We start from the raw sequence: 54,025 nt of genomic DNA, 5'->3' as shown, positions 1-54,025 counted from the left end.
AGCGCGCGCTTGTACTCGGTCGGGAAGACCTTGACGAACTTGCGGCGTGCCGTGGTCCAGTCAGCCAGCAGCGCCTTGGCGCGCTCGGAACCGGTGTAGCGGAAGTGCTGCTCGATCAGGTTGCGCAGGATGACTTCATCCAGCACGCGCTTGCCGTCGACCTTGTGCCACGAAGCCTGGGGCTGGCCCTTCTCCTGGTCGGCCGAGGCCAGCACCGCTTCCAGCGCCACCATCGAGGTGTTGCAGCGCTTGTCGAACAGGCCGTCCTCGTCATAGACGTAGGCCACGCCGCCCGACATGCCGGCCGCGAAGTTGCGGCCCGTGCCGCCCAGCACCACCACCGTGCCGCCGGTCATGTACTCGCAACCGTGGTCGCCGGTGCCTTCCACCACCGCCACGGCGCCGGAGTTACGCACCGCGAAGCGCTCGCCGGCCACGCCGTTGAAGAACGCTTCGCCGGCGATGGCACCGTACAGCACGGTGTTGCCGACGATGATGTTGCGGGTCGGGTCGCCGCGGAACTCGTGCGGAGCGCGCACGATCACGCGGCCGCCCGACAGGCCCTTGCCGACGTAGTCGTTGCCGTCACCCACCAGGTCCAGCGTGATGCCGTGCGCCAGGAACGCGCCGAACGACTGGCCGGCGGTGCCTTGCAGCTGGATGTGGATGGTGTCATCGGGCAGGCCTTCGTGGCCATGCTGCTTGGCGACCACGCCGGACAGCATCGCGCCCACCGTACGGTTGACGTTCTTGACCGGCTGGATGAACGACACGCGCTCGCCCTTCTCGATCGCCGGACGGGCCTTGGCGATCAGCACGTGGTCCAGCGCCTTGCCGGCTTCGGCCGACAGGCCGTGGTCCTGCACGTCGGTGTGGTACAGCGGCACGTCCGCGCCCAGCGACACCTGGTGGAAGATGCGGCTGAAGTCCAGGCCGCGCGCCTTCCAGTGCTCGATGCCAGCCTTGGTGTCGAGCAGGTCGGCGCGGCCGATCAGCTCGTCGAAGGTGCGGATGCCCAGCTGGGCCATGATCTCGCGGGCCTCTTCGGCAACGAAGAAGAAGAAGTTGACCACGTGTTCCGGCTTGCCCTGGAACTTCTTGCGCAGCTGCGGATCCTGCGTGGCCACGCCCACCGGGCAGGTGTTCAGGTGGCACTTGCGCATCATGATGCAGCCCTCGGCAACCAGCGGTGCCGTGGCGAAGCCGAACTCGTCGGCGCCCAGCAGCGCGCCGATGACGACGTCACGGCCGGTCTTCATCTGGCCGTCGGCTTGCACGCGGATGCGGTTGCGCAGGCCGTTGAGCAGCAGCGTCTGCTGCGTCTCGGCCAGGCCCAGCTCCCACGGCGTGCCGGCGTGCTTGATCGACGACCACGGCGAGGCGCCGGTGCCACCGTCATGGCCGGCGATCACGACGTGGTCGGCCTTGGCCTTGGACACGCCCGCGGCCACCGTGCCGACGCCCACTTCGGACACCAGCTTGACCGAGATATCCGACGACGGGTTGACGTTCTTCAGGTCGTGGATCAGTTGCGCCAGATCCTCGATCGAGTAGATGTCGTGGTGCGGGGGCGGCGAGATCAGGCCCACGCCCGGCACCGAGTAACGCAGCTTGCCGATGTAGTCCGAGACCTTGTGGCCCGGCAGCTGGCCGCCTTCGCCCGGCTTGGCGCCCTGCGCCATCTTGATCTGGATCTGGTCGGCCGAAGCCAGGTACTCGGCGGTCACGCCGAAACGGCCCGACGCCACCTGCTTGATCTTCGAGCGCAGCGAATCGCCGTCCTTCAGTTCCAGGTCCGTCTCGATCACGCCGTCGCCCAGCACGCTCTTCAGGGTATCGCCCTGCTTGATGGGGATGCCGCGCAGCTCGTTGCGGTAGCGCTTCTCGTCCTCGCCACCTTCGCCGGTGTTGGACTTGCCGCCGATGCGGTTCATCGCCAGCGCCAGCGTGGTGTGGGCTTCGGTCGAGATCGAGCCGAGCGACATCGCGCCCGTGGCAAAGCGGCGCACGATCTCCTTGGCCGGCTCGACTTCTTCCAGCGGAATCGCCTTGGCCGGATCGACCTTGAACTCGAACAGACCGCGCAGCGTCATGTGGCGCTTGCTCTGGTCGTTGATGATGTTTGCGTATTCCTTGTACGTCTGGTAGGCGCCCTTGCCGTCGTCGGCGCGCACCGAGTGCTGCAGCTTGGCGATCGAGTCCGGGGTCCACATGTGCTCTTCGCCGCGGATGCGGAAGGCGTACTCGCCGCCGGCGTCCAGCATGTTCTCCAGCACCGGGCTGTTGCCGAAGGCGTCCTTGTGCAGGCGCAGCGCTTCCTCGGCCACTTCGAAGATGCCGATGCCCTCGACGTTCGACGGCGTGCCGTGGAAGTACTTCTGCACCAGCTCGCGCGACAGGCCGATGGCTTCGAAGATCTGCGCGCCGGTGTACGACATGTAGGTGGAGATGCCCATCTTGGACATCACCTTGAACAGGCCCTTGCCGACCGCCTTGACGAAGTTCTTGACCGCCTTCTCGGGCGACAGGTCGCCCGACAGGCCGCTGGCCATGTCGGCCAGGGTTTCCATCGCCAGGTACGGGTGCACGGCTTCGGCGCCGTAGCCGGCCAGCAGCGCGAAGTGGTGCACTTCACGCGCGGTGCCGGTCTCGACCACCAGGCCGGTGGACGTGCGCAGGCCCTTCTCCACCAGGTGGTGGTGGATCGCGGAGGTGGCCAGCAGCGCGGGGATGGCAACGTGGTCGGCATCCACCGGGCGGTCGGTTACGATCAGGATGTTGTAGCCCGAACGCACCGCATCCACGGCTTCGGCGCACAGCGAGGCCAGGCGCGCTTCGATGCCTTCCTTGCCCCACGCGGTCGGGTAGCAGATGTTCAGTTCGTACGAACGGAACTTGCCGCCGGTGTAGTGCTCGATGTTGCGGATCTTGGCGATGTCCTTGAAGTCCAGCACCGGCTGGGACACTTCGAGGCGCATCGGCGGGTTGATGTTGTTCAGCTCGAGCAGGTTCGGCTTCGGGCCGATGAACGACACCAGCGACATCACCATGTTCTCGCGGATCGGGTCGATCGGCGGGTTGGTGACCTGGGCGAACAGCTGCTTGAAGTAGTGGTACAGCGTCTTGTTCTTGGACGACAGGATCGCCAGCGGCGAGTCGTTGCCCATCGAGCCGGTGGCTTCTTCGCCGGCCAGCGCCATCGGCGCCATCAGGAACTTGACGTCTTCCTGGGTGTAGCCGAAGGCCTGCTGGCGGTCCAGCAGCTTGGCCACCGGCTTCTTCTCGGCAGCGACGTCTTCCGGCTTGGCGTCGATCTCGTCCAGCTTGATGCGGACAGCGTCGATCCAGCTCTTGTACGGCTTGGCGTTGGCCAGGTTGTCCTTCAGTTCCTTGTCGTCGATGATGCGGCCCTGCTCCATGTCGATCAGGAACATCTTGCCCGGCTGCAGGCGCCACTTCTCAACGATGCGCGACTCGGGGAACGGCAGCACGCCGGCTTCCGAGGCCAGCACCACGACGTCGTCCTCGGTCACGTAGAAACGTGCCGGGCGCAGGCCGTTGCGGTCCAGCGTCGCGCCGATCTGGCGGCCATCGGTGAAGCAGATCGCGGCGGGGCCGTCCCACGGCTCCATCATGGCGGCGTGGTATTCGTAGAAGGCGCGACGGTTGTCGTCCATCAGCGTGTGCTGTTCCCAGGCTTCCGGGATCATCATCATCATCGCGTGGACGAGCGGGTAGCCGGCCATCGTCAGCAGTTCGAGGCAGTTGTCGAACGATGCCGTATCGGACTGACCCGGGTAGATCAGCGGCCACAGCTTGGGCAGGTCGTCGCCCAGCACCGGCGACGAGATCGCGCCGGTACGCGCGTTGATCCAGTTGACGTTGCCCTTGACCGTGTTGATTTCGCCGTTGTGGGCGACCATGCGGTACGGGTGGGCCAGCTCCCAGGCCGGGAAGGTGTTGGTCGAGAAGCGCTGGTGCACCAGGGCCAGGGCCGACACGGCGCGCTGGTCCTGCAGGTCGAGGTAGTACTCGCCGACCTGGTTGGCCAGCAGCAGGCCCTTGTACACAACGGTACGGGCCGACATCGACGGCACGAAGTATTCCTTGCCGTGCTTGAGCTTGAGCGCCTGGATAGCGTGGCTGGCGGTCTTGCGGATGACGTAGAGCTTACGTTCCAGCGCGTCCGTGGTCATGATGTCGCGGCCGCGACCGATGAAGATCTGGCGGATCACCGGCTCGGTCTTGCGCACCGTCGGCGACATCGGCATGTTGGCGTCTACCGGCACGTCGCGCCAGCCCAGCACGACCTGGCCTTCCAGGCGGACCGTGCGCTCCAGCTCCTGCTCGCAGGCCAGGCGCGAGGCGTGTTCCTTCGGCAGGAAGATCATGCCCACGCCGTATTCGCCGGCGGGCGGCAGGCTCACGCCCTGCGCTGCCATTTCTTCGCGGTAGAACTGGTCCGGAATCTGGATCAGGATGCCGGCGCCGTCGCCCATCAGCGCGTCCGCGCCGACCGCACCCCGGTGGTCCAGGTTCTCCAGGATCTTCAGGCCCTGGGAAATGATCTCGTGGGACTTCTTGCCCTTGATGTGCGCGACCATGCCGACGCCGCAGGCGTCATGCTCGTTGGTCGGGTCGTACATGCCTTGCGCCTGCGGACGCAGTTGGTGCAGGTCGAGGGCGGAGGAAGACTCGCTGATTTGCTCGCTGGTCTGCGCTTGGGCCGAAAGGTTCTTCATTTGGTCCACGGGCTGAATTCCGGTGAAGGCTGCGCGAACTGCTGGACTACCGGAACGGGGACCGCGCGCTTTCTAATCAGATCCACCCTGGACTGGATCCGGCGGGTAGGAAAATGGGGACGAAGCTGTCTGCGGGCCGCAGCGGCGTACACGAGCGTGACGCGCCGCACAATGACTGTGGGTGGAGCAACTATATGGGAATCCTGAAAGCCTCGCAAAAATTTTAAATGGGGTCAGAACACATTTAATATCGCACCGTTTCGGTGACGGATTTAAATGGGGACACATCACTTTTGCGTGGCGGGCAGCACCTCGTCCGCCGAAACTTGCACCTTTTTGGGGCGCCCTTTCGGGAGCGGCTGCACGCGTCGCGTTGCACCCCGCTCAAGCTGCGCCAAGAATACCTCGCCACCAAGAGGCCAACCGCTGTGGGCATGGCTGCGGAGCGCTTGCAGCGTGCGGCCGGAAAGCCCCTCGGCGGTCAGCATGCGGTAATTCGACTGGCGTTCAAACGGGGTATTGCCCAGCTCCCAGTACGCGGAGTGATCGCTCACAAGTGGGCTTGCCTCGATGCCGGCGTGATGGCGATAGCTGCTCCAGCGGTCGGCCTCGGGCGTCGAGACCTCACCCGCGCGCAGCGCATTGCCTTCGACATACAGCATGGCCGGCAGCATCCATGGCGCCGGTTCGAATACCGCCGAGCGGAAGCGCCCTTCCCACAGCGTGCCGGTGCGGTTGGCCACGCGATTGAAGTAGCGTGCATAGCGGCGGCCGACTGCCTGCATGGTCAGGCTTAGCGAGTCCGCCCCCTTGGGCGTTGCCACGATGTGGACATGATTGGGCCGCAGCGCGTACGCGTGGACGGCGAGGTCATGCTCGCGCGCGGCCATGCGCAGGCAGTCGAGGTAATGCAGGTAATCGTCCGGGCCGAGGAAGACGTCCTGGCGATTGTTGCCACGTTGCAACACCAGGGCGGGAAGTCCGGCGGGGGAGAAACGGGGAAGGCGGGCCATGGCAGGTCATGCGAGCGTCGATGCCCGCATGATAGCCTGATCCGTCCCCAATTATCCGAAGGCGCCCAAGCCTTCCTTGCGTATCAGTTGCCCTCGCTGACCGCGAAGATGCGCCGGTGCTCGCGGATCGCATAGCGGTCCGTCATGCCGGCGATGTAATGCGCGATCAGGCGCGGCTGGTCGGCGCCGTGGCCGGCCTGGTACTGGGGCGGCAGCAGGCGCGGATCGGACATGAAGGCCCCGAACAGGTCGCCGACGATGCGCTGGGCCTTGGCCGACATTCGCATCACCAGGTAATGCCGGTACAGGTGCCGGAACAGGAAGCGCTTCAATGCCGCCGCTTCCTCATGGAGTTGGGGACTGAAGCCCACCAGGGGGCCGGCGGCCCGCACCGCGTCGATATTGCGCGGGTTGGCGGCGGCGATGTTGCGGCTGGTGGTCTCGATCAGGTCCACGATCAGCGTATTGATCATGCGCCGGACCGTCTCGTTGATGGCGCGCCGGCCATTCACGCCGGGGAAGGCATCGGCTACCTCGGCGCGATGGCGCGCCCACATCGGGACCTCGTCCAGCTGCTCCAGCGTCAGCAGGCCGGAGCGCAGGCCGTCGTCGATATCGTGGTTGTTGTAGGCGATCTCGTCCGCCAGGTTGGCCAGTTGCGCCTCCAGCGACGGCTGCGTGCCCTCCAGGAAGCGCCGGCCCAGCTCGCCCAGCGCCGCGGCATTGACGCGCGAGCAGTGCTTCAGGATGCCCTCGCGGGTCTCGAAGGTCAGGTTCAGGCCATTGAAGCCGCCATAGCGCTCCTCCAGCTCATCCACCACCAGCAGGCTCTGCAGGTTGTGCTCGAAGCCGCCATGGTTCTTCATGCAGGCGTTGAGCGCATCCTGCCCGGCGTGGCCGAAGGGGGTATGGCCAAGGTCGTGCGCCAGCGAGATGGCTTCGACCAGGTCTTCGTTGAGGCGCAGGTTGCGGGCGATCGAGCGGGCAATCTGCGCCACCTCCAGGCTATGGGTTAGCCGGGTGCGGAACAGGTCCCCCTCATGGTTGACGAAGACCTGGGTCTTGTATTCGAGCCGCCGGAACGCGGTGCTGTGGATGACCCGGTCCCGGTCGCGCTGGAATTCGCTGCGCGACTGCGACGCAGGTTCGGCGTGCACCCGCCCGCGCGTCTGCGCGGAGCGGGCGGCGTACGGGGCGAGGTGGCTTTCAAAGTCGGTCATGCGGCAATCCGTTGGCTGTAGGTTTGTGGGCCTGGGTTGCGAGGCATAACCGGTCACTCAAGCGACCGTGGCCTCGGTGGGAGGTTTAAGCACCGCGTGCTGCAGCGTGGCACGCAGGTCGGCGTCCGGCACCGTGGTGATGAACGCCTCGCCGAGCTTCTTCAGCAGGATGAACTTGATGCTGCCGGCCTCGGCCTTCTTGTCGACCTTCATCATTTCGATATAGCGGTCGGTGCCCAGTTCCGGCGCCACCACCGGCAGGTTGGCTGCCAGCGTCAGTTCGCGGATGCGGGCGCGGGTCTCGGTGTCGATAAAGCCCAGGCGGTGCGAGAGGTCTGCGGCCATCACCATGCCGCAGCCCACCGCCTCGCCGTGCAGCCAGGCGCCGTAGCCCATGCCGGCCTCGATCGCATGGCCAAAGGTGTGGCCGAAATTGAGGATGGCACGCAGGCCGCCCTCGCGCTCGTCCTGCGCCACCACGCCGGCCTTGATTTCACACGAACGTTGCACCGCCACCGCCATCAGCTCGGGGTCGCAGTCGTTCAGCGCCTTGATATTGCGCTCGATCCAGGCAAAGTACCCGGCGTCGGCAATGGCGCCGTGCTTGATCACCTCGGCCATGCCGGCGGCCAGTTCGCGCGGGGGCAGCGTGCGCAGCGTGTCGATATCGGCGATCACCGCGTTGGGCTGGTGGAACGCGCCGATCATGTTCTTGCCAAGCGGGTGGTTGATGCCGGTCTTGCCGCCCACCGATGAATCCACCTGCGACAGCAGCGTGGTCGGCACCTGGATGAACGGCACGCCGCGCATGTAGCAGGCGGCGGCAAACCCGGTCATGTCGCCCACCACCCCGCCGCCCAGCGCGACCAGCGTGGTCTTGCGGTCGGCGCCGGCCTGCAGCAGCGCGTCGAAGATCAGGTTCAGCGTTTCCCACTGCTTGAAGGCCTCGCCGTCGGGCAGCGTGACCGTGCGCACAATCTTGCCGAGCGACTTCAGGCTGGCCTCGACGCGCGCCGCATAGAGCGGCCCCACGGTCTCATTGGTGACGATGACGGCGTGCTGGCCGCGCACGTGCGGGCGCAGCAGTTCGGCGTTGTCGAGCAGGCCGGTACCGATATGGATGGGGTAGCTGCGCGCTCCCAGGTCGACTTCAAGCGTGATCATGGATGGGTGGGGTCCTGCGGCGCCGGTTGCGGGGGATCGATCGCGAAGCCGGCCATTTCGAGTTGCATCAGCACCATATTAGCAAGCTGCGCCACCGAAGGCTTGCCGGTTTCGATAATGAAATCCGCCACCTCGCGGTAGAGCGGGTCGCGCTGGGCGTACAGCGCCTCGAGCTTGCCCTTGGGGTCTTCGGTCTGCAGCAGCGGGCGGTTGCGGTCGTGGCGGGTGCGCAGCCACAGGTCGTGGGGGCTCGCGCGCAGGTAGACCACGGTGCCGCGGGCCTTCAGCACCTCGCGGTTTTCGGCGCGCAGCACCGCGCCGCCGCCGGTGGCCAGCACGATGCCCTGGCGCCCGGCCAGTTCGCGGATCATCGCGGTCTCGCGGTCGCGGAAGCCGGCTTCGCCCTCGACCTCGAAGATCACCGGGATGCGCACGCCACAGTGCGCCTCGATCTCGTGGTCGGAATCGAAAAACGGATAATGCAGACGCCGCGCCACCGTGCGGCCCACGGTAGTCTTGCCGGCGCCCATCAGGCCGACGAAAAAGAGATTGGGTCGATCGGATTCCGGTCGGTCGGATTCCTGTCGATCGGGGTGCGGGCGCGGTGCCGACCCTGTCGCAGAAGCTGTCACGGGACTGTCGTTCGGGAGCGCGGCGCCTGGGCCGCCCTCCCCGGTTAGGAACTGCATCATCTTCTTATGTTGTGGTGCGCACGGCAAGTGCCGGATGCAGCATCGACCACATCCCCGCGTGTATTGCCGCGCATGCCGGCCTCCTCCTGGCCTGGCTGGCCACCGGTCCAGCCCGGCGGCAACAAAAAAGGCCGCATCTGTCGATGCGGCCTGCCAGTCTACTGTATCCGGCGTCGAACCCCCGGTGCGATCACCGCAGCGACACGCTTTCGTTCAGGATCCGCGGCGTCAGGAACACCAGCAGCTCGGTCCGGTTGCGGACCTTGGCGTTGTTCTTGAAGAGGTAGCCCAGCACCGGGATATCGCCCAGCAGCGGCACCTTGTCGGTGTCGTTGGACTCGGTCTGCGTGTAGATGCCGCCGATCACCACGGTGCCGCCGTTTTCCACCAGCACCTGCGTCTGCACGTGCTTGGTGTCGATGGCAAAGCCCGACGTGGTCTGGATACCGACGCTGTCCTTGTTCACGTCCACGTCCAGCAGCACATTGCCTTCAGGCGTGATCTGTGGCGTCACTTCCAGCTTCAGGTTGGCCTTGCGGAACTGCACCGAGGTGGCGCCGCTGGAGGTGGCGGCCTGGTATGGCAGCTCGGTGCCCTGCTCGATCAGCGCCTTGATGTTGTTGGCCGTGACCACGCGCGGGCTGGAAATGATCTTGCCCTTGCCGTCCGCCTCGAGCGCCGACAGCTCCAGCGCCAGGAAACGGGTGGCCGCGCTGTTGAACAGGCTGACCGCGATGTTGGCCGGGTTGGTGCCGTTGATCGAGGCGGCCGGCAGGCTCAGGAACGGGCCGTTGTCCGAGGTCGAGCCCGGCAGCACGTTGTTATAGGTGTTGCCGACCTTGGCGTTGTTGTACTGCCCGGCAAAGCCCAGCTTCACGCCGAGGTTGCGGCTGAAGGAATCGGTGGCCTCGACAATGCGCGCCTCGATGATGACCTGGCGCACCGGGATATCGATCTTGCCGATAAAGCTCTGCACCTCTTCGAGCTTGCTGGCGATATCCGACACGAACAGCTGGTTGGTGCGCGCATCGGCGGTCAGCGAGCCGCGCTTGGACAACATGCGCGCACTCGCCCCCGCGCCGCCCGCCGCCCCAACGGGGGTCACAGCGCTGCCGCCGCCGCCACCCATGCCCAGCAGCATCCGGCGCACGTCTTCGGCGCGCTGGTAGTTGAGCTGGAACACCTGGCTGCGGATGGGCTCGAGGTCATTGATCTGCTGCTGCGACTCGAGCTCGAGCTTTTCCTTGGTCTGGAGTTCAGCCTTGGGCGCCACCCACAGCACATTGCCGTTGCGGCGCGACGCCAGCCCCTTGGCATCCATCACAATCTGCAGGGCCTGGTCCCACGGCACATCCTTCAGCCGCAGCGTGATATTGCCCTGCACGCTTTCGCTGGTGATGATGTTCAGGTTGGTGAAGTCCGCGAACACCTGCAGCAGCGAACGGATGTCGATATTCTGGAAATTCAGCGACAGGCGCTCGCCACGGTAGCCCGGGCCGCTGATCAGCTTGGTCGGGTCTTCCTTGACGGGCCGCACCTCGACCACGAACTGCGTGTCGGTCTGGTAGGAACTGTATTCCCAGTGGCCGCGCGGCTCGATGGTCAGGCGCGCATTGCCATTGGTGTCGGAGGCAAGCATGCTCTGCACCGGCGAGCCGAAGTCGCTGACATCGAAGCGCCGCCGCAGGTGGTCAGGCAGCGTGGTGCCGAGGAAATCGACCACCACGTTCTTGCCCTGCTGCGCGATATTGATGCCCGAATCGCGCGAGGACAGGTCCACCACCACGCGCCCGGCCCCGTCCGCGCCGCGCCGGAAGTCGATATGGCGCACCGACGGCCGCGCCGCCGCGGCTGCAGGCGTCGTCGCCGCAGCCGGGGCGAACGTGGGCACGGCGTTCTTGACCGCCGGCGCCACATTATCCAGCGCCACCACGAAGACATTGCCGCGCTGGTCGGTGCGATAGGTGGCGTTGCGGGTAAGCTCGAGGATCACGCGGGTGCGGTTGCCGATCTGCAGCACGTTGGCGGCCTTGACCAGCTTGCCGCCGTAGTCATACTGCGCGCGCCCGTTGGCAACGCCGGTATCGGCAAAATCGATCGCGAGCCGTGCCGGGTTCTGCGTGGTGAAATCGATCGGCTTCTGCGCCAGCGGCCGTTCGAGTTCGACCGTGAACACGGTCTGCTCGCCGACCGTGCTGACGTCCACCGCCTTGATCCGGTTGCTCTGTGCCAGTGCCGCCGGTGCGGCACTGAGCAGCAACAGCGCGAGCGTCGCGCTTGCGGCGCCCGCGAGCGCACGATACCAGCGCGCGGGGGTCATGCCGACACCTCCAGCTTGAGGCTGGTCATTTTCTCTTTCCACTCGGATACCCCCTCCCGGACTAATTCGCGCAACACGATCTCCTGATCGGTGATGCGGACCACCCGGCCGTAACTCTGGCCGAGATACTGACCCACCTTTACGTGGTGGATCTTGTTATCGACGCGTACGATGCCGAAGGTCTCCCCCTGCTTCTTCAGCATCCCGAGCATCTTGAAATTCTCGAGGGGGTAGTCTTCCAGCGGCTGGCGCGGCCGCCCGGCTTCGGGCGAATCCGACAGCGTCTTGTTCAGTTCGCCGATCTTGGCCTGGGCGAAGGGCTCCGGCGCATTGGCCGCGGCATACTCGCGCGCCACGTAGGGCTTGGCTTCGGGCAACGGCTCGGGCGGCTTGGCGCGGGCGTTGCGCGTGGCGTCCATCCACTGGCGCAGCGCGTCTTCGTCGCTGGCGCCACACGCGCCCAGCAGGCCGACGGCCAGCGCCGCTGCCGCCATTACGCGGGGCGATGCCCGCAGGCGCCGCCATGCCGGGCCGCCAGGACGATGGGCGCGATGGGTGCGATGGGTGCGGCTCATTTGGCACCTCCCGTCTTGGCGGCGGCGGCAGCCGCGGCGGCCTTGCGTTGCGCGGCCTGCTCGTCAGGATCGAGCGCACGGTACGCCATTGCGACCGCCTCCATGGAGAGTCCACCCTCCTTGGTATGGGCAAGCTGCAGGCTCTGCATCGACACGATCCGCGACAGCGCGGCCACGTCGGCGTTGAATTGCGCCACCTCGTGGTAGCGGCCGGTCACGCGCAGGTTCACCGGGATCTCGGCAAAGTAAGGCTTGAGCACCGCCGCCTGTGGCTTGAACAGCTCGAACTGCAGCCCGCGCGCCACGCCGGCATGGTTGACGTCGGCCAGCAGCGCATCCATCTCGGTCTTGTTGGGCAGTTGCCGCTCCAGCAGCGCGACGCGTTGCTCGACCTGCTTCTTCTGCTCGCGCAATGCGTCGAGGTTGGCCACCTGCGCCACCTTGGTCTGGTACGCCTGCTTCAGGTTTTCCTGTTCCAGCCGCTGGCGGTCGAGCTCGTCGAACTTGCCGCTCCAGTAGAACTGCCAGCCGAGCAGCAGCACCAGCGCCGCGGCCATCACGGCGAACAGCACGCGCGGCGCGGCCGGCCACGTTTCCGGCTCGTTGAGGTTGAGCCCGCGGAACTGGCTCGTCAGGTCGGCCAGGTTGATTTCGGTATTGAGCGCCATGGTCAGGCTGCCTTTCCGGATGCGGCTGCAGGTGCGGGAGCTGAAGCGGGTGCTGAAGCAGGTGCGCCGGCGGGATTGCCCGCCGTACCCTTCTTGCCATTGGCGTCCGGCGCCTCCGGCGCGCGGTACGCGAAGCGCATCGAGAAATCGAACAGCCGGCGCTGCTCGCGCAGGTTGTTGGTCATCGTGACCGCCTTGGACTCGACCAGCTCGGCCTTGTCCAGCCACGGCACGTCGCCAAGGTTGCGCAGCAGTTCGGAGATGCGCTCGTTGGACTGGGCCACGCCGGCGATGGTGAAGGCCTCGCCCGCCTGCTTCAGACTGGTCAGGTAGACCCCTTCCGGCACCTGGCGCACCAGTTCTTCCAGCAGCTGGACCGGGCGGTTGCGCTCGGTCTGCAGGCTTTCCACCGCCTTCTGGCGCTGCAGCAGCGCGTCGATATCCTTCTTGAGGTTGTTGACCTCGCGGATCTGGCCATCGAGCCTGGCGTTCTCCGCGCTCAGCACCTGGTTCAGCGCGACCACGGAGTCGATACGACCGTCGATATAGAGCCCGCCCAGCAGCACGACGGCGGCACCGGCCGCGGCCGCACCGCCGAGCAGGGAATAGACCTTCTTGCGCCGCGCCGCCTTGCGGGCTTCATGGTAAGGCAGCAGGTTGACCGAAGGCAGCGTGTTCGTGGACATTCGAATGCCTCCGGTGCGTTATTGCAGGCCGCGCAGGGCCAGGCCGGCACTGACGATATACGCCGGCAGGTCGCGCTGCAGGTAGCGCTCGTTGACCTTGGCGTTGGTCGCCATGTTGGCGAACGGATTCGCCAGCGTGGTGGTGATCTTGGTCTGCTGCTGGATCGCCGCCTGCACGCCCAGCAGCGAGGCATGGCCGCCCGACAGCAGGATCTCGTCGACGCGTCCCAGGCTGGAGCTGGCGATGAAGTTGCCGATCGCGGCCTGCACCTCCAGCGCCAGCGCATCGAGCGACGGCTTGAGCAGTTGCGCGCGCCACGCTTCGGGCAGCGTGTTCTTGCGCTTCTTGATCTCGGCCTTGAGCGCATCGAGCGTGAACATGCGCGCCGCGCTCTGCGTGAGCTGGTCGCCGTAGCTGTTCAGCGGCTGTTCGTAGAGCTCTTTCCAGCCCTGGTAGAAGATCGCCTTGGAGCGGCTGCCGCCCAGGTGGACCACCGCCACCACGGGCAGCGCGCGGGCATCGGCTTCGGACATCTCCTGGGGCACGCCCAGCATCTGCACGATCGAGCGCTGCACCGCGTACTCTTCGACGTCCATCACCTGCGGCTTGAGCCCGGCCATCTCGGCGGCGGTCACGCGCTCCTGCACGCGGTCGCTGTTGGCGGCGGTGACGCGCACGCCGATGCCGCCCTCGGTCTCGCTGGGGCCGATCACGGCGAAGTCGAAGTTGACCGCCTGCGATGGCGGATAGAGCCGGTGTGCCTCGGACTCGACCTGCGAATACAGTTCGTCCTCGGACAGGTTGTCCGGCAGGCTGACGGTCTGCGACTCGGTCAGCATGGACGGCACGCCCAGCACCACGTCTTTCGAGCGGATGCCGGCCTTGCCGAGCGCACGCCTGAGCGCGATCCCGACGGCTTCAATGTTGATGACGTTGCCATCGGCAACGGCATTGCGGTCCAGCAGTTCGCTGGCGCACTTTTCCAGCCGATAGTCGTGCTTGCCGCCACCGACGGACAACTCGACTACCTTGATACTGGAAGACCCGATATCCACGCCGACCGTAGTCCGGCGCAGAAGCCCCGACAAAATGCCCCGTCGCAAGGTGACCCCCCTGACTTTGAACTCGCCCACGGCTTGTACGCTCTAATCGGGCGAGCCTTGTTTCTTGACCGAAACACTTGCTCTTATATGTTGGCCGATTCTCACAAAAACCGGCACCGGTGGCAATGTGCCGGTCTGACCACGATTCCTTTTTCAGACGGCTCTCGCCAATCCGTTGTCAAAACCCCACGGTCGTCGGGTTCCCTTCCGCCTAAGCTTGCTGCATGTAACTTCGCCCTGCATGCCGCCTTCCGCTGTCTTACATCTTGTAACAGCACTGTAGCGACGCGCGGGGCACTGCGCGCCCGGCACGCCCGATGCCGGAAGATATAATGCCCGGCACCCCTGACTAGGTATTTTCCTTATGGCCACAGCACAACAGAAGCATCCTGCCCGCCGCCCGATCTGGGCGCGCTTCATGTTCTGGGCGGTGGGGCTGGTTGTTGCCGGTGCCGTCATGATCGCGCTGCTGCTCGGCTATGCGCTGCTGGTGGCCGCGCCCAACCTGCCCTCGCTGGACACCATCACCGACTACCGGCCCAAGATCCCGCTGCGGATCTACACGGCGGACAATGTGCTGATCGGCGAGTTCGGCGAAGAGCGCCGCAACTTCGTGCCGATCGCCGAAATCCCCGACGTGATGAAAAAGGCCGTCCTGGCGATCGAGGACGACCGCTTCTACGAACACGGCGGCGTCGACTTCGTCGGCGTGATGCGCGCGGGACTGGCCAACCTGCGCGGGGGCCTGTCGCAAGGTGCGTCGACCATCACCATGCAGGTGGCGCGCAACTTCTTCCTGTCGAGCGAGAAGACCTACACCCGCAAGATCTACGAAATGCTGCTGGCGTACAAGATCGAGGCCAACCTGAACAAGGACCAGATCCTCGAGCTGTACATGAACCAGATCTACCTGGGCCAGCGCGCATACGGCTTCGACAGCGCCGCGCGCGTGTACTTCGGCAAGTCGGTGCGCGACGTGACGCCGGCCGAGGCCGCGATGCTGGCCGGCCTGCCCAAGGCGCCGTCGGCGTACAACCCGGTGGTCAACCCCCGCCGCGCCAAGGTGCGCCAGGAATACATCCTGCAGCGCATGCGCGACCTGCGCTACATCAGCCCCGAGCAATACGACGCGGCGGTGCGCGAGGAACTGAAGGTGCGCACCGAGGGCAACGAGTTCTCGACCCATGCCGAGTACGTCGCCGAAATCGTGCGCCAGCTGATGTACGCGCAGTACCGTGAAGAAACCTACACGCGTGGCCTGACCGTCTACACCACGCTGACCAAGCCCGACCAGGATGCCGCGTACGAAGCCGTGCGCACCGGCATCATGAACTACGAGCGCAAGCACGGCTACCGCGGCCCCGAGGCCTTTATCGACCTGCCTTCCGATCCGGCCGAGCGCGAGCAGGCGATCGACGATGCGCTGGTCGAGCACCCGGGCAGCGGCGACCTGCGCTCGGCCGTGGTCACCAGCGTGTCATCCAAGCAGGTCAAGGCCACGCTGCTGTCGGGCGAGGTGGCGACCATCGAAGGCTCGGCGCTGCGCTTTATCTCGCCGTCGATGTCGGCGAACGCGCAGCCCAAGATGAAGATGCGCCCCGGCGCGATCATCCGCGTGACGCAGGATGACAAGGGCAACTGGTCGGTCACGCAGCTGCCGGAAGTAGCCGCCGCGTTCGTGTCGCTGAACCCGCAGGACGGCGAGATCCGCTCCATGGTGGGCGGCTTCGACTTCAACCGCAACAAGTTCAACCACGTGACGCAGGCCTGGCGCCAGCCGGGTTCGAGCTTCAAGCCGTTCATCTATTCGGCGGCGCTGGAGAAGGGCTTCTCGCCGGCCACGGTGATCAACGACGCGCCGCTGACGATCGGTCCCGATACCGGCGGGCAAGTGTGGGAGCCGAAGAACTACGACGGCCGCTTCGAAGGCCCGATGACCATGCGCCGCGCGCTGGCCAAGTCCAAGAACCTGGTTTCGGTGCGGATCCTGCGCGCGATCGGCACGCAGTATGCGCAGGACTACATCACCCGCTTCGGCTTCGAGGCCGACAAGCATCCCGCCTATCTGCCGATGGCGCTGGGCTCCGGCGCCGTGACGCCGCTGCAGATGGCGGGCGCATACTCGGTGTTTGCCAACGGCGGCTACCGCGTCAACCCTTACCTGATCCAGAAGGTGGTGGACGCGCGCGGCAACGTGATCTCCGAAACCCATCCGCAACGCGCCGGCACCGATGCCGTGCGCGTGCTCGACGCACGCACCGCGTTTATCGCCGACACCATGCTGCGCGACGTGGTCCGCTTTGGCACCGCCAACAGCGCCAAGCAGCGCCTGGGCCGCAACGACCTGGCCGGCAAGACCGGTACCACCAACGATGCGGTCGATGCCTGGTTCGCCGGCTACACGCCTAACCTGGTGGCGATCGCCTGGATGGGCTACGACCAGCCCAAGAGCCTGGGCGTGCGCGAGACCGGTGGCGGACTGGCGCTGCCGATCTGGGTCGGCTACATGAGCAAGGCGCTCAAGGGCGTGCCCGAGTCGCCCGAGCGGCCGGCGCCGGAAGGCGTGCTGATGGTGGGCGGCGACTGGACCTTTGAGGAGAACGCGGGCGGAGCCGGCGTGGCCTCGGTCGGCCTGGGAGATCCGTGGCCGGGCAAGCCGGACGAGTCATCGACGGCACCTTCGCCGGATACCGAGCAGGAGAAGAAGAAGATCCTGGAAATGTTCGGCGGCGCCTGATTGCTCCGCAGTATCGCCAGAATGCAGAAAAGCCGGCCCATGGCCGGCTTTTTCTTTGCGCAACGCGTGCTTTGCTTCAGCCCAGCCTGAGGATGGCGCCGGCCTGCTCGCTCACATAGCCCGACAGCGCCGCGTACAGTTCGCCGCCATTGCGCGTGTCGACCCAGCGCTCGCCGTCGCGGCGGAAGTGGAAGCCGCCGGAGCGCGCCGCCACCCACAGTTCCTGCATCGGCGCCTGGCTGTTGATGATGATCTTGGAGCCGTTCTCGAACTCCAGTTCCATCACGTTGCCGGTGCGGCTGATTTCCACATCGGCATCGGCCGCGTCGGCGGCCGCTTCGACCGCGGCTTCGATGCGGTCCAGTTCCTCGGTGGCCAGGGCCAGGAACTCGCTTTCGCTCAAGGGGGGCATGCTAAACTCCGAGACCGCCGTTGCCGCCGCTGCCCGGACCGGGCGTACGTGGCGCGAACGGCTTTTTTGTTGAGAATTCATGTTGCGCAGCGCCTCGGCGATCCGGCCGCGCCGGACTCCGCCAACGTCATGCCAACAGCCTAAAGGACGACCGATGGGACAACCGATGCTGCGTCGTGTTGCGATTGTATCGGCGTTTGCCGCCACCCTTGCGATGCCCCTGCTGGGCGGATGCGGCATCCGCGGGCCGCTGACCATGCCCAAGGTACCGCCCGAGCCGACTGCGCCCACCGCGGCCGATCCCGGCCTGGGCCGTACCGACGCGGTGCCCCTTCCGGCGCAGGCTCCGGCCAGCCAGCCGGCATCGTCGCCCGCCGCCCCCACTACCCGATAACCATGACCGCTTTTTTCCATCGCCAGGACGGTGCGCTTGCCGTCGAGCAGGTGCCGCTGGCGCAGATCGCCGCTGAGTTCGGCACGCCCACCTATGTCTATTCGCGCGCGGCGCTGACCGCCGCGTACCAGGCCTACGCCGCCGCCTGCCAGGGCCGCAAGGCGCAGGTCCAGTACGCCATGAAGGCCAACTCCAACCTGGCCGTGCTGCAGGTGTTCGCCAGGCTGGGGGCGGGGTTCGACATCGTCTCGGGCGGCGAACTCAAGCGCGTGCTGGCCGCCGGCGGCGACGCACGCAAGGTGGTGTTCTCGGGCGTGGGCAAAAGCGCGGCGGAGATGGAACTGGCGCTGGCGCACGACGTACGCTGCTTCAATGTCGAGTCGATCCCCGAGCTGGACCGCCTGAACGAGGTTGCCGGCCGTATCGGCAAGCGCGCCCGGGTGTCGCTGCGCATCAACCCGGATGTCGACGCCAAGACCCATCCGTATATTTCCACCGGCCTGAAGGGTAACAAGTTCGGCATCGCCTTCGAGGACGTGCTGCCGGCCTACCGCGCCGCGGCCGCGCTGCCGCACCTGGAAGTGACCGGCATCGACTGCCATATCGGCTCGCAGATCACCGAGGTCGAGCCCTACCTGGAAGCGCTGGACAAGGTGCTGGACGTGGTCGAGGCGCTCGAGCGCGAGGGTATCAACCTCGAGCACATCGACGTGGGCGGCGGCCTCGGCATCACCTATACCGACGAGACCCCGCCCGACATCACCGGCTTTGCCACCACGCTGCTGGAACGCGTGGCCGCGCGAGGCCACGGCCACCGCGAGGTGCTGTTCGAGCCGGGCCGTTCGCTGGTGGGCAATGCCGGCGTGCTGCTGACGCAGGTGGAATTCCTCAAGCCTGGCGAAGCCAAGAATTTCTGCATCGTCGATGCGGCGATGAACGACCTGGCCCGCCCCGCGATGTACGAGGCGTACCACCGCATCGAGCCGGTCGCGCTGCGCGACGCTGCGATGGTGACCTACGACATCGTCGGGCCGGTGTGCGAGTCGGGCGACTGGCTTGGCCGCGACCGCGCGCTGTCGGTGCAGCCGGGCGACCTGCTGGCGGTCATGTCCGCGGGCGCGTACGGCTTCACCATGAGCTCGAACTACAACACCCGCCCGCGCGCCGCCGAAGTGATGGTGGACGGCGCCCGCGTGCACCTGGTGCGCGAGCGCGAACTGGTCGAAGACCTGTTCCGCGACGAGCGCCTGCTGCAGGACTGATCTGCGCAGCGCAGCCGGCTATGGGGCCGGCTGCGGCGCCGCAGTTCATCAGGCAGCCCTGCCCTTGCGCGCCCACCACCAGACCCGCATCCCCAGCAGCACGAACATCACCGCGGCATAGATGGAGACTTCGCCGAAGTCGTTCTTGCCCGCCTTGTGCCACCAGTAGTGCAGGATCGCCAGCACGGCGGTCGCATAGACCAGCCTGTGCAGCGCCTGCCAGCGCTTGCCGCCCAGGCGGCGCACCATGCCGTTGGTCGACGTCAACGCCAGCGGCACCATCAGCATGAAGGCCGTGAACCCCACCGTAATGAAGGGGCGCTTGTACACGTCCTTGATCATGTAGGCCAGGTCGAAGCCGCGATCCACGCCGATCCACAGCAGGAAGTGCTGCACCCCATAGAAGAACGCAAACAAACCCAGCATGCGGCGCAGCCTGATCAGCCAGTTCCAGCCGGTCAGCCGGCGCAGCGGCGTGATCGCCAGCGTCAGGCACAGCATCACCAGGGTCCAGGTGCCGGTGGAACGGGTGACGAATTCCAGCGGGTTGGCGCCATATTGCCCGGTTGCGCCCAGGTAAAGCAGGCGGATGAACGGCAACAGCGCCAGCAGCCACAGGACGATCTTGATGGCGCGCACGCGCTGCGGCGACAAGGCAGCCAGGCCGGCCGGCTTGCGCGCCACGCCGCCCGCGGCGGTCACTGCGTTGGAAGTGGAGGCCATGCGTTCACCCGGCATCAGAAGTTCTTCTTCAGGTCCATGCCCTGGTACAGCGATGCCACCTGCTGGCCGTAGCCGTTGAACGGCAGCGTCTTGCGCTTGGGCGCGAACAGCGCGCCGAAACCGCCGCCGCGGTCCTCGCCGATGCGGCGCTCGGTCGCCTGGCTCCAGCGCGGGTGGTCGACGTCGGGGTTCACATTGGAATAGAAGCCGTATTCCTGCGGCGCCGCCAGGTTCCAGCTGGTGGGCGGCTGCTTGTCGACAAAGCGGATCTTCACGATCGACTTGGCGCTCTTGAAGCCGTATTTCCACGGCACCACCAAGCGCACCGGCGCGCCGTTCTGGTTGGGCAGCACCTCGCCGTACAGGCCGAAGGTCAGCAGCGCCAGCGGGTGCATCGCCTCGTCCATGCGCAGGCCTTCGCTGTAGGGCCAGTCGAGCACGCTGCTGCTGACGCCGGGCATCTGCTTCTTGTCGGCGAGCGTGATGAACTGCACGTATTTCGCGCCGGGTTGCGGCTCGACGCGCTTGATCAGCTCGGCCAGCGGATAGCCGATCCAGGGGATCACCATCGACCATCCTTCGACGCAGCGCAGGCGGTAGACACGCTCCTCCATCGCCGCGACTTTCATCAGCTCATCGAGATCGTAGACCTTGGGCTTCTTCACCAACCCTTCCACCGACACCTGCCACGGGCGCGGGCGCAGCGTGCCGGCGTTGCGGGCCGGGTCGGACTTGTCGGTGCCGAACTCGTAGAAGTTGTTGTAATTGGTCACGTCCTCGTAGGGCGTCCGCTTCTCGGTCACGACGTAGGCGTTGTTGGGCGTGGCCGCCAGCTTCGGGCCGTGCTGTCCCTGCGCCCAGGCGTTGCGGGCAAACCATGGTGCCAGCGTGGCGCCGGCGGCACCTGCAGCGGCCAGCGCGAGCATGCGGCGGCGCGACTCGAAGACATCGCGGGGGGTGATCTCGTCGGCGGCGATATCGCCGCCGCGGAGCCATTTGGGGGAAGGAATCAACATGGTTTTCCTCGTTGCCTGGCGCTTGCAGGGTTGGACTCAGTGCTTGGTCGTGGCGTGCGGGCCAGTCCTGACAGATTTTTTCGATGCGGCGTAGTCACCACGCCAGGGGCTAGCCGCCCTGGTATTGCTGGTAGACCGCCTGCGCCAGCGTCAGCAGCCGGGCGCGCTCCAGCGGCCCGGCCAGCGCAAAGCCGAGGTCGCGGTCGATCCAGTAGAACGCCATCGGCGCCGGGCCTGGAGCCGGCCGCCGCGAACCTTCGCGCGCCATGCGTTCGACGCGGAAGCCGGTGTCGGGCGTGCCTTGCGCCATGCGCCGCAACTGCAGCGACAGGCGCGTGCCGTCGTCCGCTTCGTACATCAGGATGGCCGACGGGCCGCCTTCGGCCACGCCCAGCCGTCCGCCGATCAGGTGGAAGCCCTGCGCGCGCAGGTCGGGCACTTGCAGCGCCATGCCGAGGCGCTTGGACAACCACGCGATCAGGTGCGCCTCGTCGCTGGCGGCGACTTCCACCGGGTGGCGCATTTCCGGCGCGTACACCACATGCGTGGCAAGCGCCTCGCGCGCAAAGCGCTCGCCGGGTGCCATCGCCACGGTGGTGGTGGTGTCCATGCGATCGTGGGCCATCCAGCCGAGCGCGCCCCCGAGCGCCAGCAATGCCACCGAGGCACAGCTCGCGGCCAGCGCCATGGTCCAGCGCGGCGCGCGGCGGCGCCCGGCCTGGCGCGGCTCGCCATGCAGGGCGGGCGGCAGCGCGGCCAGCGGCACCGGCTCGTTCAATACGGGATCCAGCATGCCGTGCAGCGCATCGGCCTGGCGGCGCCACGCGGCGACCTGCGCCGCTGCATCCGGGTGCTGCGCCAGGTACGCTTCCACCGCGGCGCGGCGCGCGCCAGACAGCTGGCCATCGGCGTAGGCATGGAGATCGGCTTCGTGGATCGCGGACATCATTTCACCCGCTGCAGTGAGCTGGCGGCAGGTATCGGCTGGGCGGGGGCACCGCCGTCGAGCAGCCGCCGCATCTGCTCGCGCGCACGCGCCAGGCGCGACATCACCGTGCCTTGCGGGATGTCGAGCACGCGCGCCGCCTCGGCATAAGTCAGTTGTTCCAGGCTGACCAGCAGCAGCACCGCGCGCTGGGCTTCGGGCAGCTGCGCCAGCGCCTGCAGCAGATCGCGGCGCAGGCCGGGGTCGGCCGCGGGCGCGCTGACCTCGGGCAGGGTATCGGTGGCCACCACCAGGTCCTTGCGGCGCAAGCTGTTCAGGCGCAGCCGGTGCATCAGGGTCAGCAGCCACGGCAACAGGCCGTCGGCGCCGTCGCCCCACCAGGCGCCGGGGCGCAGGCGGAAGCGCCAGCGGTAGCGCAGCGCGCGCTCGAGCGTGTCCTGCACCAGGTCGTCGGCCTGCGCCGAGTCGCCGGTAAGGCCGCGCGCGTGGCGCCGCAGCCGCGGCGCCAGCGCGACGAGCTGGCCTTCAAAGCCTTCCATGCCGTGGCTTGCTTCAGTACGTCCGGGGCATCAGCCCATCAGGGCTTGGCGACGTGCCAGACGTTGTTGAGGTTGTCGCCGGTCTTGTCGCCAGGCTTGGCGTCCTTGGCAAAGCGGTACAGCGGCATGCCGCGGTAGGCCCACTGCTTGCCGCCGTCATCGCGCGTGATGATGGTGTATTGGCCCGACGCGTTGGTGCCTGGCGCGGCCATCAGCGGCGGCCAGTTGGTGGCGCAGGGGCCGTTGCAGGCGCTCTTGCCGCTGTTGGCGGTGTCGCGGTCGAAGGTGTACAGCGTCAGGCCCTGCGGGTCAGTCAGCACGCCACCGGTCACCTTCACCGTGGGCGGCATGGTGCCGGCGCTGCTGCCGCCCATGCCCATGCCCATGCCGGAACAGCCGGCGAGCAGGACAGCCGCGCAGCCGAGCGCCAGCGCGGCGGGACGAACGAGGGATGCTGCAGAGGTAAGACGCACACGTGCCATGATCTTGTTCTCCATGCTAACCGGTGCCGCCAGCCGGCACCGCTCCTACAGTAAACACCGGATGTGATGCCTTTATTCCGTCACCTTGTAAAAAAGTCGAAAAAAAACCTGCCCGGAGGCAGGTTTTCTTGCATCGCACCATGGTGCATCGTAAGTGGCGGTCAGAGCTCGCCGTAGCTATGCAGGCCAGACAGGAACATGTTGACGCCGAGAAACGCAAAGGTCGTCACCAGCAGTCCGACCAGCGCCCACCACGCAGCCACCGTGCCGCGCAGTCCCTTCATCAGCCGCATGTGCAGCCACGCCGCGTAGTTCAGCCACACGATCAGTGCCCAGGTCTCCTTCGGATCCCAGCTCCAGTAACCGCCCCAGGCTTCTGCCGCCCACAGCGCGCCGAGGATGGTGGCGATGGTGAAGAAGGCAAACCCGACCGCGATGGCCTTGTACATCACGTCGTCGAGCAGCTCCAGCGACGGCAGCCGTTCTGCCAGGATGCCGCGCTGCTTGAGCAGGTATGCGACCGACACCATCGCCGCCAGCGCAAAGGTGCCGTAGCCGATGAAGTTGGCCGGCACGTGGATCTTCATCCACCAGCTCTGCAGCGCAGGCACCAGCGGCTGGATTTCCTGCGCGTTGCGGGTGACCGTGTACCACAGCAGGAAACCCACCGCGGCCGATACCACCAGCATCACGAACGGCCCCAGCGCGCGCGTGCCGTAGCGGCCTTCGTAGTACAGGTAGAACAGCGAAGTGATCAGCGTGAACAGCACGAACACTTCATACAGGTTCGAGATGGGGATATGGCCGATGTCGGTGCCGATCAGGTACGACTCGTACCAGCGCACCAGCATGCCGGTGAAGCCCAGCACGATCGCGCCCCAGCACAGCTTGCTGCCGATGCTGTAGCCGGTGTTCGAGCGTGTGGCCAGCCCGACCCAGTAGAACAGCGTGGACAGGAACACCAGCGCGCTCATCCACAGGATGGCCGACTGGCTCGACAGGAAGTACTTGAGGAAGAACGCCTGGTCCGCACGCGCGAGCTGGCCCTGGTAGAGCTGGATCGCGAACAGCGACAGCACCGTCAGCCCCAGCATCAGCGGACGTACCGCCTTCCAGTGCCAGCCGAGCAGTGCAAAGGTAGGCACGGCGCCGATCAGCACCGCCTTGTCGTAGCCATCCATCCACTGCCCGTATCGCGACAGCGCAACGCCCGCGCCGACGGCCAGCGCCAGCGCGAACAGCCAATCCACCCACGTCAGCCGGCGCAGGAAGGAAGGTTCGAGATAGGCCTCGTCGCCGGCGCCCCCAGGGGCAGGCGTGGCGCGCGTGGCTTGCGTGGCGCCGCGCATGGTTTGGTCGCCGGGATTCAGATTTGAAGACATAGCGTACCTGCTCGTTTAATCGCTGCCGTTTTGATGTGGCGTTTCCGCGGGGGTCCCGCCGGCAGCACGGCCGATGTCGTCGCGCAGTGCCGTGAATTCCTTTTCGAAATCCATCGTGCGGCGCTGGGTCGACATCGCCATCAGTACATGGCTGCTGGACGGCACGGCGTCTCCCTCGGCGGGCTTGTCCTTGATCCAGATCCAGACGCGGCGCTCGCGGATATAGAACATCGCGAACACCCCCAGTGTCAGCAGCAGACAGCCAAGATACACGATGTTCTTGCCCGGCGCACGGGTCATCTGGAACACGCTGGCCTTGATCTCCTTGAACTCGTCAAGTTGCAGGAATACCGGTGCGCCGTAGAAAAAACTGTCTGACAGCGCACTGATCGCCTGCTGCAGGAAGGTGCCGCTCTGTGCGCTGTTTGGCACCACCGGCAGCTTGTCCTGGGCGCGCGCCAGCTGCCACAGCTCCCACATCGAGCCATTCAGTATCTTCAGCAGGACGTCGGCGGCCTTCTGCTGCTCGGCCTGCGGCACCGACTTTTCCAGGAATGCCGCGATTGCGGTGAAGCCGCCCGGGGGCGAGTCCGGCGTCGGGCGCGTGGCGCCCGCAAACAGGTCGAGCGCGCGCAGTGCGCTTTCGGCAAGCTGGCGGCGCAGGTCGGCCTTGTCGTCTCCCGGCATCGACGCCAGCGCAAAGCGGTGGGCGGCCTCGCCCCGAAGCGCGCGGTCCTGCAACGCGGCGCGCAGGCGCATCCAGTCGGCAACGCTGCCCTGGTCGTCGGCGGGAATGCGCAGGTAGCGGAACTGCTCGCTCGGCGATTCGCGCATGCCGGCCAGGAACACCGACTGCCCGTCCATCTGCACCGGCACCATGTAGTTGTTGTACTCGCGCGCCTGCCCGGTGCGATCGCGCAGCTTGTACTGCACGGACGGGCCTACGTTGCGCAGCGTCTTGGCGCGGTCGGCGCTGGCCGCGGCACCCAGGTGCTTTTCCAGCGTCTCGTTCAGCGATTTGCGCGCGACGCCGCGTGCGTCAGGCTTGCCCGAGGCATCGGTGACGTTCTCGATATTCATCAGCCGGAAGTCGCTGAACTCGACCGTCACGCCTTCGTTGTCCGCGCCGGTGCCGGTGCCCTTCAGCGGCGCATTGCCGCCCACGGCACCATTGATGGCAAAGGTGCCACGAGCGGTGCCCTGCATCGGGTAGCCGACGAACTTCAGGCGCGAGCCGCCATCTTCGAAGCTGGACTGGTAGATGGCGATGCCGTCGACGATCAACGGCTCGTTCACCTTGATGGTGGCCTCGGTCTGCTTGCCGGTGACGCGGTCGGTGACGATCACGTCCGAGGCGAACAGCTTGGGCATGCCGGTCTCGTAGAAGTCGATCGAGAACTTCTTGAGCGTCAGCGCAAACGGCAGGTCCTGCACCAGCGCGCCGTCGGCGACGTTCAGGATGGCCGTGGACACGGTCTGCCCCTCGGGCACATAGGCATTGCCGCGGAAACCGGGGTTGGTCGCCGGCAGCCGGTGCTGCGGCGGGATCTCGCTGATCACCGCGTTGCCGCTGATCGGGGTCTTGCCACCCAGCCACATCTGCGCGCGGATCAGCATGTCGCCATCGAGCAGGCCGCCGATGCAGATCACCACGATGGCGGTATGCGCCAGGATATAGCCGACCTTGTTGGCGGCCCCCGCCTTGCCCGCCAGCAGCGTGGCGCCGTCATGGTCGACGGCCTTGATGCGGTAGCCGCGGTTGCGCAGCAGCGCCGACAGCCTGCCGACCGCCTCGGTGCGCGCGCGCGCGCCGTCGAACTCGCCGCGATGATGGAAGGCGCGCAGGCTGCGCTCGCGCACATGGTCCTTCCATGAGCGCATGTCCCCGATCATCTTGGGGGTGTTGCGCACCAGGCAGAGCGTGGTGGACACCACCAGGAAGGCCAGGATCAGCAGGAACCACCACGAGCCGTAGACCTTCTGCAGCGATAGCGTATGGAACACATCGGCCCAGAACGGACCGAACTGGTTGACGTAGTTCGGATACGGCTCATTCTGCTTGAGCACGGTACCGATCACGCTGGCGATGGAGATCACCGTCAGCAGCGCGATCGCGAAGCGCATCGAGGACAACAATTCGACCGCGTCGCGCAACACGCGGTGAGAGGTCTTCAGGTGCAGCCCTGAAGTGGAAGCGGTCGACATGTGCAGTGACACCTAAGACAACATGCTGCTTTGAAATGAAAAAGGGTGGACTTGCTTGAACGAGCAGGCCACCCTTTTCGATTTTGACAGGCGCGTTCGGTTGCATGCCGCACGGGCTGCACGCCGAAGCGCCGGCGCCCGGCGGCGCCAGCGTACTGCGCTAACGTCGTTACCGGACGCCGGCGACGTAGTCCGCCACCGCCTTGATCTCGGCATCCGACATCTTGGCAGCGATGGTCGTCATGACCGAATTATTCTTGCGGGTGCCCTGGCGGAACGCCACCAGCTGTGCCTCGGTGTATTCCGACCACTGTCCGCCGATACGCGGATACTGGGCCGGAATGCCGGCGCCGGTGGGGCCATGGCAGGCGGCGCAGGCCGGCACGCCCTTGGCGGCGATGCCGCCACGGTAGATCTTCTGGCCTTCCTCGATCGTGTTCTTGTTCTTGGCGGTGGCCGGCTTGATCGGCTGCTTGGCCAGGTAGGCGCCGATGTTGCGCATTTCGTCGTCGGTCAGCACCGATGCCATCGGCACCATGATCGCGTTGTTGCGCGCCTTGGACTTGAAATCGGCCAGTTGCTTGTGGACGTATTCCGGATGCTGGGCGGCCAGCTTGGGGTTGGCGGCGGCCGCGCTGTTGCCGGCTGCGCCGTGGCAGCTCAGGCAGGCAGGCACATTGCGATCGGGGGCGCCTTGCGTGTACAGCGTCTCACCCTTGGCCGGGTCGGCCTTCGCGGCGGCCTGCTCTGCGGCAGATGCCAGTCCGGAAAGGGCGGCTGCAGGAACGGCCAGTGCCAGGACACCCAGAATCTTCGCAATGCGGTTCATTCGCACACCTTCTCTGAATTGTTTTGGATACCGTGATGCATGCCGACCGGCACTCTGCCGGCGGTGAGGACGCGCCGGGGCAAAGGCCTGACATCGTGGCGTCCCGCGCGGATGACCGATCCGCTGCGGTTTGCCTGGCGGCAGACCTCCGCCAGCCCCTGCTCCGCCGCCGCGGCACCCGAGGTGCAACGCGTGATGCGAAACAAGGCCGTGCCCACGATAGGACGACACAACGAGGCTTCCCGTCCGGACAACGGCAGCCGAGCCACGCGGCAAAGGACGTCGCGCGTCACCCGGTCAGGAGACCGTAAACCGGCGTATTGTACAATAAGTTATGTGCCGGATTGATGCCTTGCGCCCTGCTGTGCCGTGTTGAACCGGCCGCGGGCTGCGCCAGATCAAAGCCCGGCGAGCGGCCCCGGCCGCAGCCCTGCCCACCCCTGGCGGTACCCCGGCCACGGCCGCGCCAATGCGCGCCGCGCGGCGCCCCGCCCTACCTCTCCAGCGCATGTCCCTTCTCCACCAGGCCCGCTTCTTCATTACCGTCAACCACCTGCGCGACCTGCCCGCCACGGCCGTGCCCGAAGTAGCGTTCGCCGGCCGCTCCAACGCCGGCAAGTCCACCGCCATCAACATCCTGTGCAACCAGAAGCGGCTGGCGTTTTCCTCGCGCACGCCCGGGCGCACGCAGCACATCAACTATTTCACGGTGGCCCCGGTCAAGGCACCGGACCCGCAGGCATTCCTGGTCGACCTGCCGGGCTACGGTTATGCAGAGGTGTCGGGCTCGGCCAAATACCACTGGCAGGGCCTGCTCAGCGACTACGTGCAGACGCGGCCGCAACTCTCGGGACTGATCCTGATGATGGATGCGCGCCGTCCGTTCACCGATCTCGATTGCCAGATGGTCGAGTGGTTCCTGCCCACCGGCAAGCCGATCCACGTTCTGCTGACCAAAGCCGACAAGCTCACCAACAGCGAGAACGCCAAGGCGCTGCGCGAGACGCGCAAGATGCTGCAGGGCTACGCAGAGCAGCTGGAAACGCCGGTGCCCCTGACCGCACAGCTGTTTTCGAGCCTCAAGCGTCGCGGCATCGAAGAAGCGCAGGGCGTGATCGCCGGCTGGCTCAACCTGCCGGAAGCGCAGAAGAACGCGGCGCAGGACGCTGCCACGGCACCAACGGCGGCTGAACCTCCTGCCACCACAGACCCTGCGGCATAACGCCGCAGCGTAGCCAGCGCGCAAAAAAAGCCCCGTTGCAAGCAACGGGGGCGAACTTTCCCGCCGCTGGGGCGGGTACCCGCTCAGGGAGGAGTAGCGGGGGACACCGCGCCACGCAAGCGCAACGCACATAGTGTCCGCGAGTATGATGGCGGGCACGCATAAAAGTTTAGTTTTTCTTCAGCCGGCAACTTTGCGCCGCGCGCGCAGTGCTTGCCGGCTGGCAAATTGGACATTTCTGTCCCGTCTCCAGCACAAGAAGCCTGCCATGTCGACCTTCCCCGAGTACCGCCCGCGCCGCATGCGCCGCGACGATTTCTCCCGCCGCATGATGCGCGAACATCGCCTGTCGCCGGACAACCTGATCTACCCGGTGTTCATCCTCGACGGCCAGAACCAGCGCCAGTCCGTGGCGTCGATGCCGGGCGTCGAGCGGGTCTCCGTGGACCTGCTGATGCCGGTGGCCGAAGATTGCGTCAAGCTCGGCATCCCGGTGCTCGCGCTGTTCCCGGTGATCGACCCCTCGCTGAAGACGCCCGATGGCATCGAGGCCATCAATCCCGACGGCCTGGTGCCGCGCGCGGTGCGGGCGCTGAAAGACCGCTTTCCCGAACTCGGCGTGCTCTGCGACGTTGCGCTCGACCCCTACACCAGCCACGGCCAGGACGGCGTGCTGGATGAAAACGGCTACGTCATCAACGACACCACCGTGGAGATCCTGGTGCGCCAGGCGCTGGCCCAGGCCGACGCGGGCGTCGATATCGTGGCCCCGTCCGACATGATGGACGGCCGCATCGGCGCGGTGCGCACGGCGCTGGAAGACAACGGCCACATCCATACCCGCATCATGGCCTACTCGGCCAAGTACGCATCGGCCTTCTACGGCCCCTTCCGCGATGCAGTGGGCTCGGCCGCCAACCTCGGCAAGGGCAACAAGATGACCTACCAGATGGACCCGGCCAACACCGACGAAGCGCTGCGCGAAGTGGCGCAGGACATCCTCGAAGGCGCCGACATGGTGATGGTCAAGCCCGGCATGCCTTACCTCGATATCGTGCGCCGCGTGAAGGACGAGTTCCGCTTCCCGACCTACGTCTATCAGGTCAGCGGCGAGTACGCGATGCTGAAGGCCGCCGCGCAGAACGGCTGGCTCGACCACGACAAGGTCATGATGGAATCGCTGCTGGCCTTCCGCCGCGCCGGCGCCGACGGCATCCTGACCTATTTCGCACGCGACGCCGCGCGCCTGCTGGCCGCCTGACCTGCATCGCACGATCGCTCTATCGCTCTGTGGGAACCCAAGCGCCTATGGAACTGCTCGGCTTCTCGGCCAGCCAGGTACACCCGCTCGCCTCGCTGACCGAAGCGGCCAGCTTCCTCGGCGGCAATGCCGCCGCGCTGTTCGTCTGGGCGGACTTTTCCACCGAGGAAGTCACGGCTGCCCCGGACGCCTGGCGCGAGAACGTGCGCCAGCTCGCCGGCGCTTCGGTCCTCGACCTGCACCTGGCCGACGCCACCAATGCCGCGCATCCGTCGTATTTCGACACGACCAACGCGTATGACATGGTGATCTTCCGCAAGCTGACCTTCGAGACCAGCCGCGCGATCGCCGAGGCCGAGCCGCAGGAGGCAACGCCGGCCAATGCGCCCAGAGCGTCTGGCGATGCGACGACGGCGCGTGCGCGCCGGTATCCGCCCGGCTTCCTGCCCGCACTGGCCAAAATCGATACGCAGCCGGTCACGTTCTTCGTCTTCGATACGCTGCTGGTCACGGTACGCAACGGCCCGTCGCGCACCGTCGACCAGGTGCGCCAGCGCCTGCTCGAGCTCTGCCAGGCGCCGCGGCCGCAGGCGTCGCCCGCGCGCGGCAACGGCCAGACGCTGCTGCACGGCGTGCGCCCGCCCAACCGGCCCGAGGATCTGATGCTGCGCCTGCTCAATGCGATGGTGGACCGCTATCTGGAACTGCGCGCCCCGCTGACGCGCCAGCTCGACCGCTGGCAGCGCGCGCTGCTGAACTCGCGCCGCAGTTTTTCCAGTTGGGAGGGGCTGCTCGACGCGCGCATCCAGCTGCGCAAGCTGGAGCACCTGAGCGAGGAACAGCGCGACGCGCTGCAGGAATTCCGCGACAGCCTGCTCGACAACCGCTACAGCAGCGACCAGCACGGCACCCCGGTAGATGTCCCGGGTCGCGACGAACTGTTGCTGGTGCGCATCAACGACGTGATGGAATATATCCAGCGCGTGCTCGCGCATGCGCGGCGGCTGGAGGATTCAATCGAGTCGGCGGTGCAGATCCACTTTTCGGCGGTGGCCCACCGCACCAACCGCACCATGCGCATGCTGACGCTGATCACGGCGCTGTTCATGCCGCTGACGCTGATCACCGGCATCTTCGGCATGAATTTCGAGCGCATGCCCTGGCTGCAGGCGCCGGACGGATTCTGGTGGTCGATCGGCCTGATGGGGGCGGTGGTGGTGGTGCTGGGCGCGCTGTGGGCCGTGGCGCGGCAGCTGGAGCACTAGCGCAGGCGCAGGTACGCCTCAGGTGCTGGTGCGCTTGCCGAAGGCGCGCTCCAGGCTCTCCAGGAAGCGGTTGGCCGACTGGTAGCCAATCACCCGCACCGGCCGCTCGCGCCCATCCGATCCGAACAGGATGATCCCCGGCGGCCCGAACAGCCCGAAGCGCTTGAGCAGCGCCTTGTCGTCGGCATTGTTGGCGGTCACATCCGCCTGCAGCAGCACGATCTCGGACAGCCGCGCGCGCACGCGCGGGTCGACGAAGGTCATGCGCTCCATTTCCTTGCAGCTGACGCACCAGTCGGCATAAAAATCGAGCAGCACCGGCTTGCCGGCCGCGGCGGCCTGCGCCACGCGGGCATCCAGTTCCGCGACGCTGCGCACGCGCTCGAAGCGCACCGCCTGAGCGGCGCCCGCGCTTTCCACACCACCGCGGCCTGCGCCCAGGTGCGACAGCGGCTGCAGCGGATCGCGCCCGCCCGACGCCACGCCGATCAGCACGATGGCCGCGGCGATCGCGAACAAGACACCAAGCCCCTTGCCCACGCGCGCCAGGTTGCGCGGATCGGCCCCGAGCCCGTCAAAGGCGCCGAGGAACACCGCGGCCACCAGCAGCAATGCCGCCAAAAGCAGCATCGTCGTCCATGCCGGCAGCACCGGCCCGAGCATCCACAACGCCACCCCCAGCAGCAGGAAGCCGAAGAAGCGCTTGGTCACCTCCATCCAGCGGCCTGCGCGCGGCAGCAGGTTGCCGGCACCCACGCCCACCAGCACCAGCGGCACGCCCATGCCGATCGCCATCGCAAACAGCGCTGCGCCACCGATGACCGCATCGCGCGTCTGCGCGATATAGGCCAGCGCCCCCGCCAGCGGCGCGGTCACGCAGGGCCCGACGATCAGCGCGGAGATCGCGCCCATCGCCGCCGCACCGGCCACCTGTCCGCCTTGGCGGCGGTTCGACGATTCCGTCAGCCGCGCCTGCCAGCGCTGCGGCAGCTGCAGCTCGTACAGGCCGAACATCGAAAGCGCCAGCGCCACCATCAGCGCGGCGAACATGCCCAGCACCCATGGCGTCTGCAGCGCGGCCGACAGGCCTTCGCCCAGCAGCCCGGCAGCCACGCCGACAGCGGTGTACACCACCGCCATGCCCAGCACATAGGCCAGCGACACCACCAGCGCACGGCTGCGCGTGACATGCTCGCCGATGACGATCGACGACAGGATCGGCACCATCGGCAGCACGCACGGCGTGAAGGTCAGCAGCAGGCCCAGGCCGAAGAAGAGCGCCGCGATCAGGCCCATGTTGCGGCTCGCCAGCGCGCCGGCGATGCGGTCGGAGTCGTCGGCACGCAGCGATGCGGCGGCAGCCGGCTGGGCTGGCTGGGCCTGCAGCGGGGCGGCAGCGGTCGCATCGGAGCGCCCGCGCTTGCCGAACAGGTCGGCCAGGCCGGTGCCACCGACCTTGTAGACGCTTTCCATTGGTGGATAGCACAGGCCCTTGTCGGCGCAGCCCTGCGAGGTGACCGTCAGCGTCCACTTGCCGTCCGCCGGCGCCGCCGCCACCGGCACGCGGATGGTCACGCTGTCCCGGTACGTCTCCATCTCCTTGCCGAAGGTGTCGTCGAACTTGACCTTGCCGTGCGGGAGGTCCGGCGTGCCGAGCTTCACGGCGGCAGGCTCCGTCGCAAAGGCGAATCGCTCCCGGTACATGTAGTAGCCGGGCGCGACATCGAAACGCACCTCCACGGTGTTGTCGTCGATCTGGCGCGCGGCGAAGCGGAAGGCTTGCTCCGGCGGCAGGAAGTCGTCCTCCGTTGCCGCCAGCGCCGCACCAGCCAGGCAAAGCCAGGCCAGTACCGCCAGCAGGCCTGCGGCAATATGCCGCGCCTGAACCAGCCCGCGTGCCCGCTCCGGAAGTGCCAAACCGATGTTCATGAAGCTGTTTCCTGTCTGTCCTGGCCGATGGGCCCTGCCGTACCCACTGCTGCGCGGCAGCCCCCTTCGCCCATTATCCCGCCGCCTGCGCGCCGGTATCCGTCTCGCTGCCAACCCACGCCAGGTACGGTGCAAAGCCCGCCGTCACCGGCACGGCGATGATCTCCGGCACGTCATAGGGGTGATGTTGCCGGATCACGGCCTCGAGTGCAGCGTAGCGCGCGCGCGTGGTCTTGATCAGCAGCGGCCATTCGCGCGCCTGCTCCAGCACGCCTTGCCACCAGTACTCGGATTCCACCGGGGCCAGACGGTTCACGCAGGCCGCCGCGCGCGCCTCCAGCACTGTCCGGGACAGCCGCGCTGCCGTCTCGGCATCAGGGGTATTGGTGATCACCACGAGCACCTCCGCGGGGTCGGGTGACTGGCTGGCATCGGGCATCGGCACTCTCCTGGTACGGCTGGCAAGGGTGGCACGGGCGGCTGGCGCCCAAAACAAAAGAGCCAGGCGGATGCCTGGCTCGATTGTAAGCGGTGTGCCCGGAACCGTCTCACGACGGCAGCGGGCAGGAAACGCACTTATTCCGCGGCTTCTTCGGCCGGGGCTTCGGTGATTTCCGGACGATCCACCAGCTCGACCAGCGCCATCGGCGCGTTGTCGCCCTGACGGAAGCCGAACTTCAGGATGCGGGTGTAGCCGCCCGGACGGGTGGCGTAGCGCGGGCCCAGTTCGGTGAACAGCTTGGTGACCATGTCGCGGTCGCGCAGGCGGGCGAAGGCCAGGCGGCGGTTGGCGACGGTGTCCTTCTTGGCCAGCGTGATCAGCGGCTCGACGACCTTGCGCAGTTCCTTGGCCTTGGGCACGGTGGTCTTGATCAGCTCGTGCTGGAACAGCGAGTTGGACATGTTGCGCAGCATCGCGAGGCGGTGCGACGAGGTGCGGTTCAGTTTCCGCAGACCATGACGGTGACGCATGATGATTCCTTTCAGTTAAGTGTTTGACCAGCTCTTCTATCGTCCGATACGGGCGGACGCGGGCCGGTAGTCATACGAGCCCCGGCCGAAGCCTGGGCGGTTACCGCGGTGCAGGGGCTAACGCCCCCGCGCCACAATTACTTTTCCAGACCTGCGGGCGGCCAGTTCTCGAGCTTCATGCCGAGGGTCAGGCCACGCGAGGCGAGGACTTCCTTGATCTCGTTGAGCGACTTGCGACCCAGGTTCGGGGTCTTCAGCAGCTCGTTCTCGGTACGCTGGATCAGGTCGCCGATGTAGTAGATGTTCTCGGCCTTCAGGCAGTTGGCCGAACGCACCGTCAGCTCCAGGTCGTCGACCGGGCGCAGCAGGATCGGATCGATCTGCGGCGTGCGGCTCGAAGCAGCCTCGGCTGCCGACTCGGTGCCTTCCAGCGCGGCGAACACGGACAGCTGGTCGACCAGGATGCGGGCCGACTGGCGGATCGCTTCCTCGGGCGAGATCACGCCGTCGGTTTCGATGTTCATCACCAGCTTGTCCAGATCGGTACGCTGCTCCACGCGAGCGGATTCAACGGCATACGACACGCGGCGCACCGGCGAGAACGAGGCGTCCAGCACGATGCGGCCGATGACCTTGCCCGACTCGTCGCCGAACTTGCGCACGTTGCCCGGCACGTAGCCACGGCCCTGCTCGACCTTGATCTGCATGTCCAGCTTGCCGCCGGCCGACAGGTGGGCGATCACGTGGTTCGGGTTGATGATCTCGACGTCGTGCGGCAGCTCGATATCGGCAGCCGTGACAACGCCTTCGCCATCCTTGCGCAGCGACACCGTGACTTCATCACGGTTGTGCAGCTTGAACACCACGCCCTTCAGGTTGAGCAGCAGGTTGACGACGTCTTCCTGCACGCCGTCGATGGTGGAATACTCGTGGACCACCCCAGCGATCGTGACTTCGGTCGGGGCATAGCCGACCATCGACGACAGCAGCACGCGACGCAGGGCGTTACCGAGCGTATGGCCGTAGCCGCGCTCGAACGGCTCCATCACGACTTTGGCGTGATGGTCGCCCAGAGGCTCGACGGCGATGATTTTTGGCTTGAGGAGTGCTGTTTGCATTAGGTTGTCCTTTTCAATACCCTCGGCTCGTTACACCGATAAGGCTGACGTTTGGAACCTGAAAATACCCATCGTAACGATGGGCGAAGCCCGACCGCGCGTAGCGCGCGTCGGGCTGAAAGAGAAGCTTTGCGGAGAACGCAAGCGCTGGGCCGTCTGCCTCGCGGATTAACGCGAGTACAGTTCGACGATCAGGCTTTCGTTGATGTCGCCAGAGATATCGGCGCGATCCGGAACTTGCTTGAAGGTACCTTCGAACTTCTTGGCATCCACGGCAACCCAGGTCGGGAAGCCCGACTGCTCGGCCAGCGACAGCGCTTCGGCGATACGGACTTGCTTCTTCGACTGCTCGCGGATGGCGATGATGTCGCCCGACTTGATCTGGGCCGACGGCACGTTCAGGGTCTGACCGTTCACCAGGATCGCCTTGTGCGAAACCAGCTGGCGCGCTTCAGCGCGGGTCGAGCCGAAGCCCATGCGGTACACCACGTTGTCCAGGCGCGATTCCAGCAGTTGCAGCAGGTTTTCGCCGGTGTTGCCCTTGCGGCGATCGGCTTCGGCGAAGTAGCGGCGGAACTGGCGCTCGAGCACGCCGTAGATGCGCTTGACCTTCTGCTTTTCGCGCAGCTGGTTGCCGTAGTCCGAGGTGCGTGCACCCGAGGTGCGGCCATGCTGGCCCGGCTTGCTGTCCAGCTTGCACTTGTCGGCCAGCGAGCGGCGCGAGCTCTTCAGGAACAGGTCGGTGCCTTCACGGCGGGAAAGTTTGGCCTTCGGGCCGGTATAACGTGCCACGTTGTCTTCCTTTGATCGATCACGGCGCCTTCTTGACGCGCCGCGAGTCCGCCAACGCAGTACCTCCCGGAAACCCGGGAAGACCGTGACGGACGGTGGGCTTATGAAGCGCGACCTAGCCTGTTGGGGCCGGGATACGACGCTGAAAGCATTTACAGTGCATCGACACCGGAATGTGCTTTATGCGACATTCCATCGATGCAAAACGAAAACCTGCCGCATCAAATGCAGCAGGTCAACGCGCGATACTACCATATCCGAAACCGGCAGGTAAACCCACCGGGCTCGGACACGCCATCGCTTAGATGCGGCGGCGCTTCGGCGGACGGCAGCCGTTGTGCGGAATCGGCGTGACGTCTTCGATGATCGCGATCTTGATGCCCAGCGCGTTCAGCGCGCGGACAGCCGACTCACGGCCAGGGCCAGGGCCCTTGATGCGCACTTCCAGGTTCTTGATGCCCTGGTCTTGCGCCACGCGGCCGGCGTTCTCGGCAGCAACCTGGGCAGCGAACGGGGTCGACTTGCGCGAACCCTTGAAGCCCTGGCCACCGGCGGTCGCCCACGACAGGGCATTGCCCTGACGGTCGGTGATCGTGATGATGGTGTTGTTGAACGAGGCGTGGACGTGCGCAATGCCGTCGGCAACGTTCTTCTTGACCTTCTTACGCGCGCGAGCGGCGTTATTCGGACCTTTTGCCATTAGTTTCTTCCTCTGCCTTCGGCTTTACTTCTTCAGAGCCACGCCGGCCTTGCGCGGACCCTTGCGGGTACGTGCGTTGGTACGGGTACGCTGACCGCGCATGGGCAGGCCCTTGCGGTGACGCATGCCACGATAGCAACCAAGGTCCATCAGACGCTTGATGTTCATCGTGGTTTCACGACGCAGGTCACCCTCGACCGTGACCTTGCCCACTTCGTCACGAAGCTTTTCCAGGTCGGCGTCGGTCAGATCCTTGACCTTCTTGTCAAACGGTACACCGGTGGCCTCGCAAATCTTGCGGGCGCGCGAGCGGCCGATACCGTAAATGGCGGTCAGGCCGATTTCGGTATGCTTGTGGTTCGGGATGTTAACCCCTGCGATACGTGCCATTCGTCAATCCTCTTTCCGATTAGCCTTGGCGTTGCTTGTGGCGGGGATCCGACGAGCAGATCACGCGCACGACACCGTTGCGCTTGATGATTTTGCAGTTGCGGCAAATGCGCTTAACAGAAGCCAGCACTTTCATAATTTTCCTCTTCCTTCAATTCCTGTTCGCTCACTTCGTCCGGAAGACGATTCGTGCGCGCGACAGATCATATGGGGTCAGCTCGACCGTCACCTTGTCACCCGGAAGAATCCGGATGTAGTTCATTCTCATCTTGCCGGAGATGTGGCCCAGCACTACATGGCCATTCTCCAGCTTGACTCGGAACGTCGCATTGGGCAGGTTCTCCAGGACCTGGCCCTGCATCTGGATGACGTCGTCTTTTGCCATACCTAGCCTGTACCGATCCGAAGTCAGCGCAAGGTCAGATTACCCTTGAAATTCGCCTTCTTCAGCAGCGACTCATACTGCTGCGACATGACATAGGACTGAACCTGGGCCATGAAGTCCATCGTGACGACCACGATGATCAGCAGGGAGGTTCCGCCGAAATAGAACGGAACGTTCCAGCGCAGCACCAGGAATTCCGGCAACAGGCAGACCAGTGTGATGTAGATCGCACCAGCCAGCGTCAAACGCACCAGGATCTTGTCGATATAGCGCGTCGTCTGCTCGCCCGGACGAATGCCCGGAATGAAGGCACCGCTTTTCTTCAGGTTGTCTGCCACTTCACGGCTGTTGTAGACCAGGGCCGTGTAGAAGAAGCAGAAAAATACAATCGCAGCAGCGTACAGCAGGATGTAGACCGGCTGGCCCGGCGACAGCGTGGCAGCCAGGTCCTTGATGAACCCGCCCACCGATCCAGTCGCGTCGGACGTAAACCAGCCCGCGATCGTTGCCGGGAACAGGATGATCGACGATGCGAAGATCGGCGGAATCACCCCTGCCATGTTCAGCTTCAGCGGCAGGTGCGACGACTGGCCGCCGTACACCTTGTTGCCGACCTGACGCTTGGCATAGTTCACCAGGATCTTGCGCTGGCCACGCTCGACGAACACCACGGCGAAGGTCACACCGATCACGATCGCCACGATGAAGATCGCCGCGATGATGCTCATGGAACCCGTGCGGACCAGTTCGAACAGTCCGCCGATCGCGTTGGGCAGGCCCGCCGCGATACCGCCGAAGATGATGATCGAGATGCCGTTGCCCAGACCCCGCTCGGTGATCTGCTCACCCAGCCACATCAGGAACATCGTGCCGGTCACCAGCGTGATCACCGCCGTGGCCCGGAACATCAGGCCAGGATCCAGCACCAGCCCCGGCTGCGACTCCAGCGCCACCGCAATCGACAGCGCCTGGAACGTGGCCAGGACCACGGTGCCGTAGCGCGTGTACTGCGTGATCTTGCGCTGGCCTGCCTGCCCTTCCTTCTTCAGCGACTCCAGCTGCGGCAGCACGATCGTCAGCAACTGCATGATGATCGACGCCGAGATGTACGGCATGATGCCGAGCGCGAAGACGGTAAAGCGCGACAGCGCCCCGCCCGAGAACAGGTTGAACATCCCGAGGATGCCACCCGACTGACTCTGGAAAAGCTTCGCAAGCTGCTCCGGATCGATACCGGGCACCGGAATATGAGCGCCGATGCGGTACACGATCAGGGCCAGCACCAGAAACATCAGCCGGCGCTTGAGGTCGCCGTACTTCGCCGTGTTCCTGGCTTGCGCGCTTGCATTGGGTTTCGCCGTGGCCAAACGATGCTCCGACTATGACTGCCTATGCTGCGATAAATGCCTTGTCAGGCTGCGATCTGGCCGCCAGCGGCTTCGATCGCGGCCTTGGCGCCAGCGGTGGCGCCCAGACCCTTGATCGTCACCTTGCGGGTCAGCTCGCCGGCCTTGATGACCTTGGCGCTCTTGACCAGGTCGCTGACCAGGCCAGCCTGCTTCAGAACCAGCAGGTCGACTTCGGCCGCTTCCAGGCGCTCGATGTCACGCAGCGTGACTTCGGCGGTGAACGCCTTGGTCAGCGAGGTGAAGCCGCGCTTCGGCAGGCGACGATACAGCGGCATTTGACCGCCTTCGAAACCCACCTTGTGGAAGCCGCCCGAACGCGACTTCTGACCCTTGTGACCGCGACCGGCGGTCTTGCCCAGGCCGGAGCCGATACCGCGGCCGACGCGACGCTTGGCGTGCTTCGAACCGGCAGCCGGTTTCAGGTTGTTCAGTTGCATCTTGCTCTCCAAGTCCCGATCAGGCCAGAACCTTCACCAGGTACGAGACCTTGTTGATCATGCCGCGCACGGCGGGCGTGTCCTGCAGCTCCGACACCGAGTTGATGCGGCGCAGGCCCAGGCCACGAACGGTGGCGCGATGATCCTCGCGCGTGCCGATCAGGCTGCGCACGAGTTGCACTTTTACGGTTTTCTGCGACATTGCGTTCACCTTAACCCAGGATGTCTTCGACCGACTTGCCACGCTTCGCGGCGATTTCGCCCGGCGTGCTCATCTTCTGAAGGCCGTCCAGCGTGGCGCGAACCATGTTGTACGGGTTGGTGGAGCCGTGCGACTTGGTCACCACGTTGGTGACGCCCATCACTTCGAAGATCGCGCGCATCGGGCCGCCGGCGATCACGCCGGTACCTTCCTTGGCGGGCATCATCAGCACCTTGGCGGCGCCGTGCTTGCCAACGACTTCGTGTTGCAGCGTGCCGTTCTTCAGCGAGACCTTGACCATCTTGCGACGGGCTTCGTCCATTGCCTTCTGAACAGCAACCGGCACTTCCTTGGCCTTGCCCTTGCCCATGCCGATGCGGCCATCGCCGTCACCAACCACGGTCAGCGCTGCGAAACCGAGAATCCGGCCACCCTTCACCACCTTGGTGACACGGTTGACCGAGATCATCTTCTCGCGGAGGCCGTCGTCGCGTTCGTCCTGTTGGACTTTTGCTTGCATCTTTGCCATGACGTATCTCTCTCTATGCGCTTAGAACTTCAGGCCGGCTTCGCGGGCGGCGTCTGCCAGGGCCTTCACGCGGCCATGGAAACGGAAGCCGGCGCGATCGAACGCGACGGTTTCCACGCCGGCAGCCTTCGCCTTCTCGGCGATGCGCTTGCCAACCACGGTGGCGGCAGCGGCGGTAGCGCCCTTGCCATCCAGTTCCTTGCGCACTTCCACCTCTGCGGTCGAAGCCGAAGCCAGCACCTTGGTGCCGCACTCGGAGAAGACCTGGGCGTAAATATGCGAATTCGTACGGAACACGGTCAGACGATTGACTTTCATCTCCGCGATCTTGGCGCGGGTCTGACGTGCACGGCGCAAACGAGCGTCTTTCTTGTTCATCATTGCACCCCTTACTTCTTCTTGGTTTCCTTCAGGATGACGCGCTCGTCGCTGTAGCGCACACCCTTGCCCTTGTAGGGCTCGGGCGGGCGGTACGCGCGGACTTCCGCGGCAACCTGACCGACTTTCTGCTTGTCCGCACCCTTGATGATGATCTCGGTCTGCGTCGGCGTTTCCGCCTTCACGCCTTCCGGCATCTCATGGATCACGTCGTGCGAGAAACCAAGCTGGAGCTTCAGCGCAGCGCCTTGCAGCTGGGCACGGTAGCCCACGCCAACGAGGTTCAGCTTGCGCTCGAAACCGGTGGTCACGCCCTTGACCATGTTCGCCGCCAGGGCGCGCATGGTGCCTTGCAGGGCGTTTGCTTCACGCGACTCGTCAGCCGGCGAGAAGGTCAGCGTGTCGTTCTCGACATTGACCTTGACGAGGCTGTGAATCGGTTGCGACAGCGTACCCAGCGGACCCTTCACGGAGAGCACGCCAGCTGCCACGTTCACTTCCGCGCCCTTGGGGAGCGCGATGGGAGCCTTACCTACACGGGACATGGTTCTCTCCTTAAGCGACGTAGCAGAGAACTTCGCCGCCCACGCCGGTGGCGCGAGCCTTGCGGTCGGTCATCAGACCCTGCGGGGTCGAGATGATCGCCACACCCAGGCCGTTCATCACTTGCGGGATGTCGCTGCGGCCCTTGTACACGCGCAGGCCGGGCTTCGAGACGCGCTCGATGCGCTCGATCACCGGACGGCCGGCGTAGTACTTCAGGCCGATGCTCAGTTGTGCCTTGCCGCCATCTTCCTGGACGGCGTAATCGTCGATGTAGCCTTCGTCCTTCAGGACCTTGGCGATTGCCACTTTCAGCTTCGACGACGGCATGACAACCGACGCCTTCTGCACGCCCTGGGCGTTGCGGATGCGCGTCAGCATATCGGCGATAGGATCGCTCATGCTCATACTGTTTCTCCTGTAGCCTGTGCGTAATTACCAGCTGGCTTTCGTCAGACCCGGGATTTCGCCCTTGAAGGCGATTTCGCGGATCTTGTTACGCGCCAGGCCAAACTTGCGGAAGGTACCGCGGGGACGACCGGTGATCGCGCAGCGATTACGCTGGCGAGTCGGGTTCGCGTTGCGCGGGAGCTGTTGCAGCTCGAGACGCGCGCTGTAACGCTCTTCTTCCGACTTCTCTTGGTCGTCGATAATGGCCTTGAGGTTGGCGCGCTTGGCGGCGTACTTCGCCACCAGCTTGGCGCGCTTCTTCTCACGTTCAATCAGAGCCAGTTTAGCCACGGTTACCCCTTAATTGCGGAACGGGAACTTGAACGCACCGAGGAGTGCCTTGGCTTCCTCGTCGTTCTTTGCCGTCGTCGTGATGCTGATGTTCAGACCACGCAGTGCGTCGATCTTGTCGTACTCGATTTCGGGGAAAATGATCTGCTCTTTCACACCGATGTTGTAGTTGCCACGACCGTCAAACGAACGGCCCGACACACCACGGAAGTCACGCACGCGCGGCAGGGCCACGGTGACGAAACGATCGAGGAATTCGAACATGCGCTCGCCGCGCAGGGTCACCATCGCACCGATGGGGTAGCCCTGGCGGATCTTGAAGCCGGCGATGGCCTTCTTGGCCTTCGTCACGACCGGCTTCTGACCGGCGATCTTGGTCAGGTCGCCGACGGCGTTTTCAATGATCTTCTTGTCATTGATCGCTTCGCCAAGGCCCATGTTCAGGGTGATCTTGGTGATGCGCGGCACTTCCATGACCGACTTGTAGCCGAACTGTTCGATCAGCTTCGGCACAACCTGTTCTTTGTAAAACTCTTGCAGACGTGCTGCCATGCTCAACTCCTAAACGTGCCCAGAATCAAGCTGCCACGACGGCGCCGGTGGTCTTCAGCACGCGCACGCGCTTGCCGTCTTCCACCTTGATGCCGACGCGCGACGGCTTGCCATTGGCATCCACGAGCGCAACGTTGGAAATATGCAGCGGCATGACCTTGTCAACCACGCCACCGGTGGTGCCCAGCATCGGGTTCGGGCGCGCATGCTTCTTGGCGATGTTCACGCCCTGCACCGCAACCTTGTCACCGAGCACGGCCTGCACGGTACCGCGCTTGCCCTTGTCCTTGCCGGTCAGGACGATGACTTCATCGCCTTTGCGAATCTTGTTCATGTCGGCTCCTTACAGCACTTCCGGAGCGAGCGACACGATCTTCATGAAGCGCTCGGTACGGAGTTCACGAGTCACCGGCCCGAAAATACGGGTGCCGATCGGCTCGAGCTTGTTGTTCAGCAGGACGGCGGCATTGCCGTCGAACTTGATCAGCGAACCGTCAGCGCGGCGCACGCCCTTGGCGGTACGCACGACGACGGCGTTGTAGATGTCGCCCTTCTTCACGCGACCGCGCGGCGCTGCGTCCTTGACGGTCACCTTGATGATGTCGCCAACGCTTGCGTAGCGGCGCTTGGAGCCACCCAGCACCTTGATGCACAGCACTTCGCGCGCACCAGTGTTATCGGCCACTTCGAGCCGGCTTTCTGTCTGAATCATGGTGTTTGTCTTCCCAACTTAATCCGCCAGGTGCCATAGCGCCCGTCGGTCAGTCTTGGTCCCGTCGGTTCCGGCCTTGCGCCAGCACCGTATGGGTTGATCAACTTTGAAGTCGGTAGGAGCCTGGCAACTTGACTGATGTCGAATCGCTTGGCCCTGGCTCGCTCAACAGGCCCGCCCGGGTGGTACTGCTAAGGCGAACGCAATAAAGCGGAAGTCCAGGATTATAGCTACATAATCCTGGACTTGCAAGTCAAGCTAAGAACGTGTTGTTCTTAGATGACGCGTGCAGCCTCTACCAGCCGGGAAACCACCCAGGACTTGGTCCGCGACAGCGGACGGCCTTCCTGGATTTCGACCTTGTCGCCTTCCTTGTACTGGTTGGCTTCGTCGTGTGCGTGGTACTTCTTGGAACGCAGCACGTACTTGCCGTACAGGGGATGCTTGACGCGGTTTTCCACCAAGACCGTAACGGTCTTGTCCATCTTGTCGCTCACGACACGGCCGACCAGGGTACGGCGAAGCGACTTTTCCGTTTGTGCAGCTTCAGTCATTTCGCGTTCGCCTTTTCAGTCAGCACGGTTTGCACGCGCGCGATGTCCTTGCGAACCTTCTTCAGCTGGCTGGTGTTCTGCAGCTGTTGGGTTGCCTTTTGCATGCGCAGGCTAAATTGGGCCTTCAGCAGCTCGGAGAGCTCCTGGTTCAGGCCTGCGGCGTCCTTGCCGCGAAGTTCGGATGCTTTCATCCCTGCTCTCCTTACGTCCCGACCTGGCGCACCACGAAATTGGTGGCGATCGGCAGCTTGGCCGCTGCGAGGCGGAACGCCTCACGCGCCAGCTCTTCGCTCACGCCATCCATTTCGTACAGCATCTTGCCCGGCTGGATTTCAGCCACGTAGTACTCCGGATTGCCCTTACCGTTACCCATACGGACTTCAGCGGGCTTCTTCGAGATCGGCTTGTCCGGGAAGATCCGGATCCAGATGCGGCCGCCACGCTTGATGTGACGGGTCATCGCACGACGTGCCGACTCGATCTGGCGAGCCGTCAGACGGCCACGGCCCATGGCCTTCAGGCCGAATTCGCCGAAAGACACGGCGTTGCCACGGGTAGCCTTACCCGTGTTGCGGCCTTTCTGCTCCTTGCGGTATTTTCTGCGCTTAGGTTGCAGCATCGTTATTCTCCACTCTTCCCATCTGCGCCAGGCGCAGCGCGACGACCGGCACCGGCACCGCCACGGCGGTTGCCACTCGGACGGCCTTCGCCTTCACGGCGGCGGCCTTCCGGACGACCCGGGCGACGACGACGGTCGTCTTGCGGCTCTTCCACCACCGGCGCTTCATTGCGGCCGAGGTGATCACCCTTGTAGACCCACACCTTGACACCGATGATGCCGTAGGTGGTTTCTGCTTCGGAGAAGCCGTAGTCGATGTCGGCGCGCAGGGTGTGCAGGGGCACACGGCCTTCGCGGTACCACTCGGTACGTGCGATTTCGATACCGTTCAGACGGCCGGCGCTCATGATCTTGATGCCCTGGGCACCCAGGCGCATCGCGTTCTGCATGGCGCGCTTCATGGCGCGGCGGAACATGATGCGGCGCTCGAGCTGCTGGGTGATCGAGTCGGCGATCAGCTGAGCATCGGTTTCCGGCTTGCGGATTTCCTCGATGTTCACGTGCACGGGCACGCCCATGCGACGCTGCAGTTCGGCCTTCAGCAGTTCGATGTCCTCACCCTTCTTGCCGATCACCACGCCCGGACGCGAGCTGTAAATGGTGATGCGGGCATTGCGGGCGGGGCGCTCGATGACGACGCGGCCAACCGATGCGTTCTTCAGCTTCTTCTTCAGGAAGTCGCGAACTTCGATGTCTTCCTTCAGCATGCCGGCGAACTTCGTGTTGCTGGCGTACCAGCGCGAAGCCCAGTTACGGCTGACAGCCAGACGGAAGCCAGTCGGATGAATCTTCTGTCCCATCGTGACTCCTTAGTTGCCGAGCGTCACAGTGATGTGACAGGTTTGTTTCTCGATGCGGTTGCCGCGGCCCTTCGCCCGTGCGGTGAAGCGCTTGAGCGAGGTCGCCTTGTCGACGTAGATCGATTTGACCTTGAGTTCGTCGATGTCGGCGCCTTCGTTGTGCTCAGCGTTGGCGATGGCCGATTCGACCACCTTCTTCACAATCCCGGCAGCCTTTTTCGGGCTGAACGTCAGGACATTGAGCGCGCGCTCGATCGGCAGACCACGGATCTGGTCAGCGACCAGGCGCGTCTTCTGGGCGGAGATGCGGGCACCGCGATGAATCGCTTTCACTTCCATGATGGCACCTTACCTCTTCGCTTTCTTGTCAGCCGCGTGGCCCTTGAACGTGCGGGTGATCGCAAATTCGCCGAGCTTGTGGCCAACCATGTTTTCCGTCACGTACACCGGCACGTGTTGACGGCCGTTGTGCACGGCGATCGTCAGGCCAATGAACTCCGGCAGAATGGTCGAGCGGCGCGACCAAGTCTTGATGGGCTTCTTGTCCTTGCCGCTGACTGCAACTTCCACCTTCTTCAGCAGGTGGGCGTCGCAGAACGGACCCTTTTTAGCGGAACGAGTCATATCTTTAGCTCCTACCTACCGATTAACGCTTGTGGCGCTTCTGGACGATCATGCTGTCCGTGCGCTTGTTGCTGCGGGTGCGGTAGCCCTTGGTCGGGGTACCCCACGGCGACACCGGATCGCGGCCAGCAGCGGTCTTGCCCTCGCCACCACCGTGCGGGTGGTCGACCGGGTTCATCACAACGCCGCGGACCGTCGGGCGGATACCGCGCCAACGGGTCGCACCGGCCTTGCCGATGACGCGCAGGCTGTGCTCTTCGTTGCCAACTTCACCGACGGTGGCGCGGCACTCGATGTGCACGCGGCGCACTTCGCCGGAGCGCAGGCGAACCTGGGCGTACAGGCCTTCACGGGCCAGCAGCACGGCGGAGCCGCCTGCAGCGCGGGCGATCTGGGCGCCCTTGCCCGGCAGCATTTCCACGTTGTTGATCGTGGTACCGACCGGAATGTTGCGGATCGGCAGGTTGTTACCAGCCTTGATCGGCGCTTCCGAGCCATTCAGCAGCGATTGGCCGGCAACCATGCCCTTGGTGGCGATGATGTAGCGGCGCTCGCCGTCGGCGAACACGACCAGCGCGATGTTGGCGCTGCGGTTCGGATCGTATTCCAGGCGCTCGACCTTGGCGGGGATGCCGTCCTTGTCGTTGCGCTTGAAGTCGACCACGCGGTAGTGGTGCTTATGACCACCGCCCTTGTGGCGGGTGGTGATATGACCATTGTTGTTACGACCCGACTTCTGGAATTGCTTTTCCAGCAGCGGAGCGTGCGGGGCGCCCTTGTGAAGGTCCTTGTTGACGACCTTCACCATCGAGCGACGACCCGGGGAAGTCGGCTTGGTCTTGACGAGTGCCATGATTACTTGGCCTCCGCTTCAAAATTGATTTCCTGACCCGGCTTCAGCGACACGTAAGCTTTCTTCACGTGGTTGCGACGGCCCATGAAACGGCCGAAGCGCTTCTGCTTGCCCTTCTGGTTCAGGATCTGAACGGACTGCACCTCGACCTTGAACAGCAGTTCGACGGCGGCCTTCACTTCTGCCTTGTTGGCATCGCGGGCCACTTCGAACACGACTTGTTCATTCTTGTCGGCGACCAGGGTTGCCTTTTCGGAAACCACCGGCGCGAGCAGCACCTGCATCAAACGATGATCGTTCTTGGCTACTTGCGTCATTTCAGCAACTCCTCGATCTGCGCGACGGCTGCCTTGGTCACCAGCACCTTCTTGTAGTGCACGAGCGACAGCGGATCAGCCTGGCGCGGCTCGACAACTGCCACGTGCGGCAGGTTGCGCGAAGCCAGGTAGAGGTTTTCGTCGAGGCTGTCGGTGATGATCAGCACCGAGTCCAGGCCCATGGCCTTGAACTTGTCGGCCAAGAGCTTGGTCTTGGGCGCGTCGACGGTGAAACCGTCCACCACATTGATACGACCTTCACGTGCGAGCTGCGAGTAAATCGAGCGCATGCCGGCACGGAACATCTTCTTGTTGACCTTCTGGCTGAAGTTCTCTTCCGGCGAATTCGGGAAGATACGGCCGCCCCCGCGCCACAGCGGCGAGGAAGACATACCGGCACGAGCACGGCCCGTACCCTTCTGGCGCCACGGCTTCTTGGTCGTGTGCTTGACCTCTTCACGATCCTTCTGCTTGCGGTTACCGCTGCGCGCGTTGGCCTGGTAAGCGACGACGATCTGGTGAACGAGGGCTTCGTTGTAGTCACGGCCGAACACTTCGGGCGAAGCGGCAACGCCCGCGCCGATCTGGCCATTGTCCTGGAGGAGCTTGAGTTCCATTACATGCGCTCCTTAAGCTTTGGCTTTGGCCTTGACGGCCGGGGTAACGATGACCTTGCCGTTCTTGGAGCCAGGGATGGCGCCCTTGACCAGCAGCAGCTTGCGCTCTGCGTCGATCTTGGCGATCTCCAGGTTCTGCACGGTGCGGGTGACATCGCCCAGGTGACCGGTCATGCGCTTGCCCGGGAACACGCGGCCCGGATCCTGCGCCATACCGATCGAGCCCGGCACGTTGTGCGAGCGCGAGTTACCGTGGGTGGCACGGCCGGAGGCGAAGTGATAGCGCTTGATGGTACCGGCGTAGCCCTTACCGATGGTCACGCCCTGCACGTCGATCTTCTGACCGACTTCGAACAGGTCGACCGACAGCGAACCGCCAGCTTGCAGTTCGGCAGCCTTGGCTGCATCGATACGGAATTCGCGGATGATTTCGCCGGCTTCCACGCCGGCTTTGGCGAGGTGACCCGCCAGCGGCTTGGTGACGCGGCTTGCGCGTCGTGCGCCGAAGGTGACTTGAACCGCGGTATAACCGTCGGTCTCGTCCGTCTTGATTTGCGTCACGCGGTTGTCGCCGACCTCGACCACGGTCACGGGAATCGCTTCACCGTCGTCCGTGAAAATACGGGTCATGCCAACCTTGCGACCTACAAGGCCAAGGCTCATGGTTTGCTCCATTCCCAGCTGCGATTGGCCGGGGCTGATTGATACACGAAAACTGTGTTTGCGCTTGTGCGCGGATGGGCTGCGCTAAAGAGGACTGCGCCTGGCCAAAACGGCCAACCCACTACCCGGAGACACGGGTAGCCTTACACTATAACCCTTCCCCGAGGAAAGGGCAATAAGCAATTGTGATTTGCCGATGGGTGTTGTAGGCAGGATTCAAGCAGATGTGCACAAAAGCTGGCACGAAGGCGGCGCGGCGGGCAGCAGACGCCGCTCGCCGGCATGCGGCTCAGGCGGCGACGCGCACGAAGCCGCCACTATAGAAGACCAGCGGCTCGCCTTCTTCCGCCGAGATGGACTCCACCGCGCCGACGATCAGCAGGTGATCGCCCACGGGATCGGCACGCTCGACGCGGCACGCGAGCGTGGCGAGCGCCTCGTCAAGGTAAGGCACGCCCTGGGCGCAGCGCGTATGGCGCACGCCGGCGAACTTGTCTACAGCCGGCGTCGCGAAGCGGCGCGCCAGGTCGCCGTGCCCGGCGCGCAGGATGCTGACACCGAACGGCCGGCCTGGCTCGAACAACCCGGCGTTGGGCGAGTGCGACGCCAGGCTCCACAGGATCAGCGGCGGCGCCAGCGACAGCGACGCGAACGAGTTGACGGTGATGCCGACCGGCCGCAGCTGCGCGGTACAGGCACCGATGACCGCCACGCCGGTCGCGTAGCGGCCGCAAACCCGCCGCAACTCGCGCGGATCGAGCAGGGGCGCGGCATGATTGGTGGTGTCCATGTCAGGCAGCCTGCGGCAGGTGGTGGTCGATCAGCTGGTGGCAAGCCTGCTCGTCCATCCACCACGGGAAATAGTCCGGTGGATTGTCGAAGCCGTTGGCGATGCGCGCCGCCAGCGCGGGCGCCTGCCCTGCCGCGCCCAGCAGCGCCAGGATATGCGGCGGCGGCGGGGTCAGCAGCGAGTTGGTCCAGGCCACGACATCGCCGGCGTATTGCCAGTAGCGGGCGAAGGTCTGCTCCATCCAGTCACGGTCGAACGGCCGCTCGCCATGGGCGAGGATGGCGTCGAGGTAGACCTTGCAGCATTTGGCGGCATTGTTGGAACCCTGCCCGGTGATCGGGTCGTTGACCACCACGGCATCGGCCATGCCGAATACCAGCCGGCCCGAAGGCAGCGTCAGCACCGGCTTGCGCACCGTCGGCGCGAAGCGGCCCGACAGGATGCCGTTGTCGTCGGTCAGCGCCACCCGCTCGCAGCGCTCGGCCTCCCACGGCGCATAGGTGCGCAGGATGCGCAGGCTCTCTGCGAGGTGCTGGTCGGGCGTGCGTGCCTCGGCCCAGCGATCCATCGGGCCGCCGGGGATGCCCTCGAACACCATGATCTCGCACGGCCCCGACAGCGTCAGCGCGGGGAAGACGAAGTATTCGCCGACACCCGGGATCAGGTTGAAGCAAACCCGCGAGAACGGCTCGCGCGGTACCATGCCGGTGACATAGGTCAGCGCCAGCGCGCGTTGCGGCTTGTCGAACGGGCTGCGCTGCGCGTCGCGCTCGAAGCGGCTGACGATCTCGCCCTTGCCGGCGGCCAGCAGCACCAGGTCGTGCTCGCCGGTCAGCGCTTCCAGTTCGTCCACGCCAACATCGACGATGCGCAGGTCGCCGCCGCGCGCGGCGAAGGCTTCCATCCACGCCGGCATCTTCAGCCGCTGGTCGACCGCCTGTGCCGGCCGGTCCAGCGGCGCGGCCCAATCGATGGCTTTCGCGCCGGGTAGTTCGGGATGCGGCACGGCCAGGCCGATGCCTTCGACCGGCGGGCAGTTGTCGTCCCACCAGTTGAGGCCGAGGTCGCGCTCGGTCTGCAAGGCGCGGTCGAACATGCACTGGCTCGACATGACCTTGCCGGTGCGGACTTGCTCCGGCGTGCGATTGGACAGCAGCGTGACCTGGTAGCCGGCCGCCTGCAGCCCGAGGGCCATTTGCAGGCCGGATTGCCCGGCCCCTACGATGGCGATGCGTTGGCGCATGATGTGGTCTCCTGATTGGATGGGGATGGCGTGTGCGGCGATGGCGTCAGCCGGCCAGCTTGCCGATTGCCGGGACGTTCTGCTCCGGGCCCATCGCACTGTAGCCACCGTCGACGGCGTAATCCGCGCCGGTGACGAAGCTGGCATGGTCAGAGCACAGGAACAGCACCACCTGCGCGACCTCGTCGGGCTCGCCCACGCGGCCCAGCAGGTGGAATGGCGCGGCGACGGCATCGGTACGGGCGCGGTTGCCGCCGCTGACCTCGTCCATCAGCCGGCACCAGGTCCAGCCTGGCGACACCGAATTCACGCGGATGCGGTCGGGCGCCAGATCCATCGCCATATTGCGCGTCAGCTGCGCGATGGCCGCCTTGGATACCGGATATAGCCAGCGCCCGGTCTGCGCGACATTGGCCGAGATGCTGGTGAAATTGACGATGGCGCCACCGCCGCGCGCGCGCATCAGCGGCGCCACCGCCTGCGCCAGCATCACGCCGGACACGACGTTGACGTCGAGCGCCGCCAGCCAGTCGGCACGGCTGGAGCGGAAGCCGTCGTCGAGATAGGTGCAGGCCAGGTTGACCAGGAAGTCCACGCCGCCGAAGCGCTGCGCGACCTGGCCCACGGCATCGCGGACCTGTTCGTCCTGCGTGATATCGGCCGCGATAAAAAGCGCGTCCTTGCCCAGCTCCGCGGCAACGCGCTCACCGTTGGCGGCGTCGATATCAAAGATCGCCACGCGCGCACCAGCCTCGACGAAGGCCCGCGCCACGCCAGCGCCGATCAGAGTGGCGCCGCCGGTGACGATGGCCACCTTGTCCTGCAATCCCTTCATGGTTGTCTCCTTGTTTGCCATCCGTGTCCGTGGCCCGGGCAGGCCTCTGCGAACCCGCTCCGGATCGTTGTTGTGCTCGCTACTTGCGCTCGCTACTTACCCTCGCTCTCCTGCCAGCGCGCCATCAGCGTGTTCGACGGCAAGGTTTCATCCAGCAGCTTGCGCGCGGTCTCCACGCCCGCCACCGGCAGACCCGCCGGGTCGAGCTTGCCGATCTGCACCAGCACGCTGGCCTGGTCCCAGTAGATATGCTCGTGATAGAGCTTGTCGCCGCGGAACTTGACGATGGCGACCAGCGGGATCTCCACGCGCTTGCCGGTGGGCGGCACGCCCGGCAGCATCCAGTCGATCTCGCAGGTATGCGTAAAGCAGAACAGCAGTTCGTCGACGATCTGCGTGGTGCCGATCGTTCGCGACAGCGGAATCAGCGTGGTATCCGGTGGATTGCTGTGGACAAAGTGGTTCTGGTAGAAGCGCCGCAGCTGCGCGTAGCCGACGCCGCCGGTCATGGTCGGGATATGGTTCACGTAGGGCTGCGGCACCATCGTCGCCATGGTGGCATCCACGTCGCGCGTGGCGAATTCATATTCGCAGTGCTTGTCCCACAGCGTGGAGAAATCGTAGTGCGGCCCCATCTCGCGGCGCAGCGCGGCAATCGCGCGCTGGTGCGCCATCAGCGCGGAAGGCTTGTCGAAATGCTCGCCGCCCACGCGCGCGAAGGCATGGTCGACGCCCGGGTAGACATAGACCTCGATGTGGTCGCGCCCGGCCAGCGCTTCGCGGATCGCGGCCTGTGCCTTCGGCGGGCAGAAGCCGTCCTTCTCCGCGATATGCAGCACCAGGCGGCCGCGCACATTGGCGGCCTCGGCCAGCGCATGCTCGATGCCGACGCCATAGTAGGCCACTGCGCAAGCCACGTCCGGCAGCCGGCAAGCCGCCAGGTAGGCCAGCTTGCCGCCCAGGCAGAAGCCCAGCACGCCGGTCTGGCCGGCGCATTCCGGGCGGGCGCGCAGCGCGTCCAGGGCCGCGCCCACATCCTGCACGCCCCTGGCCTCGTCGAACTGCTGGTACAGGCCGAGCGCGCGCTGGAAGTCTTCGCCGCGATCAATCAGCTCGATGCCCGGGGCGATGCGCCAGAACAGGTCGGGCACCAGCACCGTGTAGCCCTCTTCGGCGTAGTAGTCGGCAACCTGGCGCATGGTGGCGTTGACGCCGAAAATCTCCTGGCACAGCACGATGCCCGGGCCCTTGCCTGCCGCCGGGACGGCGAGATAACCGCTGAAACTGCCTTCTGGGGTCTGGATCTGGATGGTCTGGCCCATGGCCTGCTCTCCTTGTCGTTTTCGCTTTACGGTACCTGGTGGGCGGCTGCCGTGCTGGAATCATCATGGTGGCTCCGCACCGCAGCAAACTAGCCGCTGGGCGCAGCGGCTATCCGATTAGTGCAGGAAACTGCCGACCCGGTCAACGCTGTGGCGCCGGCGGCACACGGCGGCCGGGGCCCATCCGCTATAGTGGATCGCGTGGGAAACCGTTTGCCGGGCGGACTTCGACCGCCGGCCCGGTCCCTGACCATGCGGCGCGCACGGCGCCAGGCCCAGCCTGCCCGGCAGCACCGCGGTCCACGCCAGAGGAGCGAGACAATGCAGCTGCCCCCCGCCGCCACGGCCGCCGGACCGTTGGCGCGCGCCCTGCTCGGCGACCCCGCGCGGTGCGTGTTTGCCTCGACCGACGTAGCCGAGACGCGCGCAGCCGTCGGCCGCGTGTTCAAGCCGCATCGGCTGGAAGTGCGTGGTACCCGGCTGCAGGCGCGCATGCACCATGCCCCGCTGGGCGCGGTGTCGTTCAACCGGTTGGCGTACGGCGCCGACGTCACCATCGATCCCGGTCCGCTGGGCGACTTCCTGCTGGTGCAGATGCCGCTGTCGGGCCAGGCCGATATCCGCTGTGGCGACCAGCACATCCTGTCCACGCCGGACAGCGCCTCGGTGCTGACGCCGGCCGACGCGCTCGCGATGCGCTGGAGCGCGGACAGCGACCAGCTGATCGTGCGCATCGAGCGCAGTGCGCTCGACCGGATCTGCGCCGCCCACCTGGGCCGGCGTCCCGAGCGCGCGCTGCGCTTTGCGCTCGGCATGGCGTGGCGCACCGGCGCCTGGTACGAGCTGATGCGCTACCTCGCCGCGATGCTCGAGACGGCCCCGGAATCGGCCCGGCATCCCCTCACCGCCTGCCAGCTCGAGCAACTGGTGATCGGTACGCTGCTGACCGCACAGCCGCATAGCCTGTCGGACGCGCTGCGCGAGCACGGCAAGCCGCTGGCGCCGCGCCATGTCAAGGTGGTGGAGGAGTACATTCATGCCAACGCTGATGCGGCGTTGAACCCGGCCTTGCTGGCGGAGGTGGCCGGCGTCAGTGTGCGCAGCCTGTTTGCCGGCTTTCGCGAGCATCGCGGTACTGGGCCGATGGCCTACCTGCGCACCGTGCGGCTTGAGCGGGTGCGGCACGACCTGCTGAACGATGCATCGGTGGCATCGGTCAGCGCCGCGGCATTGCGCTGGGGTTTTGCGCATCTGGGGCGCTTCAGCGCCGAATATCGGCGGGCATTCGGTGAATGTCCGGCGCAGACGCTGCGGCGGCGTGGGGCGGGTTGACGTCCGATCTGTACCGGCATACGTGCACCACGCGCTGAACGCAAGCCAACGCCCCTGGTAGAGGCTCCCCTCTCCCGCGAAGTGGGAGAGGGGAGCAAACAATCGGCGATTCAAACTTGTCAGCCAACAAAAACGGCGAACCCTGCGGTTCGCCGTTTTTGCTGCATCAGGCCACCAACGCGGCCCAAAGCATCTTTACACCTTGATCTCGACGTCCACGCCGGCCGGCAGGTCGAGCTTCATCAGCGCGTCAACCGTCTTGTCGGTCGGATCGACGATGTCCATCAGGCGCTGGTGAGTGCGGATCTCGAACTGATCGCGGCTGGTCTTGTTGACGTGCGGCGAACGCAGGATGTCGAAGCGCTGGATGCGGGTCGGCAGGGGCACCGGGCCCTTGACGATTGCGCCGGTACGCTTGGCGGTATCCACGATTTCGGCAGCCGACTGGTCGATCAGGCGATAGTCGAAAGCCTTCAGGCGGATACGGATCTTCTGGTTCTGCATGATATTTCCTTAAAAGAGCGATTGGGCAAGGTGCCCAGTTAAATGGGGACATGCCCGCAGGCATGTCCCAGGAAGTGCTTAGTCGAGGATCTTTGCCACGACGCCGGCGCCGACGGTACGGCCACCTTCGCGGATAGCGAAGCGCAGGCCTTCTTCCATGGCGATCGGGGCGATCAGCTTGACGGTGATCGACACGTTGTCACCCGGCATGACCATTTCCTTGTCCTTCGGCAGCTCGATCGAGCCGGTCACGTCGGTCGTACGGAAGTAGAACTGCGGGCGGTAGTTGTTGAAGAACGGGGTG

General features: G+C 65.3%; 62 protein-coding genes (1 of these 62 cut by a window edge). 7 read left to right on the top strand and 55 right to left on the bottom strand.

Going from position 1 to position 54,025, the window contains the following annotated elements:
- From E1J61_RS07385 to pilM, 10 genes are all read right to left on the bottom strand, one after another.
- Positions 1-4,742, bottom strand: partial view of a glutamate synthase-related protein gene (locus E1J61_RS07385; RefSeq protein ID WP_371703147.1) — the 5' portion only. Its footprint begins 64 nt before the window's first position; the window shows 4,742 of its 4,806 coding nt (coding positions 1-4,742); the start codon lies at positions 4,740-4,742; its stop codon lies beyond the left edge, outside the window.
- Positions 4,743-5,029: 287 nt separating this feature from the next.
- Positions 5,030-5,755: a transposase gene (locus E1J61_RS07380; RefSeq protein ID WP_133093450.1), complete on the bottom strand. Its 726-nt coding sequence runs from the start codon at positions 5,753-5,755 to the stop codon at positions 5,030-5,032.
- An 83-nt stretch (positions 5,756-5,838) separates the two neighbouring features.
- Positions 5,839-6,975: a deoxyguanosinetriphosphate triphosphohydrolase gene (locus tag E1J61_RS07375; protein ID WP_063241249.1), complete on the bottom strand. Its 1,137-nt coding sequence runs from the start codon at positions 6,973-6,975 to the stop codon at positions 5,839-5,841.
- A gap of 57 nt (positions 6,976-7,032) precedes the next feature.
- Positions 7,033-8,139 (bottom strand): 3-dehydroquinate synthase, encoded by a 1,107-nt coding sequence (gene aroB, locus E1J61_RS07370; protein ID WP_133093449.1) that lies wholly within the window; start codon positions 8,137-8,139, stop codon positions 7,033-7,035.
- Entirely contained in the window at positions 8,136-8,669 is a 534-nt protein-coding gene (locus tag E1J61_RS07365; RefSeq protein WP_133093536.1) for a shikimate kinase, read from the bottom strand. Before E1J61_RS07365 ends, aroB begins: the two co-directional genes overlap by 4 nt.
- A gap of 352 nt (positions 8,670-9,021) precedes the next feature.
- Positions 9,022-11,151, bottom strand: a complete 2,130-nt coding sequence (gene pilQ / locus E1J61_RS07360) for a type IV pilus secretin PilQ (RefSeq protein ID WP_133093448.1) — start codon at positions 11,149-11,151, stop codon at positions 9,022-9,024.
- Positions 11,148-11,726 carry a pilus assembly protein PilP gene (locus E1J61_RS07355; protein WP_371703141.1) on the bottom strand — a complete coding sequence of 193 codons (579 nt, stop codon included), beginning with the start codon at positions 11,724-11,726 and terminating at the stop codon, positions 11,148-11,150. The genes pilQ and E1J61_RS07355 overlap by 4 nt, the downstream gene beginning before the upstream one ends.
- The gene (locus E1J61_RS07350; RefSeq protein ID WP_133093447.1) at positions 11,723-12,394 is read right to left on the bottom strand and encodes a type 4a pilus biogenesis protein PilO; all 672 of its coding nucleotides are present in this window, start codon (positions 12,392-12,394) and stop codon (positions 11,723-11,725) included. Before E1J61_RS07350 ends, E1J61_RS07355 begins: the two co-directional genes overlap by 4 nt.
- Positions 12,395-12,396: 2 nt before the next feature.
- Positions 12,397-13,080 carry a PilN domain-containing protein gene (locus E1J61_RS07345; RefSeq protein ID WP_133093446.1) on the bottom strand — a complete coding sequence of 228 codons (684 nt, stop codon included), beginning with the start codon at positions 13,078-13,080 and terminating at the stop codon, positions 12,397-12,399.
- Positions 13,081-13,098: 18 nt separating this feature from the next.
- The gene (gene pilM, locus E1J61_RS07340) at positions 13,099-14,169 is read right to left on the bottom strand and encodes a type IV pilus assembly protein PilM (RefSeq protein WP_195431139.1); all 1,071 of its coding nucleotides are present in this window, start codon (positions 14,167-14,169) and stop codon (positions 13,099-13,101) included.
- A 379-nt stretch (positions 14,170-14,548) separates the two neighbouring features.
- Between pilM and E1J61_RS07335 the strand changes: the two genes are divergently transcribed.
- Positions 14,549-16,921, top strand: coding sequence for a penicillin-binding protein 1A (locus E1J61_RS07335; protein WP_165971442.1), 2,373 nt, complete (start codon positions 14,549-14,551; stop codon positions 16,919-16,921).
- Between the two features lie 76 nt (positions 16,922-16,997).
- On the opposite strand, the gene cyaY is transcribed toward E1J61_RS07335, so the two are convergent.
- Positions 16,998-17,333 carry an iron donor protein CyaY gene (gene cyaY / locus E1J61_RS07330; protein WP_133093445.1) on the bottom strand — a complete coding sequence of 112 codons (336 nt, stop codon included), beginning with the start codon at positions 17,331-17,333 and terminating at the stop codon, positions 16,998-17,000.
- 166 nt (positions 17,334-17,499) lie between these two features.
- Here cyaY and E1J61_RS07325 point away from each other — a divergent pair, with 166 nt between their 5' ends.
- The gene (locus E1J61_RS07325; RefSeq protein ID WP_133093444.1) at positions 17,500-17,727 is read left to right on the top strand and encodes a hypothetical protein; all 228 of its coding nucleotides are present in this window, start codon (positions 17,500-17,502) and stop codon (positions 17,725-17,727) included.
- A gap of 2 nt (positions 17,728-17,729) precedes the next feature.
- Positions 17,730-18,989 carry a diaminopimelate decarboxylase gene (gene lysA, locus E1J61_RS07320; RefSeq protein WP_133093443.1) on the top strand — a complete coding sequence of 420 codons (1,260 nt, stop codon included), beginning with the start codon at positions 17,730-17,732 and terminating at the stop codon, positions 18,987-18,989.
- Between the two features lie 48 nt (positions 18,990-19,037).
- Here lysA and msrQ read toward each other — a convergent pair whose 3' ends face one another.
- The 8 genes from msrQ to E1J61_RS07280 form a co-directional block, all read right to left on the bottom strand.
- Positions 19,038-19,727 carry a protein-methionine-sulfoxide reductase heme-binding subunit MsrQ gene (msrQ, locus tag E1J61_RS07315; protein ID WP_133093442.1) on the bottom strand — a complete coding sequence of 230 codons (690 nt, stop codon included), beginning with the start codon at positions 19,725-19,727 and terminating at the stop codon, positions 19,038-19,040.
- Positions 19,727-20,728, bottom strand: coding sequence for a protein-methionine-sulfoxide reductase catalytic subunit MsrP (gene msrP / locus E1J61_RS07310; RefSeq protein WP_133093441.1), 1,002 nt, complete (start codon positions 20,726-20,728; stop codon positions 19,727-19,729). The genes msrQ and msrP overlap by 1 nt, the downstream gene beginning before the upstream one ends.
- 109 nt (positions 20,729-20,837) lie before the next feature.
- Positions 20,838-21,677, bottom strand: coding sequence for an anti-sigma factor (locus E1J61_RS07305; RefSeq protein ID WP_133093440.1), 840 nt, complete (start codon positions 21,675-21,677; stop codon positions 20,838-20,840).
- Complete coding sequence (locus E1J61_RS07300) at positions 21,674-22,213, bottom strand: RNA polymerase sigma factor (RefSeq protein WP_133093439.1); 540 nt, start codon at positions 22,211-22,213, stop codon at positions 21,674-21,676. Before E1J61_RS07300 ends, E1J61_RS07305 begins: the two co-directional genes overlap by 4 nt.
- Before the next feature lie 38 nt (positions 22,214-22,251).
- Positions 22,252-22,695: a hypothetical protein gene (locus E1J61_RS07295; RefSeq protein WP_133093438.1), complete on the bottom strand. Its 444-nt coding sequence runs from the start codon at positions 22,693-22,695 to the stop codon at positions 22,252-22,254.
- A 161-nt stretch (positions 22,696-22,856) separates the two neighbouring features.
- Positions 22,857-24,077, bottom strand: coding sequence for a c-type cytochrome biogenesis protein CcsB (gene ccsB / locus E1J61_RS07290; protein ID WP_133093437.1), 1,221 nt, complete (start codon positions 24,075-24,077; stop codon positions 22,857-22,859).
- A 15-nt stretch (positions 24,078-24,092) separates the two neighbouring features.
- Entirely contained in the window at positions 24,093-26,282 is a 2,190-nt protein-coding gene (locus E1J61_RS07285; protein WP_133093436.1) for a cytochrome c biogenesis protein ResB, read from the bottom strand.
- A 169-nt stretch (positions 26,283-26,451) separates the two neighbouring features.
- Positions 26,452-27,111 (bottom strand): c-type cytochrome, encoded by a 660-nt coding sequence (locus tag E1J61_RS07280; protein WP_133093435.1) that lies wholly within the window; start codon positions 27,109-27,111, stop codon positions 26,452-26,454.
- 508 nt (positions 27,112-27,619) lie between these two features.
- Between E1J61_RS07280 and yihA the strand changes: the two genes are divergently transcribed.
- The 3 genes from yihA (at position 27,620) to E1J61_RS07265 (ending at position 30,859) form a co-directional block, all read left to right on the top strand.
- Positions 27,620-28,333, top strand: a complete 714-nt coding sequence (yihA, locus tag E1J61_RS07275; protein ID WP_133093434.1) for a ribosome biogenesis GTP-binding protein YihA/YsxC — start codon at positions 27,620-27,622, stop codon at positions 28,331-28,333.
- A gap of 268 nt (positions 28,334-28,601) precedes the next feature.
- A complete protein-coding gene (gene hemB / locus E1J61_RS07270; protein ID WP_063241266.1) occupies positions 28,602-29,594 on the top strand; it encodes a porphobilinogen synthase in 993 nt (330 codons plus the stop codon).
- Between the two features lie 47 nt (positions 29,595-29,641).
- Positions 29,642-30,859: a magnesium transporter CorA family protein gene (locus tag E1J61_RS07265; RefSeq protein ID WP_133093433.1), complete on the top strand. Its 1,218-nt coding sequence runs from the start codon at positions 29,642-29,644 to the stop codon at positions 30,857-30,859.
- An 18-nt stretch (positions 30,860-30,877) separates the two neighbouring features.
- On the opposite strand, the gene dsbD is transcribed toward E1J61_RS07265, so the two are convergent.
- From dsbD to E1J61_RS07095, 34 genes are all read right to left on the bottom strand, one after another.
- Positions 30,878-32,788 carry a protein-disulfide reductase DsbD gene (gene dsbD, locus E1J61_RS07260; protein WP_133093432.1) on the bottom strand — a complete coding sequence of 637 codons (1,911 nt, stop codon included), beginning with the start codon at positions 32,786-32,788 and terminating at the stop codon, positions 30,878-30,880.
- Positions 32,789-32,861: 73 nt separating this feature from the next.
- Entirely contained in the window at positions 32,862-33,227 is a 366-nt protein-coding gene (cutA, locus tag E1J61_RS07255; RefSeq protein ID WP_133093431.1) for a divalent-cation tolerance protein CutA, read from the bottom strand.
- A 137-nt stretch (positions 33,228-33,364) separates the two neighbouring features.
- A complete protein-coding gene (rplQ, locus tag E1J61_RS07250) occupies positions 33,365-33,760 on the bottom strand; it encodes a 50S ribosomal protein L17 (protein ID WP_010812373.1) in 396 nt (131 codons plus the stop codon).
- Between the two features lie 137 nt (positions 33,761-33,897).
- The gene (rpoA, locus tag E1J61_RS07245) at positions 33,898-34,878 is read right to left on the bottom strand and encodes a DNA-directed RNA polymerase subunit alpha (protein WP_010812374.1); all 981 of its coding nucleotides are present in this window, start codon (positions 34,876-34,878) and stop codon (positions 33,898-33,900) included.
- 168 nt (positions 34,879-35,046) lie between these two features.
- Complete coding sequence (rpsD, locus tag E1J61_RS07240; protein WP_133093430.1) at positions 35,047-35,670, bottom strand: 30S ribosomal protein S4; 624 nt, start codon at positions 35,668-35,670, stop codon at positions 35,047-35,049.
- 301 nt (positions 35,671-35,971) lie between these two features.
- Entirely contained in the window at positions 35,972-36,370 is a 399-nt protein-coding gene (gene rpsK, locus E1J61_RS07235; protein ID WP_010812376.1) for a 30S ribosomal protein S11, read from the bottom strand.
- A 24-nt stretch (positions 36,371-36,394) separates the two neighbouring features.
- A complete protein-coding gene (rpsM, locus tag E1J61_RS07230; protein ID WP_008642961.1) occupies positions 36,395-36,760 on the bottom strand; it encodes a 30S ribosomal protein S13 in 366 nt (121 codons plus the stop codon).
- A 19-nt stretch (positions 36,761-36,779) separates the two neighbouring features.
- Positions 36,780-36,896 carry a 50S ribosomal protein L36 gene (gene rpmJ / locus E1J61_RS07225; RefSeq protein WP_008642959.1) on the bottom strand — a complete coding sequence of 39 codons (117 nt, stop codon included), beginning with the start codon at positions 36,894-36,896 and terminating at the stop codon, positions 36,780-36,782.
- A 30-nt stretch (positions 36,897-36,926) separates the two neighbouring features.
- On the bottom strand, positions 36,927-37,145 hold the full coding sequence (infA, locus tag E1J61_RS07220; protein WP_116320343.1) for a translation initiation factor IF-1: 219 nt from the start codon (positions 37,143-37,145) through the stop codon (positions 36,927-36,929).
- Positions 37,146-37,168: 23 nt separating this feature from the next.
- Positions 37,169-38,512 (bottom strand): preprotein translocase subunit SecY, encoded by a 1,344-nt coding sequence (gene secY, locus E1J61_RS07215; protein WP_029047589.1) that lies wholly within the window; start codon positions 38,510-38,512, stop codon positions 37,169-37,171.
- 44 nt (positions 38,513-38,556) lie between these two features.
- On the bottom strand, positions 38,557-38,991 hold the full coding sequence (rplO, locus tag E1J61_RS07210) for a 50S ribosomal protein L15 (RefSeq protein ID WP_063241272.1): 435 nt from the start codon (positions 38,989-38,991) through the stop codon (positions 38,557-38,559).
- Positions 38,992-39,010: 19 nt separating this feature from the next.
- Complete coding sequence (gene rpmD / locus E1J61_RS07205; RefSeq protein WP_010812381.1) at positions 39,011-39,193, bottom strand: 50S ribosomal protein L30; 183 nt, start codon at positions 39,191-39,193, stop codon at positions 39,011-39,013.
- A gap of 10 nt (positions 39,194-39,203) precedes the next feature.
- The gene (gene rpsE / locus E1J61_RS07200) at positions 39,204-39,722 is read right to left on the bottom strand and encodes a 30S ribosomal protein S5 (protein WP_006160449.1); all 519 of its coding nucleotides are present in this window, start codon (positions 39,720-39,722) and stop codon (positions 39,204-39,206) included.
- 21 nt (positions 39,723-39,743) lie between these two features.
- On the bottom strand, positions 39,744-40,100 hold the full coding sequence (rplR, locus tag E1J61_RS07195) for a 50S ribosomal protein L18 (protein WP_010812382.1): 357 nt from the start codon (positions 40,098-40,100) through the stop codon (positions 39,744-39,746).
- Positions 40,101-40,111: 11 nt separating this feature from the next.
- Positions 40,112-40,645 carry a 50S ribosomal protein L6 gene (gene rplF, locus E1J61_RS07190; RefSeq protein ID WP_133093429.1) on the bottom strand — a complete coding sequence of 178 codons (534 nt, stop codon included), beginning with the start codon at positions 40,643-40,645 and terminating at the stop codon, positions 40,112-40,114.
- A 10-nt stretch (positions 40,646-40,655) separates the two neighbouring features.
- A complete protein-coding gene (gene rpsH / locus E1J61_RS07185; RefSeq protein ID WP_010812384.1) occupies positions 40,656-41,051 on the bottom strand; it encodes a 30S ribosomal protein S8 in 396 nt (131 codons plus the stop codon).
- A gap of 27 nt (positions 41,052-41,078) precedes the next feature.
- Complete coding sequence (rpsN, locus tag E1J61_RS07180; protein WP_010812385.1) at positions 41,079-41,384, bottom strand: 30S ribosomal protein S14; 306 nt, start codon at positions 41,382-41,384, stop codon at positions 41,079-41,081.
- 9 nt (positions 41,385-41,393) lie between these two features.
- The gene (gene rplE, locus E1J61_RS07175; protein WP_010812386.1) at positions 41,394-41,936 is read right to left on the bottom strand and encodes a 50S ribosomal protein L5; all 543 of its coding nucleotides are present in this window, start codon (positions 41,934-41,936) and stop codon (positions 41,394-41,396) included.
- Positions 41,937-41,961: 25 nt separating this feature from the next.
- Positions 41,962-42,270, bottom strand: coding sequence for a 50S ribosomal protein L24 (gene rplX, locus E1J61_RS07170; RefSeq protein WP_010812387.1), 309 nt, complete (start codon positions 42,268-42,270; stop codon positions 41,962-41,964).
- Between the two features lie 9 nt (positions 42,271-42,279).
- Entirely contained in the window at positions 42,280-42,648 is a 369-nt protein-coding gene (gene rplN / locus E1J61_RS07165) for a 50S ribosomal protein L14 (RefSeq protein ID WP_010812388.1), read from the bottom strand.
- Positions 42,649-42,923: 275 nt separating this feature from the next.
- Positions 42,924-43,202, bottom strand: a complete 279-nt coding sequence (rpsQ, locus tag E1J61_RS07160) for a 30S ribosomal protein S17 (protein ID WP_010812389.1) — start codon at positions 43,200-43,202, stop codon at positions 42,924-42,926.
- Positions 43,199-43,393, bottom strand: a complete 195-nt coding sequence (rpmC, locus tag E1J61_RS07155) for a 50S ribosomal protein L29 (RefSeq protein WP_008642937.1) — start codon at positions 43,391-43,393, stop codon at positions 43,199-43,201. Before rpmC ends, rpsQ begins: the two co-directional genes overlap by 4 nt.
- Positions 43,394-43,404: 11 nt before the next feature.
- Positions 43,405-43,821, bottom strand: a complete 417-nt coding sequence (gene rplP, locus E1J61_RS07150; RefSeq protein ID WP_006576240.1) for a 50S ribosomal protein L16 — start codon at positions 43,819-43,821, stop codon at positions 43,405-43,407.
- Between the two features lie 2 nt (positions 43,822-43,823).
- Positions 43,824-44,621, bottom strand: coding sequence for a 30S ribosomal protein S3 (rpsC, locus tag E1J61_RS07145; protein WP_133093428.1), 798 nt, complete (start codon positions 44,619-44,621; stop codon positions 43,824-43,826).
- Between the two features lie 9 nt (positions 44,622-44,630).
- Positions 44,631-44,960 (bottom strand): 50S ribosomal protein L22, encoded by a 330-nt coding sequence (rplV, locus tag E1J61_RS07140; RefSeq protein ID WP_003271370.1) that lies wholly within the window; start codon positions 44,958-44,960, stop codon positions 44,631-44,633.
- Positions 44,961-44,969: 9 nt separating this feature from the next.
- A complete protein-coding gene (gene rpsS, locus E1J61_RS07135) occupies positions 44,970-45,245 on the bottom strand; it encodes a 30S ribosomal protein S19 (RefSeq protein WP_029047585.1) in 276 nt (91 codons plus the stop codon).
- A gap of 22 nt (positions 45,246-45,267) precedes the next feature.
- A complete protein-coding gene (rplB, locus tag E1J61_RS07130) occupies positions 45,268-46,098 on the bottom strand; it encodes a 50S ribosomal protein L2 (RefSeq protein ID WP_029047584.1) in 831 nt (276 codons plus the stop codon).
- A gap of 2 nt (positions 46,099-46,100) precedes the next feature.
- Positions 46,101-46,415, bottom strand: coding sequence for a 50S ribosomal protein L23 (gene rplW / locus E1J61_RS07125; protein WP_006576245.1), 315 nt, complete (start codon positions 46,413-46,415; stop codon positions 46,101-46,103).
- Positions 46,412-47,032, bottom strand: a complete 621-nt coding sequence (rplD, locus tag E1J61_RS07120; protein ID WP_029047583.1) for a 50S ribosomal protein L4 — start codon at positions 47,030-47,032, stop codon at positions 46,412-46,414. Before rplD ends, rplW begins: the two co-directional genes overlap by 4 nt.
- Before the next feature lie 12 nt (positions 47,033-47,044).
- On the bottom strand, positions 47,045-47,695 hold the full coding sequence (gene rplC, locus E1J61_RS07115) for a 50S ribosomal protein L3 (RefSeq protein ID WP_010812397.1): 651 nt from the start codon (positions 47,693-47,695) through the stop codon (positions 47,045-47,047).
- Between the two features lie 289 nt (positions 47,696-47,984).
- Positions 47,985-48,485 carry a flavin reductase family protein gene (locus E1J61_RS07110; RefSeq protein WP_133093427.1) on the bottom strand — a complete coding sequence of 167 codons (501 nt, stop codon included), beginning with the start codon at positions 48,483-48,485 and terminating at the stop codon, positions 47,985-47,987.
- Position 48,486: 1 nt separating this feature from the next.
- Positions 48,487-49,728 carry a styrene monooxygenase/indole monooxygenase family protein gene (locus E1J61_RS07105; RefSeq protein ID WP_133093426.1) on the bottom strand — a complete coding sequence of 414 codons (1,242 nt, stop codon included), beginning with the start codon at positions 49,726-49,728 and terminating at the stop codon, positions 48,487-48,489.
- 46 nt (positions 49,729-49,774) lie between these two features.
- Positions 49,775-50,563 (bottom strand): SDR family oxidoreductase, encoded by a 789-nt coding sequence (locus tag E1J61_RS07100; RefSeq protein WP_133093425.1) that lies wholly within the window; start codon positions 50,561-50,563, stop codon positions 49,775-49,777.
- 92 nt (positions 50,564-50,655) lie between these two features.
- On the bottom strand, positions 50,656-51,885 hold the full coding sequence (locus tag E1J61_RS07095; protein ID WP_133093424.1) for a dienelactone hydrolase family protein: 1,230 nt from the start codon (positions 51,883-51,885) through the stop codon (positions 50,656-50,658).
- Positions 51,886-52,206: 321 nt separating this feature from the next.
- Here E1J61_RS07095 and E1J61_RS07090 point away from each other — a divergent pair, with 321 nt between their 5' ends.
- Positions 52,207-53,217, top strand: coding sequence for an AraC family transcriptional regulator (locus E1J61_RS07090; protein WP_133093423.1), 1,011 nt, complete (start codon positions 52,207-52,209; stop codon positions 53,215-53,217).
- 195 nt (positions 53,218-53,412) lie between these two features.
- Here E1J61_RS07090 and rpsJ read toward each other — a convergent pair whose 3' ends face one another.
- Positions 53,413-53,721, bottom strand: coding sequence for a 30S ribosomal protein S10 (gene rpsJ / locus E1J61_RS07085; RefSeq protein ID WP_006160488.1), 309 nt, complete (start codon positions 53,719-53,721; stop codon positions 53,413-53,415).
- A 78-nt stretch (positions 53,722-53,799) separates the two neighbouring features.
- Positions 53,800-54,025: elongation factor Tu (locus E1J61_RS07080; RefSeq protein WP_133093422.1), on the bottom strand; the 226-nt coding region annotated here is incomplete at its 5' end.

The organism is Cupriavidus sp. L7L (assembly GCF_004353535.1).
Classification (GTDB): Bacteria; Pseudomonadota; Gammaproteobacteria; order Burkholderiales; family Burkholderiaceae; genus Cupriavidus; species Cupriavidus oxalaticus_A.
Note: the sequence above shows the minus strand (reverse complement) of the source record. Positions and strands in the feature narration are given on the sequence as shown.

What these genes read in the sequence shown, in the direction of transcription:
- rplD (WP_029047583.1), bottom strand. Translation starts at nt 47,032, where the DNA reads ATGGAACTCAAGCTCCTCCAGGACAATGGCCAGATCGGCGCGGGCGTT.
- E1J61_RS07335 (WP_165971442.1), top strand. Translation starts at nt 14,549, where the DNA reads ATGGCCACAGCACAACAGAAGCATCCTGCCCGCCGCCCGATCTGGGCG.
- rpmD (WP_010812381.1), bottom strand. Translation starts at nt 39,193, where the DNA reads ATGTCGCAGAAAACCGTAAAAGTGCAACTCGTGCGCAGCCTGATCGGC.
- rplP (WP_006576240.1), bottom strand. Translation starts at nt 43,821, where the DNA reads ATGCTGCAACCTAAGCGCAGAAAATACCGCAAGGAGCAGAAAGGCCGC.
- rplO (WP_063241272.1), bottom strand. Translation starts at nt 38,991, where the DNA reads ATGCAACTGAACAACCTGAAACCGGCTGCCGGTTCGAAGCACGCCAAG.
- E1J61_RS07380 (WP_133093450.1), bottom strand. Translation starts at nt 5,755, where the DNA reads ATGGCCCGCCTTCCCCGTTTCTCCCCCGCCGGACTTCCCGCCCTGGTG.
- E1J61_RS07365 (WP_133093536.1), bottom strand. Translation starts at nt 8,669, where the DNA reads ATGGGCGCCGGCAAGACTACCGTGGGCCGCACGGTGGCGCGGCGTCTG.
- E1J61_RS07350 (WP_133093447.1), bottom strand. Translation starts at nt 12,394, where the DNA reads ATGGCGCTCAATACCGAAATCAACCTGGCCGACCTGACGAGCCAGTTC.
- E1J61_RS07105 (WP_133093426.1), bottom strand. Translation starts at nt 49,728, where the DNA reads ATGCGCCAACGCATCGCCATCGTAGGGGCCGGGCAATCCGGCCTGCAA.
- rplW (WP_006576245.1), bottom strand. Translation starts at nt 46,415, where the DNA reads ATGACGCAAGTAGCCAAGAACGATCATCGTTTGATGCAGGTGCTGCTC.
- hemB (WP_063241266.1), top strand. Translation starts at nt 28,602, where the DNA reads ATGTCGACCTTCCCCGAGTACCGCCCGCGCCGCATGCGCCGCGACGAT.
- E1J61_RS07345 (WP_133093446.1), bottom strand. Translation starts at nt 13,080, where the DNA reads ATGTCCACGAACACGCTGCCTTCGGTCAACCTGCTGCCTTACCATGAA.
- rplB (WP_029047584.1), bottom strand. Translation starts at nt 46,098, where the DNA reads ATGGCACTCGTCAAGACCAAGCCGACTTCCCCGGGTCGTCGCTCGATG.
- rpsC (WP_133093428.1), bottom strand. Translation starts at nt 44,621, where the DNA reads ATGGGACAGAAGATTCATCCGACTGGCTTCCGTCTGGCTGTCAGCCGT.
- E1J61_RS07110 (WP_133093427.1), bottom strand. Translation starts at nt 48,485, where the DNA reads ATGGACACCACCAATCATGCCGCGCCCCTGCTCGATCCGCGCGAGTTG.
- E1J61_RS07280 (WP_133093435.1), bottom strand. Translation starts at nt 27,111, where the DNA reads ATGAACCGCATTGCGAAGATTCTGGGTGTCCTGGCACTGGCCGTTCCT.
- cutA (WP_133093431.1), bottom strand. Translation starts at nt 33,227, where the DNA reads ATGCCCGATGCCAGCCAGTCACCCGACCCCGCGGAGGTGCTCGTGGTG.
- rpmJ (WP_008642959.1), bottom strand. Translation starts at nt 36,896, where the DNA reads ATGAAAGTGCTGGCTTCTGTTAAGCGCATTTGCCGCAACTGCAAAATC.
- infA (WP_116320343.1), bottom strand. Translation starts at nt 37,145, where the DNA reads ATGGCAAAAGACGACGTCATCCAGATGCAGGGCCAGGTCCTGGAGAAC.
- E1J61_RS07090 (WP_133093423.1), top strand. Translation starts at nt 52,207, where the DNA reads ATGCAGCTGCCCCCCGCCGCCACGGCCGCCGGACCGTTGGCGCGCGCC.
- rpsK (WP_010812376.1), bottom strand. Translation starts at nt 36,370, where the DNA reads ATGGCAAAAGGTCCGAATAACGCCGCTCGCGCGCGTAAGAAGGTCAAG.
- rpsM (WP_008642961.1), bottom strand. Translation starts at nt 36,760, where the DNA reads ATGGCACGTATCGCAGGGGTTAACATCCCGAACCACAAGCATACCGAA.
- rplN (WP_010812388.1), bottom strand. Translation starts at nt 42,648, where the DNA reads ATGATTCAGACAGAAAGCCGGCTCGAAGTGGCCGATAACACTGGTGCG.
- rplQ (WP_010812373.1), bottom strand. Translation starts at nt 33,760, where the DNA reads ATGCGTCACCGTCATGGTCTGCGGAAACTGAACCGCACCTCGTCGCAC.
- ccsB (WP_133093437.1), bottom strand. Translation starts at nt 24,077, where the DNA reads ATGTCTTCAAATCTGAATCCCGGCGACCAAACCATGCGCGGCGCCACG.
- rpsS (WP_029047585.1), bottom strand. Translation starts at nt 45,245, where the DNA reads ATGACTCGTTCCGCTAAAAAGGGTCCGTTCTGCGACGCCCACCTGCTG.
- E1J61_RS07095 (WP_133093424.1), bottom strand. Translation starts at nt 51,885, where the DNA reads ATGGGCCAGACCATCCAGATCCAGACCCCAGAAGGCAGTTTCAGCGGT.
- E1J61_RS07265 (WP_133093433.1), top strand. Translation starts at nt 29,642, where the DNA reads ATGGAACTGCTCGGCTTCTCGGCCAGCCAGGTACACCCGCTCGCCTCG.
- lysA (WP_133093443.1), top strand. Translation starts at nt 17,730, where the DNA reads ATGACCGCTTTTTTCCATCGCCAGGACGGTGCGCTTGCCGTCGAGCAG.
- E1J61_RS07305 (WP_133093440.1), bottom strand. Translation starts at nt 21,677, where the DNA reads ATGATGTCCGCGATCCACGAAGCCGATCTCCATGCCTACGCCGATGGC.
- rplR (WP_010812382.1), bottom strand. Translation starts at nt 40,100, where the DNA reads ATGAACAAGAAAGACGCTCGTTTGCGCCGTGCACGTCAGACCCGCGCC.
- E1J61_RS07300 (WP_133093439.1), bottom strand. Translation starts at nt 22,213, where the DNA reads ATGGAAGGCTTTGAAGGCCAGCTCGTCGCGCTGGCGCCGCGGCTGCGG.
- msrQ (WP_133093442.1), bottom strand. Translation starts at nt 19,727, where the DNA reads ATGCCGGGTGAACGCATGGCCTCCACTTCCAACGCAGTGACCGCCGCG.
- aroB (WP_133093449.1), bottom strand. Translation starts at nt 8,139, where the DNA reads ATGATCACGCTTGAAGTCGACCTGGGAGCGCGCAGCTACCCCATCCAT.
- E1J61_RS07100 (WP_133093425.1), bottom strand. Translation starts at nt 50,563, where the DNA reads ATGAAGGGATTGCAGGACAAGGTGGCCATCGTCACCGGCGGCGCCACT.
- rpoA (WP_010812374.1), bottom strand. Translation starts at nt 34,878, where the DNA reads ATGCAAACAGCACTCCTCAAGCCAAAAATCATCGCCGTCGAGCCTCTG.
- E1J61_RS07295 (WP_133093438.1), bottom strand. Translation starts at nt 22,695, where the DNA reads ATGGCACGTGTGCGTCTTACCTCTGCAGCATCCCTCGTTCGTCCCGCC.
- E1J61_RS07355 (WP_371703141.1), bottom strand. Translation starts at nt 11,726, where the DNA reads ATGAGCCGCACCCATCGCACCCATCGCGCCCATCGTCCTGGCGGCCCG.
- pilQ (WP_133093448.1), bottom strand. Translation starts at nt 11,151, where the DNA reads ATGACCCCCGCGCGCTGGTATCGTGCGCTCGCGGGCGCCGCAAGCGCG.
- dsbD (WP_133093432.1), bottom strand. Translation starts at nt 32,788, where the DNA reads ATGAACATCGGTTTGGCACTTCCGGAGCGGGCACGCGGGCTGGTTCAG.
- rplX (WP_010812387.1), bottom strand. Translation starts at nt 42,270, where the DNA reads ATGAACAAGATTCGCAAAGGCGATGAAGTCATCGTCCTGACCGGCAAG.
- rpsH (WP_010812384.1), bottom strand. Translation starts at nt 41,051, where the DNA reads ATGAGCATGAGCGATCCTATCGCCGATATGCTGACGCGCATCCGCAAC.
- rplF (WP_133093429.1), bottom strand. Translation starts at nt 40,645, where the DNA reads ATGTCCCGTGTAGGTAAGGCTCCCATCGCGCTCCCCAAGGGCGCGGAA.
- rplE (WP_010812386.1), bottom strand. Translation starts at nt 41,936, where the DNA reads ATGGCAGCACGTCTGCAAGAGTTTTACAAAGAACAGGTTGTGCCGAAG.
- rpsE (WP_006160449.1), bottom strand. Translation starts at nt 39,722, where the DNA reads ATGGCAAAGATGCAAGCAAAAGTCCAACAGGACGAACGCGACGACGGC.
- E1J61_RS07325 (WP_133093444.1), top strand. Translation starts at nt 17,500, where the DNA reads ATGCTGCGTCGTGTTGCGATTGTATCGGCGTTTGCCGCCACCCTTGCG.
- rplC (WP_010812397.1), bottom strand. Translation starts at nt 47,695, where the DNA reads ATGAGCCTTGGCCTTGTAGGTCGCAAGGTTGGCATGACCCGTATTTTC.
- E1J61_RS07285 (WP_133093436.1), bottom strand. Translation starts at nt 26,282, where the DNA reads ATGTCGACCGCTTCCACTTCAGGGCTGCACCTGAAGACCTCTCACCGC.
- yihA (WP_133093434.1), top strand. Translation starts at nt 27,620, where the DNA reads ATGTCCCTTCTCCACCAGGCCCGCTTCTTCATTACCGTCAACCACCTG.
- rpsQ (WP_010812389.1), bottom strand. Translation starts at nt 43,202, where the DNA reads ATGACTGAAGCTGCACAAACGGAAAAGTCGCTTCGCCGTACCCTGGTC.
- msrP (WP_133093441.1), bottom strand. Translation starts at nt 20,728, where the DNA reads ATGTTGATTCCTTCCCCCAAATGGCTCCGCGGCGGCGATATCGCCGCC.
- rpmC (WP_008642937.1), bottom strand. Translation starts at nt 43,393, where the DNA reads ATGAAAGCATCCGAACTTCGCGGCAAGGACGCCGCAGGCCTGAACCAG.
- rpsJ (WP_006160488.1), bottom strand. Translation starts at nt 53,721, where the DNA reads ATGCAGAACCAGAAGATCCGTATCCGCCTGAAGGCTTTCGACTATCGC.
- rplV (WP_003271370.1), bottom strand. Translation starts at nt 44,960, where the DNA reads ATGGAAGTGAAAGCGATTCATCGCGGTGCCCGCATCTCCGCCCAGAAG.
- E1J61_RS07375 (WP_063241249.1), bottom strand. Translation starts at nt 6,975, where the DNA reads ATGACCGACTTTGAAAGCCACCTCGCCCCGTACGCCGCCCGCTCCGCG.
- cyaY (WP_133093445.1), bottom strand. Translation starts at nt 17,333, where the DNA reads ATGCCCCCCTTGAGCGAAAGCGAGTTCCTGGCCCTGGCCACCGAGGAA.